The following is a 57,671-nucleotide window of genomic DNA, read 5'->3' as shown; positions in this document are numbered from 1 at the left end:
GCTAAAACAGGAGTTAAAAGAAGAACTTGGTGATGTACTGTCTAATCTTATTATTCTTTCACAAAAATATGATTTAGATTTACAAGACATTATGGAGGCTCACGTCACAAAGCTTTCGAAAAGGTTCGAGACATCCAAATGAGAATATTATCAATTATGGTATAATATTCTTGTCACAATACTAAGGGGGATTTTATGTTATCTAAAAAATTGCACGACGCATTAAACGATCAAATGAACTTCGAATTTTACTCTGCCCATGCTTACATGGCAATGGCTGCTTACTGTACTTCGGAGAGTTATGACGGGTTCGCTAACTTTTTCCTTGTACAAGCTGAAGAAGAGCGTTTCCACGCAATGAAGCTTTACAACTACATTAACGACCGCGGTGAGCGCGCTATTATTACTGGATTTGATAATCCAAATAACGAATATGAATCTGTACTGAACGCTTTTGAAGTGGCACTTGAGCACGAGCGTGAAGTAACGAAGCGTATTTACAACCTATCTGATATCGCTTGGGATGAGCGTGAACACGCAACAATTACATTCTTAAAATGGTTCGTCGATGAGCAAGTAGAAGAAGAAGCTTCATTCGATAGCATCATCCAAAAATTAAAACGTATTACAAGCGATTCAAACGCATTATTTATGCTAGATGCTGAATTAGAGAAACGTACATTTACGCCTCCAGCTGAATAGTATTTTAATCACCTTAATGAATGTATTAAGGTGATTTTTTATTTTCTCTCTAGCTTAAAATCACCTTAAATTTCCTCGTATTTGACATAGTACCAACTATAAAATGGTATTATTTTCAATATAAAATAATATATGAGGAGAGAAAAAATGAATCAACGTGTAGAAGTTGTTGATGCCATACGTGGTTTCGCATTATTTGGTATTTTACTTGTTAATATGACATTAATTCAATTCGGTTTCTTTGCTAATGAAAAACCAACCTATATATTCGGCGAACTCGATAAAGGTGCTAATTGGTTTATTCAATTTTTCGGCACACAAAATTTTATTTCTTTATTCTCTTTTTTATTTGGTCTTAGCATTATTTTGTTACACAAAAGCATTGTCGCAAAAGGAAAAAAGTTCTCCCCCACATATTTACGTCGTATTCTTATTCTTTTACTATTAGGCTTTATTCACGGCGTGCTCATTTGGTCCGGGGATATTTTATTCTCATATGGCCTCATTGGGATTTTCTTACTAATGTTTATAAACAGAAAGCCAAAAACATTATTAATTTGGGCAACTATTCTACTCGCACTCCTTACACTTATGAATTATTCAACTGACCCAAATATAAATGTTACTGATTTTGCTCCTTATATTGAAAAAGAACATAAAGTTCATGAAACTGGAAGCTATATGGATCATGTCAACTTTAGATTAACTGAAAATCCTTTCGAATATATAGGTATTGACGGTTTCTTCGGATTAACTTTTATAACACTTTTTACACTCATTTTCCTATCTCCACTCTTCTTAATCGGTATGTACATAGGAAAAAAAGGGTGGTTATTTGAGATTGATAAGCATATCTCTGCTGTCAAAAAGATTTGGCTTCTTACCGCTATCTTTTCTTTTACAATCAAAATTTTAGCTATGTTCGTAAAACATCCTATTTTACTTATGTTACAAAATGGCCTTACACCAGTAACCATGACCTTCTTTTACGGAAGCACAATTATTTTATTATTCCATTACAAAAAAGCAACCCGTCTACTAACATACATGGCCAATATGGGAAAAATGTCGGTTAGTAATTACTTAGCCCAGTCCATTATCACAACAACAATTTTTTATGCATACGGTTTTGGCTTATTCGGTAAAATCGGCTATTTCTTCGGTATTCTTTTAACGATTATAATCTATACAATTCAATTATTTGTTAGCACATATTGGCTGCAGAAATATCGAATGGGACCTGTTGAATATATCTGGAGGCTTGGAACTTATTTGGAGAAACCACGATTTAAAAGAGACTTGGATAAAGCAAGTTAAATAAAAAAGCAATGAGCCTACGCTCATTGCTTTTCTTAATTTATTAAAGCATAACCCCAACGATAATCGCTGATAATATACTTACTAACGTTGCACCGTATACAAGTTTTAGTCCGAATGATGATACAACGTTTGCTTGTTTGCCATCAATACTCTTCGTTGCCCCTGCGATAATTCCGATAGATGAGAAGTTCGCAAATGATACAAGGAAGATAGATAAAATACCTACTGTACGAGCTGATAAATCGCCAGCTACTTTACCAAGGTCAAGCATTGCAACGAATTCGTTCGTTACTAATTTCGTTGCCATAATTTGTCCTGCTGTTAGCATCTCTGATGTTGGAATACCCATTACGAATGCTAATGGTGAGAATACATATCCTAAAATGCTTTGGAATGTGATTCCGAAAATTGAATCGAATACACCGTTAATTGCTGTAATTAATGCTACGAAACCGATTAACATCGCCGCTACTGTTACAGCGATAGAGAAACCAAGCATAATATATTCGCCTAACATTTCAAAAAATGTTTGCTTCTTATCTTCTTGTAATTCTAAAATATCGTCTTCTTCTTTTACTTCATATGGATTAATGATATGAACGATAATGAATCCACTGAATAAGTTTAGTACAAGTGCTGTTACTACATATTTTGGATCAATCATTTTCATATAAGAACCGACGATTGACATCGATACTGTCGACATTGAAGATGCACAAAGTGTGTATAAACGATTTTTCGGTAATTTGCTTAATTGATCTTTTACTGTAATGAATACTTCACCTTGACCAACAATCGCAGCTGCTACTGCATTATATGATTCTAGTTTTCCTAAGCCGTTAATTTTACTTAATAGGAAACCGACTGCACGAATGATAATCGGTAATACTTTAATGTGTTGCAGAATCCCAATTAGTACTGCTAAGAAAATAATTGGTAATAATACTGTTAAGAAGAATGGTGCTTGTCCATCATTTGCTAGACCACCAAATACGAAATTAACCCCTGCTTCCGCAAATTTTAAAATAGCGCCAAACCCATCTGCAATCCCTTTTACTAATACAAATCCGACCTTTGTATTTAGTAAGAAGTATGCAAGTACCAATTGAATGACTAGCATAAGTGCAATTGGTTTATATTTAATTTTCTTACGATCTGAACTGATAAGGAAACCTAGTACAAACACTACAAGTAAACCGACTAGAAACATTACTATTTTCATATGTGAATCCTCCACTTCTCCCACGAGTTATCGGTCGTATAACGTATAACGAATGACGTCTGACCATTGATGTTAAAAAAATTTAAAACCCCTAAATACTATTCAACTGTTATCTAAAATCAGTAAGCGTTTACATAAATTGCAATTTATTAAAGGTAGCCTCTTCTCTCCTACCATACTTGAAAGTCTGAAATTGATACCACCTACAAATCAAATTGTAAGCGTTATCTAATCGAAATGCAATATAAATTTTAAAAGATTTTTATATGTTAATATATTCCTAAATAATTGGTTTTTTCATGCAAATTTACCATAAAAAATAGCCCTAGCTATAAGCTAGGACCATCTTTTTTATAACATAACACCAACGATAATCGCTGATAGAATACTTACTAATGTCGCACCGTACACAAGGCGTAGACCGAATGATGATACAACATTTGATTGGTTTTCATCGATACCTTTCGTTGCACCTGCGATAATTCCGATTGATGAGAAGTTCGCAAATGATACAAGGAATACAGAAAGAATACCAACTGTACGAGCTGATAAATCGCCAGCTACTTTTCCAAGATCAAGCATCGCAACAAACTCGTTTGATACTAATTTTGTTGCCATAATTTGTCCCGCTGTTACCATCTCTGCTTGCGGGATACCCATTACGAATGCTAATGGTGAGAAAATGTATCCTAAAATAGCTTGGAATGTAATTCCGAACATTGAGTCAAACAAGCTATTAATTGCTGTAATTAATGCTACGAAACCAAGTAACATTGCCGCTACTGTAATCGCGATTGTGAAACCAAGCATAATATATTCACTTAGCATTTCAAAGAATGATTGTTTTTTCTTATTTTCTAATTTCAGTGTATCTTCTTCTTCTGTAATATCGTACGGGTTAATAATATGAATAATAATGAAACCACTAAATAAATTTAATACAAGTGCTGTTACTACATATTTCGGTTCGATCATTTTCATATAAGAACCTACGATTGACATTGATACTGTCGACATGGAAGATGCACATAATGTATATAAACGATGTTTTGGGATTTTACTTAATTGATCTTTTACTGTAATAAATACTTCCGCTTGCCCAACAATGGCAGCTGCTACTGCGTTATATGATTCTAGTTTTCCTAGACCATTTACTTTACTTAACAACGTACCAATAGCACGAATAAATATCGGTAAAATTTTAAAGTGTTGCAGAATTCCGATTAAAACGGCAAAGAATACGATTGGTAATAACGCTGTTAAGAAGAATGAAACCTCTCCTTTATTAACAAGACCGCCAAATACGAAAACGATTCCAGCTTCCGCATATGCAAGAAGCGCGCCAAATCCATCTGAAATTCCTTTTACTAAAATATAACCAACTTGCGTATTTAATAAGAAATAAGATAGTGCTAACTGAATAACAAGCATAATTGCGATTGGTTTATACTTAATCTTCTTTCGATCGGCACTTATAAGAAAACCGAGTACGAATACAACGAGTAATCCTACAAGAAACATAACAAACTTCATTAATAAAATCCTCCATTTAACTCTTCATTAACGTTGAACGTCTGACCACTCAAAACAAGAAATAATCCGAACTTTCCATTTCTCCTCCAAAACCTTCAATCGGATAGGAAAGATCATAAAAACTCTTATTTCAAAGGCATTTTCCATTCTAACATAAATTACAACTCATATCCGCACTTTTCTTAAAAAAATTACATTTTATTATAAAACATTCATGAATGTTCGTCTTTTACTATCCACGAATATCTGGATAAAATAAAAAATGAGCATCAAGTTTCACTTGATGCTCACCTCATTATACTGCTTTTTCTTTATCAGCTACTGCTGGCTTATCCCAGCATTCTGTATTGTTCAAACCTGGAATAGACTCCGCATAGAATACTGGATCTTTTCCTTGTTTCTTTTGTTTCACATAATCTGATAATGCCGCGAAAGCATACTTTGAAAGGAATACAATTGCTACTAAGTTAATAACAGCCATAATACCCATGAATAAATCTGCTAAATCCCAAACGATTTGAATTGTTGCTACAGATCCTAACATAACCATACCAAGCACAGCAATGCGGTACGCTGTTAATAACACTTTACTTCCATTTAAGAATTCAATATTTGTTTCACCATAGTAGTAGTTACCTACTAATGAACTAAATGCAAACAAGAAGATTGCAACTGCTACAAATATAGAAGCCCATGGACCGATATGTTGACTTAATGCTTGCTGCGTTAATTGAATACCATTTAAATCAGCTGCATTATGCACATCTGATAAAAGAATGATAAATGCTGTACAACTACAAATTAATAATGTATCTGTAAATACCCCTAAAGTTTGAATGAAACCTTGTTTAACTGGGTGCGTTACGTTTGCAGTCGCTGCTGCGTTCGGCGCACTACCCATACCTGCTTCATTTGAGAATAATCCGCGTTTTACCCCTAATAAAATCGCAGCTCCTAATCCTCCGCCTACTACTTCTTTAATTCCGAAAGCATGTAAGAAAATTTCTTTAAATACATATGGAATTGCCGTAATGTTTGTTACAACAACGAATAATGCTACTGCTACATAAATAATTGCCATTACTGGAACAATCATTTCAACCGCACGTGCAATTCGCTTTACCCCACCAAAAATAATAACTGCTAGTAAACCAGCCATTACAAGACCTACTAATCTACTATCTGTTTTGAATGCCCCATCAAAAGCAGCCGCTACAGTATTAGACTGTACAGCGTTAAAAATTAATCCGAAACTTACTGTTATTAAAACAGAGAAAATCGCTCCAAGCCAGCGCTTATTTAAACCCTTTTCCATATAATACGCTGGGCCACCACGGAACGCATTCCCATCTTTTACTTTATAAATTTGCGCTAATGTGCTCTCTACAAATGCAGAAGCACCCCCAATTACCGCAATTAACCACATCCAAAATACTGCTCCTGGCCCACCTGCTGAAATTGCGATAGCTACACCAGCTAAGTTACCAGTACCTACACGAGAAGCTGTACTCATACAAAAAGCCTGGAACGATGATACACCGCTCTTCTCTTTTTGTGCTTTCCTCGTTTTCGAACTTGCCCCATCCCCAAGCAATCGAATCATTTCACCGAAGTAACGAACTTGGACAAATTTCACACGAAACGAAAAGTAAAGTCCTAACCCAATTAACATCGCAATAATGATATATGACCAAAGGACATTATTTATATCCCCAATTACCCTAGCTAAAAAATCCATAATTGCATTGCCCCCTCTTCCTAACAATAAGAAAATTATATTCTAAAAACTTTAAGTAATCAAGAACTTTATGTCAGGTTTTCTAACATGAATAAGTTAACTTATTTAACATACATATTTTTTCACGTAAAACTATAACCAGTACGCGCATTTATCCAATACTAAATCACTCTTCCTATGCGACCAGTCGTAGCTTTAAGACAGGCGGTCCCCTACAAATAACACGAGAAATGAACAAACAAAAATTATATTAATAATTACCTCTCACCCTTTTCATCCTTTACTACAACAAAAAAGGCGAGCATCGAATTCAACTCGATGCTCGCCTTTTCATTTATACTGCTTTTTCTTTATCCGTTACCGCTGACTTATCCCAACACTCTGTATTCGTTAAACCAGGAATAGAATCTGCACGGAAGACTGGATCTTTTCCTTGTTTCTTTTGCCTTACATAGTCTGCCAATGCAGCATACGCAAATCGGCCAAGAAGTGTAATTGCAATTAAGTTTGTGATTACCATTAGACCCATAAATAAGTCTGCCATATTCCATACAACTTGAAGCGTCGCAACAGAACCGAATAATACCATTCCCACTACCGCAATACGGTAAATTGTTAACCAAGTTTTACTTTGTTTAATAAATTCAATATTCGTTTCACCATAATAGTAGTTTCCTAGAAGTGAACTAAACGCAAATAAGAAAATAATAACTGCCAAGAAACTGCTTGCCCAAGGACCAATTTGTGAACTTAATGCATTTTGCGTTAACTCAATACCTTCTAAATTTGTTGCTTTGTACGCACCAGAACATAGTACGATAAATGCTGTTGATGTACATACTAAAAATGTATCTACTAATACTCCAATTGTTTGAATAAATCCTTGTTTTGCTGGATGCGTTACATCTGCTGTTGCTGCAGCGTTCGGCGCACTACCCATACCTGCTTCGTTCGCAAATAATCCGCGCTGAATACCAAACTTCATTGCAGCACCGATACCGCCACCTACAGCTGAATCTAAACCGAATGCACCTTTAAAGATTTCCGTAAACACATCTGGTATTAAATAGAAGTTTTTAATGACAACAAAAATAGCTACCGCAATATAAATAAGCGCCATTGGCGGAACAATCATTTCCGACATACGTGCAATACTTTTTACACCACCAAAAATAATAACTGCAACTAATGCAGCTAATGCAATACCAACAATATAACGCTCTAAACCAAATGCATTTTCAAATGCTAATGTTACTGTATTCGCTTGTACTGAGTTAAAAATTAAACCGTAACTAACTGTAATAAGGATCGAGAACCAAATTCCCATCCAACGCTTATTTAAACCTTTTTCCATATAATAAGCAGGACCACCACGGAAGCCACTGCCATCTTTTACTTTATAAATTTGGGCAAGCGTACTTTCTACAAAACTTGAAGACGCTCCGATAATCGCAATCACCCACATCCAAAATACTGCACCAGGTCCTCCCATAGAAATAGCTAACGCTACACCGGCTAAGTTCCCGATTCCAATACGAGCTGCTGAACTCATACAAAATGCTTGGAAAGAAGATACACTACCTTTTTTACGCGTCTTTCCAGTTAATCCATCACTCATTAATCGAACCATTTCCCCTAAATGAGTGATTTGTACAAATTTCAATTTAATAGAAAAATAAAGACCTAAACCAATTAACATTGCAATAAGAATATATGACCAAAGAATTGTATTTGTTGATGAAATAAATTGCTCTAAAATATTCATACAATTAACCCCCTCCTTTTCTCCATAAAACGAATTATATTTAAAAAACATTCAAAAATCAACATTTTTCGACAATTTGCAATTTCCAAATATTAGACAGGATCGCAGTAACAATATCGTTATGACTACCCTCCCTCTAACTGCGCATACTAAAACAAAAAATAATTCACAAACAACCCTATTGACAAAAATACCAACCTGTAACTATAATGATTACAACGGGTTGTAACAAACCTAATTACAACACATTCATTCACTTTCAGATATACACTTTAACAAAACAATTTGGAGGGATTTATTATGAAAATCGGAATTATCGGAGCAACTGGTAAAGCAGGAAGTCGTATTTTAAAAGAAGCATTGGATCGCGGACATGAAGTAACTGCAATCGTAAGAAACGCTGCAAAAATTACAGAAGACAATGTACAAGTTTTAGAGAAAGATGTATTCTCTCTTACATCTAACGACCTAGTGGCATTCGATGTAGTTGTAAATGCATTCGGTGCTCCAGCAGGCGAAGAACACCTTCACGTAGATGCAGGAAACGTACTTATTGAAGCTATGAAAGGTGCACCAAATACAAAATTACTTGTAGTTGGCGGCGCTGGAAGCTTATTTGTAGACGAAGAGAAAACAACACGTGTATTTGAAACACCAGGTTTCCCGAAAGAATACCTTGCAACTGCTCAAAACCAAGGTAAAAACTTAGAAATTCTGCAACAAACAAATGACATCACTTGGACATTCATCAGCCCTTCTGCACTATTCGCATTAGGAAAACGCACTGGTTCTTACAAAGCTGGTAAAGACAATCTTCTTGTGAACGCAAAAGGTGATAGCTACGTAAGTTACGAAGACTTCGCAGTAGCAGCACTTGATGAAATCGAAAATCCAAAACATGTAAACGAACGCTTCACAGTAGTTTCTGAAGCTGAATAATACAAAAAAGCTCGTAAAACGTTATGTTTTACGAGCTTTTTTATTACTTTTAAGCTTTTACTTCTTGTATATCTTCAGTTCTTTCAAAACCTTGTTCTGTTACTTTGAAGAATAAATTTGTTTCTACTTTCGCTTTTCCTTGACCGATAAAGTTATCATTTTGATACCAATTAAAGCGATCTGATTCTGCATGATACACCTTAACAATATCACCGTACTCGAATCCTAACCCATTAATTACCTTTGCAAATTCTACAGCATTTTCAACACCTTTTACAGCAGCTTTCTTTTTCTCAATCCCATTTCGACCTAGTAGTGTAAACTCAAAATACGTCTCTTCTTTAAAATAATGATGTACTTGATTCGAATCAGCTGTCGCACTGAACTTCTTTTCATCGTGTTGCAGCGTTACAATTGATTTAATATCCGTATTATATTTGAGCCCTTTAAATACTAAGCTGTCTCCATAGGTTACTTCTACTGGTACTTCCGTCACTTGCTTATTTCCAAAACGATCTTTCGTTTCTACTTTCGCTGTTTGTTTACTAATCTTCGATGTATCTAGCTTCCCTACAAAACCTACTACTTCTCCACCTTTTACTTCAACAAACTTCTTCGCATCTAATGTTTCACTGTTTGTTCCGATTACCACTTTTTGCGGCAACGCTTTTACTTCTTGCTGAGTTTCCATTCTCTCGAAACCTTGTTCTGTTACTTTGAAGAATAGTTCTTTTGTTCCTTTTTTCTCACCTTGACCAGTAAGGTTATTATTTTGATACCACTTCAAACGGTCGGGTTCTGCATGGAATACTTTCACTACATCTCCATACTCAAACTGCATACCATTCACTTGCTTCGCAAAGTTCTTTGAAGTTTCGTGCCCTTCTGCTGTTACATGCTTTTTCTCTTTTCCTTCTCCATCATATAACGTGATTCCCATGTATAGCTCTTTGTTAAAATATTTATGAATTTGACTATCCATATCAGTCGCATGGAATTTCTTATCATCATGCTTTAACGTTACGATTGAAGCAATGTCATTATTATATCCTACATATGCGATACTATCTCCATACGTCACTTCTAATGATACTTCTGTCACTTGCTTATTTCCAAAACGGTCTTTCGTTTCTACTTTTACTTTTTGTTCACCGATTTTTGTTGTATTCGGTTTCTCTACAAACCCAACTACTTCTCCGTCCTTTACTTCAACAAAGTTTTTTGCATCTAGCTTTTCAACTTCTGTTCCAACTACTACTTTTTGTGATTTTGCTGTTACTTCTTGCTGAGCCCCCATTTGTTCGAAACCTTGCTCTGTAACTTTAAAGAATACTTCATTAACACCATACTTCGCATCAACTAATTCATTCTTTTTATACACTTTAAATCTATCAAATTCTCTTTGATATACTTTTACTATGTCGCCATATTCAAAAGCCATACCATTGAACTGCGCTGCAAATTCTTTTGTATTTTCAGATGCTTTTACTGTTACTTCTTTTTTCTTTTGCCCATCTTTATCATATATAGCCATTGCCATATACTTTTCATCTGCAAATGAAGTATGCATTGCACCTTCTGAATCTGTTGTACTGAATTTCTTTTCTTTATGATTTAATGTAACAATCGACTTTATATTACTTCCGCCATAGCTTGTACCGAAGAACATAATGCTATCGTCATATATTACTTCTAATGACACCTCTGTCACTTGCTTATTTCCAAAACGATCTTTCGTCTCTACTTTTACTTTTTGTTCACCAATTTTTGATGTATTTGGTTTTTCCACAAAACCAATCACTTCTCCATCTTTCACTTCAACAAAGTCTTTCGCATCTAGCCTTTCAACTTCTGTTCCAACTACTACTTTTTGCGATTTTGCCGTTACTTCTTGTAGCATATCCATTCTCTCAAAACCGTTTTCTGTCACTTTGAAGAATAATTCTTTTGCCCCTTTTTTCTCGCCTTGACCAGCAAGGTTATTATTTTGATACCATTTCAAACGGTCCGGTTCTGCGTGGAATACTTTCACAACATCTCCATACTCAAACTGCACTCCATTCACTTGCTCTGCAAAGTTCTTTGAAGTTTCTTGTCCTTCTGCTGTTACACGCTTTTTCTCCGTTCCATTTTGATCATATAAAGTGATTCCCATATATTGTTCTTTATCAAAATATTTATGAATTTGTTCATTCATATCAGTCGCATGTAATTTCTTCCCATCATGCTTTAATGTTATAACTGAAGCAATTTCATTGTTATATCCCACATATGCAATGCTATCTCCGTAAATCACTTCTACAGGTACTTCCGTCACTTTTTTATTTCCAAAACGATCTTTCGTTTCTACTTTTACTGTTTGCTTACCCATTTTTGTTGTATTTGGTTTTTCTACAAATCCGATTACTTCTCCATCTTTTACTTCAACAAAAGATTTTGGATCTAACTTTTCTACACCTGTTCCGACTACTACTTGTTGGGGTTTCGCTACTACTTCTTGTAAGCTATCTTTTAATTCGAACCCTTGCGGAGTGATTTGGAATAATTTCTCTTTTTTATTTTTAGCCTTCCCTTGATCTACAAGTGTATTATTTTGGTACCACTTCAAACGGTCGGGTTCTGCATGGAATACTTTTACTACATCACCATATTCAAAATCCAATTCATTTAGTTCCATCGCAAATCTTTTTCCAGTTTCTTGCCCTTCTGCTGATACACGTTTCTTTTCAATTCCATTTCGATCATATATCGCTAAGCCCATATATTCTTCTTTCTCGAAACGGTAATGTATTTTATTATTAGTAAAGTTTACATTTAATTTTTTTTCATTGTGTCGAAGCATCACTGTCGACATTACATCATTTGAAAGTCCTTGAAAAATTATACTATCACCATAAATCCCATTGACTTGGACAGGAATTGAATTTTTATTTCCCTTCTCATCCTCAATTTCTACTAATACTTCCTGTTTCCCATCACCTAATTTAGACCATATAATCTTACCTGTTACTCTTACATTCTCCCCTAAGTTTCGGACAAGTTTACTCGCTTCATTCTCATCCAAATCCGTACCAACTAAAAGGTTTTGTACCTCATTAGCAGGTTCACCATACGGAACTTTATACGGTTCAACTTGCTTCTCGCGAATATCATTACTATCTGTAGCTTTCCAGATTTCTTTTTCTAATTTAGGTAACTTTAATTTTTCTATTTTCTCTCTAATATCATCGTTTGGTGTTAATCCCCATTCCTCAAAGAAAGGAATTAAATTTTGCCCTGCCACTTGTGATGTCATATAAATAAATAGCTGCTTTTTCTCTTCATCAGAATGAGGCATTTCACTCTGAGGTAACAAACGATAAGCTTGATGTAACCTAGGATAAAAATGTTCTCCATACACTACATTTAATTGCCAAAACATTGTAAGAGGATTAATGTCATCAATGAATCTTTCTGCTTTAGGTTTCTCTAAATACTCAAATGAGTTTTTATAGTGCTCATCCATTTCTAATTGATTCCCTAACGCCTTTTGAACAGCTAATGAGTAAATATTTACTGTGACTTCCCTTACTTTAGACCACTTCCAAGGTTCTTGCTGATGTAAATGTCCAACTTCATGCCACGGTCCCCATCCATCCTTTTCAAGCACCTCTATATCTAAAACTCTATTCATTGCCGTCGGGATATATCCTGTATGATAATTTTTCGCAAACATAAAGTCATCTTCAGCAGGCTTCCGTTTCTCAACAAACTGAGCATAATGAATTGGAGATTTCGCAACCCCAACACCGTCCTCAGATAATCCTGCTACTGCATTTTCTATTCGAATAATCTTATCATGCAATTTCATTAACTCTATCGGGTTTGTGTTTTTCATAAACTTTTGTATAGAGCTCGGACTAGCAGTAATTAAGCTTCTCTCACCTTTTAATTCAACTGCATAAGGATCCTTATATTTTTTTAACATTTCATCCCAATCTTTTTTCGTATGCTTCCCTAAAATAAATAAAGGAAAATGGCTACCACCATTTGTAACTGAAGCTGTTACTTCCCCTTCATTATTCATATTATAAAAATATAAAATACCGCCTCTTGGAGATGAAATAACATTTTTTCCTGGTTTTAAATCAAACTCTTCTGGGTCCTTTTCATCATAAGATCTCGTTCCTATGAAAGCCTGAATAGTCTGTGTTCCTTTTATGTCAATTGTAATCTCTTCATTTGGTGCCGCATAAATTCCAGTCGGCTCATTAGCGGAAAGTTTCCAAGTAACTCTTAAACGATTATTTTCTTCCTCCACGCTACCTTTACCCGGCAACTGAAACGTTCTCTGCTCAAACTTATTCTCTTTAACCTCTTCTAAATTCGCACCTTTATTCTCTTCCAAAGGTGCCGCATATCCTTTCGATGCTTCGGAAGCTACTGGCGATAATAATGTAGATATGCATATACCAGCCACTAATACCCTACTCTTTTTCTTCTTTGACATAATCTGTGTCCCCTGTCCTGTTTTTAGACAAACCATCCTATATATTCATTTAATGAAAAATCCTATTATTTTTATAAAAACATTTAACGAATAGACTAGTACCTCGCGAGTCAACATCAATTACTACCGCATTCCCCTCAATGTATTCGCTTTCTTACATTGTAAAATTTTTATGTATTTCGTCCTCATCACTTCTCTCTATTTATGATGAGTTCTCGTCGTACATAAAGAGAAAATCGTAAAAGATATATCTTAGTCTTGTCATCTATACATCTAGAAATAAAAATAGTAATAGAATCTTACATTTTCTTCATATATGACCATCTATAGGTAGTTTTTCCAACTGAATTGTACACGCTTTACACTTCGTTTGATAGCACTTCCAATCAGAATAATGTTACAATTTTGTGAATTTAATCCATTAATCGTAACGTTCGGATTTTATTATATTTAAATTATCCCTAAATAAAGTTTACAATGCTTATACAGTGTTTTCCCTATTAAATTAACCGTTTATTATTTTTATAATATAATATTACTCTTCATATACATAAAAAAGCATTGGCAAGGCCAATGCTTTATCTTTTATATTGATTCGGTTTGTGCGGTTCATTTGGAGTATGTGGTTTATTATTATCATGACCATTTGTTGTTTTCCAACTTACCGATAACTCCGGACTTGTTTTTTCCTCACTACGCTCAAGTAATACAACCGCATTTTGAATTGTTGGTGTGCCTTTATGAGCGATACCTTGTAGCTTCGTTAATTTTCCTGATACTTTAAAGCTAAATCCACCAGCTGGTGTTTGTTTCGGAATTAAGATGCGGAATTTTTCTCCTACATTAAATTCCGTTTTTGCTTCGCCCTTTTCATTTACAAACTTCACTCCAGCTGGTGCACCTGTTGCTTGCACTTTATACGTTCCGCTTTTCGCATTTGTTTCCACTGTATATAAACCTGTTTCAAAGAAATCATTTTTCAACATTGCTTGTTGTTCTTCTGAGGGCACGACACTCATCGTAATTTCTTGTAATTCTTCACTAGCACTCGCTTTTGCAACGATGTCTTTCGTTACTTTTTCTACGTTTTTATTACGGAACTCTAAATCGTTAATATCAATTTGCTTTAACGCATTCCACACCGCAAGCTGCGTTGCGTAATGGGCATCTCTCCAATCAGAAACACCTAATTCTTGTGGACTCTTTTGTGGATATCCGTTTAATAGTACACGGTACACATTAATATCCACCTTCCCCATTTCCGGTAAATCTTGACCACTTGGAGATTTCAAATCTACATTTAAGCAAAAAGCAATTTTGCCATCTGCCGTTTTAATAAGCTCTGTTCGAATTGGTTTCTTCTTAGACTTACTATAACTCCAATCCATTTCATACTTTGTATGGTCCATCACTTCTGCGAATGCTTTTTGAAGTGGGAATAACACAAATAAAACACTTAAAAACATAGCTAAAAGTTTGAACGATTGCTTTATATTCATGTTTACAGCCCCTTAATAACAAACTTAATACTAAGTAGTATTTATTTAGAAACTGTTTTTATGCACAAAAAAAGAGTACTTTTACGCACTCTTTTTTCTTATCTTAATCTTAGAAATCGAAGTTATCAGGATCTGGACCAACGCGGTGATTTTGATTTAACGCATCGATTTTTTCCATATCTTCTTTCGTTAATTCAAAGTTAAATACATCAGCGTTTGCAATAATGCGGTGTTCTTTCGTTGATTTTGGAATTGTGATTACTCCATTTTGAAGATCCCAACGTAAAATAACTTGCGCTGTTGTTTTACCGTGTTTCTCAGCAATCTCTTGTAATGTTTCGTTATCTAATAATTGACCTTGCATTAATGGTGACCATGCTTCCATTTGAATACCTTGTTCTTTACAGAAAGCTTGTACTTCTTTTTGTGTTAAACGAGGGTGGTATTCTACTTGGTTAATCATTGGCTTGATTTCTGCATCTTTCATTACATCTTGTAAGTGATGTACTTGGAAGTTACTTACACCAATTGCACGTACGCGCTCTTCTTTATAAAGTGTTTCTAACGCTCTCCATGTATCTTTATATTTTCCTTCTACAGGCCAGTGAACAAGAAATAGATCTAAATAATCTAGTTCTAATTTTTTTAAGCTCTCTTCATATGCAGCAATTGTTTCTTCATATCCTTGATCTGCGTTCCACACTTTTGAAGTGATGAATAACTCTTCTCTTGAAATACCAGTTGCTTCGATACCTGCACGAATTCCTTCACCTACAGCTTTTTCATTTCCGTAAATTGCAGCGGTATCGATGCTGCGGTATCCTGCTTTAATCGCTGCTTTTACAGCTTCTACAAGTTCTGGTCCTTCTTCTACTTTAAATACACCTAAACCAAACCAAGGCATTTCTACACCGTTATTTAATACTGCTTTACTTTGTAAGTTTTTCATTTTATTTTCTCTCCTTTTATTTTACTTGATCTCTTTTTTCTAATGTCATGCTCCACGCTGTTAAAATAACAGCGGCTACTACCATAAGGCCACCTACCCAAGCAGTATGGATTAATCCTAACGAATTCGTTACAAGGCCACCTATATAAGAACCTAAAGCGATTCCTCCGTTAAATGCGGCAATATTAATTGCTGAAGCAACATCAACCGCACTCGGAACAAAGCGCTCTGCCAATATAACTACATATACTTGTAGCCCCGGAACATTCATAAATGCGAATAGTCCCATGAAAATAATTGTGATTAATCCAGCTACTTTAAATGGCGCTGTAAATGTTAAAACAAATAATATAATCGCTTGAATAAGAAACATGTAAAATAGCGCTCGGATCGGATTATGATTCGATAATTTTCCGCCGACCATATTTCCTATCGCAATGGCGATTCCATACACTAATAAAATGATAGTAACGGTACTTGCTTCAAACCCTGTTACTTCTTGTAATAGCGGTGATAAATACGTAAATGTTACAAATGTACCGCCGTATCCAAGTGCAGTAATAATGAAAACAAGTAATAGTCTTCCATTTTTAATTAGTTTAAATTGATCACGAAACGATACAGGTACACCATTTTTTAAATTAGATGGGACTAGTATGCTGTTTGCGATAAAAGCAATAATTCCAATTACGACAATCGCCATAAATGACGCTCTCCAGCCAAATTGTTGACCGATAAACGTTCCAATTGGCACACCTGTAATCGTTGCAACTGTTAATCCAGTAAACATAATCGCAATGGCGCTAGCACGTTTATTCTCTGGTACGATTGCGGCTGCAATTGTAGATCCTATCGACATAAACACACCATGTGCAAATGCAGCTACAATCCTTGCAATAATTAATATAGTGAAGCTTGTTGCTAATGCTGCAATACCGTTACCAATAATGAAAATAACCATAATCCACATTAACAATGTCTTTCTCGACATACTAGCCGTTAACGCTGTTAAGACAGGAGCTCCTACTGCCGCCCCTAACGCATATAGGGAAACAGTTAAACCAGCTGTTGTAACCGAAACATTTAAATCTTTTGAAATAGATGGTAATAAACCGACACTAATAAACTCGGTTGTACCAATCCCAAACGCACTAATTGCTAGTGCTAATAAAGCAAACATACTTCTTCGGTTCGTCTGAACTTCTGAAGATGGTACTGTATATGAACTCAATTGAATTCCTCCTTATTACAAGAAATCCAATCATAATAGTGCGATAAAAAGGCCCTTTTATCTTCTAAAAAATATATTTAATCTCTACAAATGCTATTATGAATGGTTTCATTCCTTTTTGAAAGAACGCACTTTAAAGTACTATAGGCACCAAAAAGTAACATAGTCACTTTTCAGTACCGTACTACTCATTTGCCTCTTACATGTGCTATTATGAAACATATTTAACATGATAAAAAGTACGTACTTTAAAGTGCTATAGGTACTAAAAAGTAACATTTGTATTATTTAACACTCACACAAGGAGGGTTTCATATGAAGAAATATAATATTCCTGTAGAGGCGACTTTAGAAGTTATCGGAGGAAAATGGAAGGTTGTTATCCTTTGTCACTTAACGAAAGGTACAAAAAGAACGAGTGAACTAAAACGTTCCATGCCTGGTATTACACAAAAAATGTTAACGCAGCAATTACGAGAATTAGAAGACGACGGCGTTATTCAAAGAAAGGTATACAATCAAGTTCCACCAAAAGTAGAATATTCTCTTACTGATTACGGTTGGTCTTTAGAATCCATTCTTGATTCTCTTTGTTCTTGGGGCGAATGCCATCTTGAAAAGGAAGGTAACACATCGATGCTAATTGCGGAAGGTGAATAATAGGAAAAAGGAAAAAACGAACATGAATTTGTTCGTTTTTTCCTTTTTTTCTATATATATATGTACATTTCTAACTGGAACAAAATATTTTATACGCTTTCATACCTTGTCAGTACTACGTTATACGCTCAATATCAAATAATTAGGAATCATTTTTATGTTAACATAGGTGTATATAGTATATAATATAGGATATATATTATATACACTTTCCGGTAACGGAGCTTTCCATTATACGGACAAGCCATGTATCGGACAGTTCATAAATAATAGGTAAGACGTTATGGTTTTAGATTTATGTTTGCAGCTTACTTGCTGTCATAAATTTAAAGGCATTTTATTGTGTTTTGTGAAACTTTGTATAAAGTTTCGTAACCGTTTACTATCTTACTTATAAAAAATAAGAGTATTGCTATCGTAAAGGAGAATTGGAGATGCCAGAAACTATGACTCAAACAAAGCCAGAACAAGAAACTGTACAAATTTCTGCTAGCCAAGGACAACTTGATGTACTTGATCAGTTGTTAAAACCTGAGGTACAAGAATCATTAACAACACTAGTAGAACAGCTTCCAAAATTAACTGAGCTTGTTAACATTTTAACTAAGTCTTATGACTTCGCTCAAACTGTTGCTACTGATGAAGTATTAAAAAGCGACACTGTTGGTGCAATCACAGAGCTTGTAGAACCTGTAAAAGATACAGTGAAAAGCATGGCTGCTACTGCAATCGAAGCGAAAGATCGTGCTGACGAAAGCAACGAAGTTATCGGCCTGTTCGGTCTATTAAAATTATTAAAAGACCCACAAGCACAAAAAATGTTCCGCTTTGTGAACGCATATCTTCAAATTAGTGCAGAACGTAACAATAAATAAATTAACTTATAACAACAATTAGTAAAGACGGGGGATATCATACTATGTCAAAACAAATTGTCATCTTAGGCGCTGGTTATGGCGGTCTTCTTGCCGCTTTAAACGTACGTAAATATTACAGCAAATCAGAAGCACAAGTTACAGTGATTAACCAATACCCAACACACCAAATCATCACTGAACTACACCGCCTTGCAGCTGGTAACGTTGCTGAGCAAGCAATTGCAATGCCACTTACAAAGCTTTTCAAAGGTAAAGATATCGATCTTAAAATTGCAACAGTTGAGTCATTCTCAGTTGATAGCAAAGAAATTAAACTAGCTGGTGGCACTACTTTATCTTACGATGCACTTGTAGTTGCTTTAGGAAGTAAAACTGCTTACTTCGGTATTCCAGGACTAGAAGAAAACAGCATGGTATTAAAATCTGCTGCTGATGCAAACAAAATCTACAAACACGTTGAAGACCGTATTCGTGAATACGCGAAAACGAAAAACGAAGCTGATGCTACAATCGTAATCGGTGGTGGCGGATTAACTGGCGTTGAGCTAGTTGGTGAGCTTGCTGACATTATGCCTAAACTTGCAAAAAGCCACGGCGTAAATCCAAAAGAAGTTAAACTTCTTCTTGTTGAAGCAGGTCCAAAAATCCTTCCAGTATTACCAGACCACTTAATCGAACGTGCAACTACTAGCCTAGAAGCACGCGGTGTTACATTCTTAACAGGTCTTCCTGTAACAAACGTTGCTGGCAATGAAATTGACTTAAAAGACGGTCAAAAACTTGTTGCTAACACATTCGTTTGGACAGGTGGCGTTCAAGGTAACCCACTAATCGGTGAATCAGGTCTTGAAGTTAACCGTGGTCGTGCAACAGTTGATGCATACCTACAATCTACTTCTCACAAAGACGTATTCGTTGCTGGAGACAGCGCTGTTGTCTTCGCTCCAGACGGACGTCCATACCCACCAACTGCACAAATCGCTTGGCAAATGGGTGAGTTAATTGGATACAACTTATACGCAGCACTAGAAGGCAAAGCATTCGAAGAGTTCGCACCTGTAAACTCTGGAACACTTGCTAGTCTAGGACGTAAAGATGCTGTTGCTACAATCGGAGCAAGCAATACTCCACTTAAAGGCTTACCAGCATCATTAATGAAAGAAGCAAGTAACGTTCGTTACTTATCACACATTAAAGGTCTATTCAGCTTAGCTTACTAATCTGAATATAAGCCCGAATCATGCCCAGCATGGTTCGGGCTATTTTTATCCGTAATTTTCTCTAACTTATGTATTCGGCAGAAGGGTAATAGAACCCTCTTTAATTATCAAAATATACTGACTCTTTATAATGAAAACTGTCCCAGTTTGGAACAGCTTCTATTGTCACTTTTTGTCGGTAAATCGATATATCGAGAAAATCGCTGATATATTTTGATTTGCGGCCGATATATTTTAAAACTCGCTGATATAATTCGAGTTACGATCGATATATTCGAAAAATCACCGATATAATTTTTCGTCCTTATTCATTATCCTAATTTAATTAGGCTGTAGTTCTTCTTCCCTTTACGAATAATAATAAATCGTCCATCAAATGAATTCTCTACAGTAACATCTGTACCCACATCCGTTACTTTTTCACCATTCATAGAAATAGCTCCGTTATTAATATCTTCACGTGCTTGTCGTCTAGATGGCTCAATTCCTAAATCAACTAGCCACTCTACGATGTTTTTCGTCTCTTTTGAAGACTGGAATGTTGGCATCTCTTTAAAACCTTGTTCAATTTCATCAGCTGTTAGCGATTTAATATCTCCGCTAAATAATGCTGCTGTAATTTTCACAGCTTGCAGGAATGCTTCTTCTCCGTGAACGAACTTCGTCATTTCTTCCGCTAATACTTTTTGTGCTTCACGTTTATGAGGCTCTGTTTCTACCTTCGCTGCTAATTCATCAATACGCTCTTTCGTTAAGAATGTAAAGTATTTCAAGTATTTAACAACATCACGGTCATCTGTATTCACCCAGAACTGGTAAAATTCAAACGGTGTTGTTTTTTCAGGATCAAGCCAGACCGCACCACCTGCTGATTTACCAAACTTCGTACCATCTGATTTTAATAATAACGGAATTGTTAGTCCAAATACTTTCGCCTCATGACCTTCTAACTTACGAATTAAATCTAAACCGCTCGTAATATTTCCCCATTGGTCACTACCACCAATTTGCAGTTGAACATCTTCTTTCGTGTATAAATGATGGAAATCCATCGCCTGCAAGATTTGGTACGTGAATTCAGTGAAAGAAATTCCCGTATCTAAACGACTTGCGACAATATCCTTCGCTAACATGCTATTAATGCTAAAGTTTTTTCCGTAATCACGTAAAAATTCGATAATGTTTATTTCATGTGTCCAGTCGTAGTTATTTACCATCTTCACTTCACTATTTCCGCCAAAATCAAATAGCTTTTTCATTTGCGCTGTTAACGCATCAACGTTATGCTGAACGACTTCTAACGTTTGAAGTTGACGTTCTGATTGACGTCCGCTCGGATCACCAATTGTTCCTGTTGCCCCGCCGATTAAAATAACTGGATGATGGCCAGCTAACTGGAATCTCTTCATCATCATAAACGGAATCAAATGTCCAATATGCATACTATCACCAGTCGGATCAACTCCGCAGTATAGTGAAATCTTTTTCTCTTCTACTAGCTTACGTAAACCTTCTTCATCCGTCTGTTGATTAATAGCACCGCGCCATTCTAATTCATCAATAATATTCATCTTTTGTCATCCCCTCTATTTTTTTGAAAACAAAAAGTCCCTATGTCTATGACATAGGGACGATGATTCACCGTGTTACCACCCAGTTTGTATGAATAGCATAGCTACTCATACCACTCTTAGCAATAATATCGATTGCCAATCCGCTTAGCATTACCTAAGATACTCCAGAGTGTAATTCGCAAGTTTGTTTGTGCTAGGTTCCAGCAACCCCTAGCTCTCTCGTTAACAGTGACAAACTGCTACTGGGCTCTTTCAACGTATGTTATTTGTTAAATTATTAGCCATTATATTGAATTGAAAACAAATTGTCAACAATACCCAAATGTTATTTTAAAATAATTCGCAGTTTTATACGTATTTTTATTCTTTATCTTCTCCAATAATTCTTACTTCTCGCTCTAACTTCACGCCAAATTTCTCTTCAACTGTCTTTTGTACGAAGTGAATTAAATCAATATAATCTTGTGCTGTTCCGTTATCCACATTCACCATGAATCCAGCGTGTTTTAGAGAAACTTCCACTCCGCCAATTCGTTTACCTTGTAGTCCTGATTCTTGAATTAATTTACCAGCAAAGTTATTTGGTGGGCGCTTAAATACGCTACCACATGAAGGATATTCTAGAGGCTGTTTTGATTCACGTTTGAACGTTAAATCATCCATTTTTGCTTTAATTTCTTCACGTACACCTTCTTCAAGTTCGAATCTCGCTTCAAGAATAATGTAATGGTTGTTCGCAAATACACTCTTACGATATCCAAATTCAAATGCTTCTTTCGTCAAAGTACGTAACTCTCCGTCACCTGTCATTACGACAGCTTCTGTTAATACAAACGATACTTCACCGCCGTAAGCACCAGCATTCATATATAATGCCCCGCCAACTGAACCTGGGATACCACAAGCAAACTCAAGACCCGTTAAATTATGATCTAATGCAATACGTGATACATCAATAATTGCTGCACCGCACTGTGCTACAATTGTCGTTCCTGTTACAGTCACACCTGTAATGTGAATTAAACTTACTGTAATCCCGCGAATTCCACCATCTTTAATAATGACATTCGATCCATTTCCTAAAAACGTAACTGGAATATTATATTTGTTAGCATATTTAATAACTTCTTGAATTTCATCATAATTTGTCGGCGCAACGAACACATCTGCTTTTCCGCCAACTTTAATATGCGTATGATTCTTTAACATTTCATCTTGTTTCACATGACCTTCAGGCAATACCGTACTTAAATATTCATAAACCTCTTGCATATTCATTTTACGATTCCTCTATTTCTATATTCTTTTTATCCCGTTATACGGGCCCATAATATCCCCACATACATGAAATGAACCTAAAGTGGTGGATACAGTGTACCCAAAATCAATTCGAGACACCTATAAACCTCTTAATTTATAAGAGGTGCCACTCATATTAAAATATATATTGCATAATAAAGCAACCCAAATGAGCTACTAAACTTGACATGTCATCAGAAAGACAACAATTTGTAAAATATATTACTTTTTCAAAACACTATCCTTCAGTATCTTACTATATCACACGAAAATAAAGTGGTATTTTTTTGTAATCTTTACTTTATTTTCATTACTAAAAAAGGGATGCTTTTACCTATGTAAAAGCATCCCTTTCATCACTTATTTTAATTTACTTTTCGTTCTCTTCTTTTTCCTTATCAAACCATAATAGCTCATCGTCATCAACTTCACCATTATAATTGATTAGAATCTCTTCTCCCGCTTTTATATCTTTGTAAGCAAAGAAGTTAAACGTATGATTCTCGAAGACAATCTCATACGTTGCATTCGGATTATATGCATGATTAAATAACATACCATATCCTAACAGGAATGCCGTATGATTCACCCCATACTCAAATGCGTAGTCAGCAAGTAACGTTTTCTCAATGTGTTCGTGCTGTTCATTCGGATAAGAGATAACTGGTGCTGAGTGAATCAGCTCACCCTTTTTAATATCACGAGTTGCAAATACACCTCTATTAAATTCCCCATCACTAAGTTCAGAAGTCTTAACTTCGATCATATGCGTCACCTATATAATTCTTTCTTTGAAGTATTTTATCTCGCTATTCGCGAGGTTCAACTAATAATGAGTAGGTATTAGTCTCACTTTATCTCCTTAAGCTTGGCAGAAAACGCGCAGAAAAGCAATTAAATTCCGATTAAGTATTCGTTTAAATGAAAAAAGAGCACACATCGTGTGCCCTTTGAAGCGATATTACTTTTCTAAAATATTTTCTAGCAACTTCACTTGCTCACTAACAGTATGTAACTTCTTCACTGATATATCATTTCGATGTTTTTCTTCTTCCACGCTTGCTAACACTTCTTCCGTAGCCGCAGAAGTTTGCTGAATTACGTTAGAAGCATGTGTAACATCCTTTACGATATTCGTCGTTTTAACTTGGAAACTTTCTTGATGACTAACAATCTCTCTCATTACATCATTAATTGCATCAATAAACTTTCCTAAATCCGTTACGTTTGTTAAAACGCTTGTTAACATTTCGTTACATTCTTCTTGTACTCTTTCTGATTTCTCTACCTGCACTTCTACCTTACTTGCTTGATTACTGAACTCCTTCAAAATACTTTGAATTCTCCCCGCAGAACGATTCGATTCTTCGGCAAGCTTTAATACTTCATTCGCTACAATAGCAAATCCTTTTCCATGCTCTCCTGCTCTTGCCGCTTCTATATTTGCATTTAAAGCTAACAAACTCGTCTGACTTGAAATATTCGTTATTACATCTACAATTTCATTAATTTGCTTCGACTGCATCATTAAATCTCTAAATATAATTCCTGATTGTGAAACAACATCATTTAAACTTCTCATATTCGCTTCAAAATTTCGTAAAGTATGTACACTACCCTTTGAAATTTCTAAACTTTCATCAACACGAATCGAGGCATTTCTTACTTGAGAAATGATTTGCTCAATATTTCCCTCCATCTCATTCAATACTTCTACTGAACGATGCATCATCTCTGATTGTGATTGAGTGCCAACTGCTACTTCTTCAAAAGCGAAATTAATTTCACTCATCGACTCCATCGATGTATTCATATTTTGTCTTAAATGATTGAAATTACTATCTAACTTTACAACCGTTTCCTCAATAAGTCTTTGCGTCTCTTCTAGCTCCTGAGCTTTCCTCATTACTTCTTGCTTCTCATCACTTAAACGAGCTAGCAGATTAGAGCCAATCTTCGTTACACCCCACATCGCAATCGTCACAATTGCTAACAAGCTTGCGAAGTTTGCAGCTTCAGATGCTGCTGTATAAGCAAAAAATTGCTCCGGCCAATAACTACAAAGAATAAATGTGATTACAACCGCTACTCCGCCAAGAATGATAACGAGACGTTCACTTAAATAAATGAGTGAAACTGCTAATGTAAAATAGACCATTTGAAATACAGCCGGACTTTCATTAAAAGCTTGTACCATAATGAAAGACATCATAAGCAGCATAAATGTCATGATATATTTATACATCGCTTCCATTCTTTCTATAAAAGTAAACAGCGTCCCAAATACAACAACAGAAATACCACAAACCCAAAAAGCTATCGCTCTCTCTGTAAAAATATATCCGTAATATCCAATCGCGATTATTCCAAGGAAGAAACTACAAATCGTAATAAACAGCAATAAATGATTTTTCTGTGATTCTTTCTCAAGGTTAGAAAAACAAGTTTTCTTTAACCACTCCATATATAAAGTCCCACCTTTTGCACTTAATTACTTCAGCTTAAATACCGCACTCACTGGGTTATGATCGCTATTTTCAAACTTTAAATCTTTCCCTTGTACATTGACAATTTCCACGTTCGGCGAAACGATAAAGCCATCAATAATCGTGACGAAGTTTTCACCTTCTACATACTTTTTCACATCATCTCTCACCGTCATAACAGATGGATCTACAGCCCACTTAAAGCCACCATCAGTAAAGTCCTTCGGTAACTCTACTAACCACTCAGGACGCTCTTTCACAAACTTCGGATCACTTAACTGAACATCAGAAAGTAACTGATTCCAATCTCCGCCCATTATTACGTAATCACCATTTTTATAATGCTTGTTCATATATTGTTTTAAATACTCTACTTGCTGTTTTCTAATTTTCCCGCCTTCATCATAGGCAGACAAATGTAAATTTACAAGTCTAACAAACTTCCCATTACTAACAGGAATTTTATGCTCAACAATCGCTCGATCTAAATCAAACAAACGCTTTGGCCAAGGCTCCATTCCAGGAAGTTGGAACCTCTCTGCTGTTTGAACTTTATATTTAGAAAACGTACTCAATCCCGCCTCCGCATATCCCATTGGACTTATAATTGGGACAGGGACCCATTTTGTATCATAGTTCTTTCCAAATGACGAAGCATAATCAGGTAGTCCCTTTTTCAAAAACTCATGCCCATTTACATCAAAAGATCGCATTGATTTTATATCAACTTCTTGTAATAACGCAAAATCACCATTCTCATTTTGTAAGAAAGAAAGCATCTTCTTTAAGTTCACTTCCGTCTGTTCTTTACTACTTGAACCAGAACCTTTTCCGCCATCCATAAAGAAGTCTTGATCCTTATCTAATCCAGCATAGCCAATATTGAATGTCGTAACCTTAAACTCATTGTCAGGCGCTAATACGCGCTCCTTATTATTTTCCACCTTCAAGCTTATAACATCAGCCGGCTGTTCTTTTGTAAGTGTCATATACGCTAAAAAACCACCTAAAATGCAAGCTCCTATCAAAATACATGTAAGTACTATTTTTAATAATTTCTTCAAACAAACGACTCCTTTTCTAAAACTATCAAATTTACTTTTCTTTATTTTCAGTCAACTAAAAATAAATGACAGACATACGAAACATTTTATCATATCAAAAACCTTATATCACTATATTTAGTTTATAAGACGGAATTCCCTATCTTAAACCATCAAACACATACAGCATAGCTCCACTTCTTCACTGGAAATTCAATGCATTTTTTAGTACACTATATGTAATAATCATAGGCGATGGAGTTCGCCATAACCGCTGCTTAGCTAATGACTCCTACCAGTATAACTACTGGTAGGAGTCTATTTTTTTGAGCAAACTACTTAAAGAGGTGATGATATTGATTTATATTATTGTTGGCATAGCCGGTATATTAGGAGCCCTCTCTCGTTATTATTTAGGTCTTATTATTCATACTTCATGGCATCATTCATTTCCACTTGCTACATTACTTATTAACTTAGCAGGCTGCTTCTTATTAGCGTGGCTAACTACGTATATCGCTCGTAGAAATATCTTACCTTCAGAGATGATTACAGGTATCGGGACTGGATTCATCGGTTCTTTTACGACGTTTTCGACATTCAGTGTAGAAACTGTGCAATTAATCAATTATTCCGAATGGAGTACGGCTTTCTTATATGTATCGTGCAGTATACTTGGTGGCTTCATTATGTCTGCTCTTGGCTATACACTAGGTGATTTCTTAATTAAGAAACATCTTACGGAAGGTGATCACTTATGATGGAAGCTTTATTAGTAGCGACTGGAGGTTTCTTCGGTGCTATTACACGATTTGCAATTAGCAATTGGTTTAAAAAAAGAAATACAACTTCCTTTCCAATTGCTACATTTCTCATCAATATAACAGGAGCGTTTTTACTCGGATATATAATTGGCAACGGCGTCACTACAAGTTGCCAATTATTATTAGGTACTGGATTTATGGGTGCCTTCACGACATTTTCAACATTTAAGCTCGAATCTATCCAGCTCTTCAATCGTAAAAACTTCAGTGTACTATTTTTATATGTAAGCGTAACTTATATAATTGGTATCGCCTTTGCATTCCTTGGAATGAAACTAGGTGGAATATAAAAAAAGAAAGCGACTCTGATCAGTCGCTTTCTTTCATAAGAAGTATGTCCCGCCATAAATTCCATTTGTCATAAGTTAATAACCTATGAGACCTCTCCACAGATTACAGTTCTATTTTGTCTATTACTGCCTTTTTAACTTTGAAGTAATAAATCCAAATAGTAATATACCAATACCACTAAAGAACAATACATAACTTATTGGTACTAAGAAAAAAAATGGTTCTACAAGTAACCCATTATCCGCTACTTTACTAGTCGCCCCTTGTATTAATAAACAAGTAACGCCTAATGATAGCAGTACGATAGCTAATAAAAATTTATTTTTCATAATATATTCTCCTTTAATTTCATAATTAATTTATTTATATCTCTTTCGTTAACATCATAATAAGCTCCACAATATTATAAGTCAACAATTATTTATTGTTAAACAATAAATAATTGTTGTTAAACACAACAAAAAAAGACTATAGACAATCATTGTCTATAGCCTTTTCAATCCATTATTTTGTTCTAAAATACTCCTTCTGGAACATGCACATTCTTATCGCATTATGGTAGTTGCCATCAACGAAAAACTCATCGAGCAGTTCTCCTTCTACCATAAATCCAACCTTTTTATAAACGTGTACAGCTTTTTCATTCTCTTTATCGACTACTAAATATATTTTATGCATATTTAATACAGAAAAAGCGTAATCCATCGCTAAACGCGTCGCCTCTGCTGCATAACCATACCCTTGATAATTTGGATCAATAATAATTTGGAATTCTGTTCTACGATGAATATAATCGATTTCCACTAACTCGACCAATCCAACCATCTCATTATCTTTCTCAACGATAAATCGGCGTTCACTTTGATCATGTATATGTTTATCGTATAAATCCTGTAGCTCCACAAATGCCTCATACGGTTCTTCAAACCAATACGACATAATATGTGCATTATTATTAATTTCATGTACAAACTTTAAATCTTCTCGTTCTAAAGGACGTAACTTCAATTCCTGACCCATTGCTATAACCTCCAAGTAAAAGAAACCTCTTCACTTAATTTCTCAATTTTTTTCAATTTCAAACGCCCTATTTACATTGTAAACTTTCAAGTAGCTTGAAGGTCAAGACATAAAAAGTAGTGCAAACTTATGCCTGCACTACTTTCCATTACTTTTCTTCTCGTAATGTTTCTAACACTTCAATTGCCCATTCACACCATTCGATGTACATTTTTGAATATCTTATTCCATATTCAACAGTAATATACTCTCCTATTACTTGTTTGCGAACAGCAGATTGATCCGGAAAACCATAATCTTTCCACTTTTGAGTTTCCCGCATGACATGCGTTTCTCTATCAATTATCTTCTGTAATAGTGAAATAGCTTCACTTACTGAAATAACATTAAAACTTGAGGCTTTTAATAAAAACTCATCCTTTATACGTTGGGGCTTCGTTTTCGAATGAATAATCCATTCAACAAGAGTCTTTTCGCCCTCTTTCGTCAAAGAATATATTTTTTTATTTGGACTTCCTTCTTGATAAATATATTCGAACGTAACCAGGTTATCCTGCTCCATTTTTGATAATTCTTTATACACTTGTGAATGACTTGAATTCCAAAAATAAATGAGTTGTTCTTGAAACGTATGATACAAGTCATAACCAGTTTGTTCTTTTTTTGAAAGTAGTCCAAGTAATGCATAACGAATAGACATTCTTAATTCTCCTAACCGGACTTTTAAATTATGAATAATTTGTTTCAATTTTATTATATCGATTGTACTCCTTTTAATAAACCATTATTATAACCATATGACTATTTAGTCATATGTCATTTAATTAATAAGAGGAAAGGAGGATATGATGAAAAGAAATATAGTTCCGTTAATGATTGTTCAATTTTTCATCTTTTTAGGATTCGGTATGATTATCCCTGTTCTACCAGAAATCATTACAAATTTACATGTGCCATCACATCATTTAGGGATGCTGTTATCTTCTTATTTGCTCGCTTCATTCTTAACAGCTCCACTTTGGGGAAAGATTTCTGATCGAGCAGGTCGGCGGCCTGTACTACTAATTGGCATACTCGGGTATTCCATTAGTTTTTTCTTAACAGGTTTACTGATTGATAATTTAACTAGCTTATACATCGCAAGAAGCCTAAATGGATTGTTTGCAGGTGCATTATACACCGCTGCAACAGCTTCCATTGTCGATATGACAAATGAAACTGAGCGTAATCGTTATATCGGAATGATGGGTGCTTGCATCGGTATGGGTTTTATTGTCGGCCCAGCAATTGGCGGGATGCTAAGCCATTTTGGAAATGCGGTTCCGTTCCAAATTGCTAGCAATCTTCTTGTCATTTTATTTCTCTATACATGTTTTACTTTTAAAGAGAGTTTAAACAATGCAGAAGAAAAAGATGCGGGAAATCCATTAAAAAAATTCATCCATTTACCAGCTTCATCAATCGGCTTGTTTTTCATTACTTGCACAATTTCTATGGCATTAGCCGGGTTAGAAGGTACCTATCAACTATTTGGCAAACAAGCAATCGGCATTACACCATTACAAATCGGTATAATTTTTTTAGCGAGCGGCCTAGTAGATGCATTCATACAAGGTGGACTCATACGCTACATTCGTAACGGAGATGAAAAACGCTACATTATAATCGGACAAATCATTTCTGCAACAGGCCTATTTTTAATCCCATTCATTACGAACTTACTATGGGCCGGCATTTGTTTATCCATCTTCACAGCTGGAAACGCGCTTGTACGAACATGTACCCTATCCTTTTTAACAAAACAAGTAAAAAGCGATCACGGTACCATTTCAGGCTTAAATTATTCATTTGATAGTTTAGGAAGAATTATCGGACCAATATTTTTCACAATGATATTTACATCACAAGGGGCAGTATCTTTCATAGTAGGCGGCATGATGACGATGCTTTCTATCGGATTAGTCATCCTATTTTCAAAAAAACAACATACATACGGGAGTGAACTGTAATGCTTAATACTTTTTATCAAATTCACGCGGGATCATGGGCAATTCTTATCATCTTATTTATTATAAGTTACATGCTTAACAAACAAGAATTTACACTGTGGGGGCAACGTGCATTTTATGTTCTTATGTTAGGTTCAGGAATTGGAATGGTAGTCATTAAAAACTTCCCTGTCATTTCTATGATAAAAGCTGTATTCGCTCTTATCCTTATTATGTCAATGGAAATTCTCGTAGCAAGAAAAAGAAGAGGGCAAACTCATACGTTATGGTGGGGCATATTCGCTATCACGTTCATCGTTATTTTATTAATAGGATTTCATATTATATAAAGCAAAAACCCCTAAGTATAGGGGTTTTTCACTACTCTTTTCTCAAATCTCTCATATTTGATATGTATAAAGCAATAACTAAAACAAGAATTGCTCCTGCGTATAATAACGTCTCCATCGGTTCCTCATGAGATACGATAATTAAACGAATTAACGCCGTAATTCCGATATAAATAAAATAACGTAACGGGAAATGATAATTCGACTTAAAATACTTAATAATCAATGCGATGAACTCAAAGTATAAGAAATAGACAATGATACTCTCAACCAATTTATACGACGTATACTCCTTTGTTGAAAATATGTATTGAATAAATGTGATTGTCTCATTAATTAAAAAGATAGATAAGACAATGGATAATATAATTAACGCTATATTCAATATCCACTGTAAAACGCTAGCTATGTAGTGATCGATATTAAACTTCATTTTCTCTTTTAGCTCCCCTTCGTATAAGTACTTATTTATTATAGCAAAATTATACTTACAGAAGTGTTAAATCAAATATGATCGTCCTCTTTCACTATCACTTCACCATTCGGATATTTATGCTTAATATAATCGCTGCCCCAATCACAAAGGACTTTTAAACCTTGTTTTAATGATTGTCCCTGTTCTGTAAGGGAATATTCAACTTTCGGCGGTACTTGATTGTATACCTTTCTAGATACAAGCCCATCCTTTTCTAGCTCTTTCAATTGCTCCGTAAGCATTTTTTGTGTAATACCGGTTACCAATCGTTTTAACTCACCCGTTCTTGTAGGTCCGCTTGTTAAATGATATAAAATGTGGGATTTCCACTTACCTCCGATCACATCTAAAACGACTTCAATTCTATTGTTATACTCTTTTTTCATACCGAACTCCTTCTGTATTTTTATAGGCACTTTCTCGTGCCTATGTCACGAGATGGTGTCTATATCACGGAAAAGTGCGTACTTTTCATAGTACCTGTACTATACCATAATGATGCATGTAAGCAACTTATAACAGAACAGCAACTTATAACAGAACAGCAACTTATTGGAGGTATTTAAAAATGAAAAATGAAAATCGTACTGCAAACTTTTATGATGTGATCCGCGAGCGTCGTTCCGTTCGTTCCTATGATCCATCCGTTACAATCTCTGACGAAGAAATTAAAGAACTTTTAGAAGAAGCTATGTTAGCACCAAGTAGTTCTAACTTAAACCCATGGCGTTTCATGGTAATCACAAATCAAGACTTAAAAGAAAAACTTCATCCGATCGCTTTAAATCAACCACAAGTGTTAGAAGCATCTGCTATGATCGTAATTTTAAGCGAAAATAATGCTCATGAATTCGAACATATCAATAAGGTGAATGAGCGTGCAGTAGCTGCTGGATTTATGACAGACGAAATTAAAAATAGACTGAACAACAGCATTCGTGAGTTTTATGCACCTGTCAGTGACCAAGGAAAAAGAGAATGGCAAATGCTTGATGGTGGTTTATTAGCTATGCAGTTGATGCTTGCTGCAAAAGCGAGAGGATATGATACAGTTCCAATGCTTGGCTATAACGCTGAAGAATTCCGCAAAGCATTTAACATTCCAGAAAACTTAACTGACATTTTAATGATTGCATTAGGTAAAGCGAAAGATCCAGGATTCCCAACAGTTCGATTAACTGTAGATGAAGTAACTTCTTGGAATGGCGAGTTTTAATTACTGTGTTTATCGTACTTTCGGAATGAAAGTACGATAAACTCTACTAATTAAACTATGATCGACTACTTGCAAAAAAGAAAGGCGGAAAAACAATGCTTGAAGTTTTAAAGCGAATTAATGCACTAGCTCAAAAACAAAAAGAAGAAGGCTTAACAAAAACAGAATTAAATGAGCGCACAGAATTACGTGAGGAGTATCTTCAAATGATTCGCGGTCAAATCAACACCACTGTTACAGGATTAAAAATATTAGATCCTTTAGGAAATGACGTGACTCCCGAAAAATTAAAAGAACAACAAAAACTATTACTAAAAACTGATAACAATGCATGAAAACACCAAGATTTTTTGTTACTTAATGATTCGTCTAAGTACACATGCGATTAGATGAATCATTAAGTTAACATCTACTTGCTATTTCTACCTCAAAAATCCACAAACAAATTATCCCCATCTTTTCTTTGTATCCTTTAGCTTTTTCATAATGAAACTATATACCTCCAAATCGTTTCACAACGTTATTGCTCCCACATAGTCGCAATTTATATAATAACGATACAGTACAAATAACGTGCTGAATCAATACGTATGGGGGAATAACGATGAACGAAGCGTTACTATTAGTCGACATACAAAATGATTACTTTGAAGGCGGCAAGATGGAATTACATCGACCTGAAAAAGCCGTTCAAAAGGCAAAGGAAGTATTGAGATTATTTCGTGAAACACATAAAACAGTTATTCATGTACAACATATCGCGAACAATGAAGGAGCTACTTTCTTCTTACCCAAAACAGTAGGTGTTCAACTTCATGATGATGTACAACCGATTGCTAATGAGAGAGTTATACAAAAACATCACCCTAACAGTTTTTTAAGAACCACTTTATTACAAACATTAAAAGAAGAGAAAATAGATCAACTAGTCATTTGCGGTATGATGACTCACGTATGTATTGATGCAACAGTACGCGCTGCCAGTGATTTAGGATTTCAATGTGTCGTCATTGAAGATGCTTGTACAACAAAAGATTTAGAATTCCAAGGAAATCTAATCCCCGCAGTACACGCTCATCAATCATTCATGAGCGCATTAGAGTTTGGTGATATTTATGCAAAAGTCATGTCAACAAACTGTTTTATAAACAAAACCCACTAAAGAATGACAGTTCCATATGAAAAAAAGAAAGGATAAATCTCTTATCCTTTCTTTTTTTCATACGTCTTAATGACCGTATTTATACGATAATCACCATAATGTAACACATTTGCTAGAGTCTCTTCTAATTGCTGATGTGAAGATGTATGAAGAATCATAATATAACACCCATCCCCACTTATACGATACATTTCAGTAATTAAGTCCGTTTTTTCGAAAAAGGTTTGAATTTGATTATGATAATGTGGCGCATGCAAAAATAGCGTAACAAAGGTCATAATAGATCCTTCCAGCTTAGCTCTGTCGATATCTATCGTATATTTTTGAATGACACCTGCCTCTTCTAATTTATTAATTCGTTTCCCAACAGCCTGGCCAGTCAAATGTACTATCTCTCCAATTTCCTTCCAATTCATCCTAGCGTTTTCTTGTAGTAACTGTACAATTTTAAAATCTGTTGAATCAAACATAGCCATCCCCTTCCTATATGAAACGCCTTCTATAAAATCTTCATTTTTCCTACGGTTTAATTCGAAAATTTTATACTACAATTAATTAACTCTATTAGGAGTTATATTATTGTTAACGGCTTTCCTTCTTCTTTACAATGTATTTTTTGATTACTTGTAGGCGCTACAGCAAGCTAGCGATTTTTTATAAATATGAACATTTTTTAGGAATTAGTTTATCTTTTTTTAATGATTTATTTAGAGGGAGTTTATAGTCGAGTATTAACATAATAAACGTAGTAACTATTACGATAATCATAAACCGTACTACTTACATTTATAAAATAAGGAGACGATAAAACATGAACAAAAAAACGAAAGCATTATCATCTATATTGCTCGGATTCACACTCGCACTAACAGGGTGTGTTGGTACTAAAGCCGAAGAAAATCATAGTAAGCCGAAACAAGAACAAGCTGCTAAAGAAACAAAAAAGGAACATAAGTTAACGAAAGGGCAAAAAATGGCTAATATTCTTAGCGATACGAATTGGCAAGGTACAAGAGTGTTAGACAAAGATAAGAATGATTTAACAAAAGAAAATGCAAACTTCATCGGCCTTGCGAAATATAATGCAAAATCAGGAAGATATGAATTTTTTGATGCTAAAACAGGTGCAAGTCGTGGTGATAAAGGAACTTTCTTTGTCACAAATGATGGGAAGAAGAGAATATTAATTTCCGAATCAATGAAGTATCAAGCTGTTGTTGATATGACAAAGCTAAATAAAAATGTATTTACTTATAAACGAATGGGGAAAGACGCTAACGGTAAAGATGTAGAAGTTTTTGTTGAACATGTTCCATATAAAGAAAAAGAACTTTCTTTCACTGATCCGGACAAGCAGCTGAACACGACTACAGGCGATATCGTTAAAAACGTTGATGGAGATAAGATTTTAGGTGGAACCCTTTGGCACGGAACAAAAGTATTAGATGAAACTGGTAATGACGTAACACAATTTAATTCGAATTTTATAAGTCTAGCAAAATTCGATGACAAGTCTAATAAATATGAGTTCTTCAATAGCGAAACAGGCCAAAGCCGCGGTGATTATGGCTACTTCGATGTTGTACACGAAAATAAAATAAGAGCCCATGTTTCAATTGGAAATAATAAATATGGTGCGGCTCTTGAACTTACTGAACTAAATAATAAGAAATTTACGTATAAAAGAACTGGTAAAGACCAAGATGGTAAAGATATCACTGTATTCGTTGAACATGAACCTTATAAAGGTGATATGAAACCACAATTTAGCTTTTAAAAACGTTTGATTACAAATCTTGTACTAAGTGAATCCACTTTTTATATTCAAAACATGAATTAGCATAAGCTGGTCGTTTTGGTCAGCTTATGCTTTTTTTACATGTAACAACCACTAAAGCTCTCCAATTACCTTCGTTAGCTTTTGAAGCGCGGATAAAAAATTTGTTAATTCTTCAGGTGATAAACTTGCATAATACTTTTCCGAAACTTGCTGCATATATACTTCCATTTCTTTTTTATATAACAAACCTTTCTCACCTAATTCAACTGAAAATGCACGTTTATCTTCTGCATGTTGCCTTCTGAAAATGTATCCGTCCATTTCAAGTTTGACTAACTGTTGGCTAATGGCACTCTTCGTTACATTCATTTTTTCTGCTAGCTCTTTAGGAGTCGATGAAGGGTACCGAATAATTAATGTTAACAACGTATATTGCTGATTATTTAAATTGAAATTCGTATAGGATCTTTCTTTCGTCTCAAGTAATATCCATAGTTCTTCAAGTGTTTGATTGATTTCCTCAGCTATATTTTTATTTTTCATACTTGTCTCTCTCACCTTTTCTTCTCCAATTTTTCGGGTTCAAATACTTTTTGTATTTTGACACCACTTCTTTCCCAACAAAGACAGCACCTATCAAGAACAGAATTTCTCCTACTACTATACACCCTGGAATAACAATGGCCTTTATCTGAGTCGAAAGCGAAGTAAATGGTATGATTAAAGCACTCGCCCAAAGTAGAACATATATGATGAGAAGCCCTATTCCCACTTTAAAAAGCAATGGCTTTTTTTGTTTATTTTCATTTGAAACTATTTCTTTTTCCATTTCAAAACCTCCAACTCCAATATAATTTAGTTTAGTTAACTAAACTATAAAACGAAATCAATTCAATTGCAAGGTAAAAAAAAGCTGCTGCCTATAAAATACAGACAGCAGCTACAGTATACATTTTGTAACTAATAAACAGCGATTGGCCCATAAGGACCATCAAGAATTTCTATTTTTGTTTCAAAAATATCTGTCAAAATTTTTGGGTCCATAACCTCTTCTACTGTTCCAAAAGCAGCAATTTGTCCATCTTTCATAGCACAAATTTTGTCAGAGTATTTAGCAGCAAAATTTATGTCATGCATAACAGTCAAAATTGTTCTTCCGAATTCATTAGCCGCACGTCTCAAATGCTCCATCATTTGAACAGAGCGCGCAACATCAAGGTTGTTCAGAGGCTCATCTAACAGCACATATTCAGTCTCTTGGCACAATACCATCGCTACATATGCTCTTTGTCTTTGACCACCAGAAAGCTCATCTAAATATCTATTCTCTAAACTAGTTAAATCTAAGAAATCGATATATTTAGAAATGATAACCTCATCTTCTTTAGTTAATCTTCCTTTAGAATATGGAAAGCGTCCAAATCCAACTAGTTGTCTAATAGTAAGTCTCGTTACAAAATGATTTTCTTGTCGCAATATAGTCAAAATTTTTGCTAAGTCTTTTGATTTAGATTCAGAAACATCCATATTCGCTACCTGAATTTGACCTTCATCCATATCTAAAAGTCTTCCAATCATCAAAAGTGTCGTAGACTTTCCCGCGCCATTTGGTCCAATTAAAGAAGTAAAGCCCGCTTTTGGTATTTCAATATCCAAAGGTCCTATTTTCACCTTATCAGTATAGAACTTTTTAACATTATCAATTTTTATCATAAAGCCCTCTTCCTTAAAACTATAGTTAAGAATATGATTCCACCAAATAATTCAATAATAACTGAAACTACACCTTGAGCATGGAATACATGATACATTAAAAAGTATGCACTCGTCATTATTAAAAATCCTATAGCAAAAGCCATTGGGAAAATATATCTATGATCATAAGTTGCTGCCGCCTGATAACTCAAAGTTGCCACTAAAAAGCCGTAAAACGTAAGTGGTCCAATTAGAGCAGTTGAGATGGACATCAAAATAGCAACTAATACAAGCGTATAAATTACACTAGGTTGATATTTAACCCCAAAGGAAGTAGCAACATCCTTTCCTAGTGATAAAATATTCAACTTTTTAGAATGAGCAAAAATTAATACCGCTACAATTATAATCATAGGAATCACAATCGGAAAATATGCAGGATCTGCATGATTCACAGAACCAAATAATTTCGCTTGTAAAATATCAAACTCTGAAGGTGCAAGTAGTTTTCTCATGAAAGTTGACATAGAATTTAGTCCAGTGCCAATGATAATTCCAACTAAAAGCATAAGTTGTAAATTCCCGTATTTACCAGAAAGTAACCATCCATAAAGTATCAAACTCATCAGAACCATAGCAACAACTTGGAATAAAAATGATCCAATTCCACTAAAGTTTATTAATGCACTAGCACCAAAGAAGAATATTGTACTCGTATGTATCGCTGAATAAAGTGATTCGAAACCTAAAAGCGAAGGAGTAATAATCTTATTATTCGTAATCGATTGGAAAGCAACAGTCGACAAGCTATGGCAAACAGCTGCAATAATCATCGCAACAATAGCTACTATCCTTCTCTTAACAACAGGGATAAAAGAAGGGGAATCTATCGGAACTGGATTGTTATACACTAAAAGTCCATATGAAGAAAGAAGACCTAAAGCAATCAATGTTATCAGTACAATCCAATAACGTCTTGCTTCTTTCTTAGAACGAAAAGCACTAGCTGATCTACTTTCATTATGAAGGCTAGAATCGATTTCGACATTTTCTTTATTTCTATAATCTAATGTGATCATCGCAGCCTCCTTGGTTTTCTTCTTCTCAATAGAATAGTAATAAACACAACTGCTCCCACTGATGCAAGTATTAATGAAACAGGTAATTCAAACGGCTTTATAATTGTTCGAGAAATGATGTCACAGACAGTGATTGTCCCCATTCCTATTACACACACCCAAGGTAAATTACTCCTAAGATCATCTCCTCTAAACATGGAAACAATGTTTGGAACAATTAATCCTAAGAAAGGTAAGTTTCCAATAACAGCTGCAACAATTCCAACTGCAACAGAAATAAGGCCAGTCCCAAAAAGAACAATTCTATTGTAATTAACTCCAAGGCTTGTTGCGACATCTTCTCCTAATCCAGCTAAAGTTAATCTATTCGCATACATAAAAATAAGCAAAGTAACGATAACAATTAGCCATAAATATTCATATCTTCCTACCTGAATGTTAGCAAATGAACCTACAAACCAAGTTTCAATACTTTGCGTCATTTGGAAAAGGAGTCCCAAAAAAGTAGACACTGCAGAAATAACTGCTCCAAGCATCAATCCAATAATCGGTACAATTAAAGACGAACGAAGCTTAACTCTTCTTAAAAATAGAAAGAAAATCATAGTTCCTATAAAAGAAAAAATGATTGCACCAGTCATTCTTTGAACTAAAGTCGGGGCAGGAAATAGTAAATACACAAAAAGCAGGCCTAAGCCTGACCATTCAATAGTTCCCGTTGTAGTAGGTTCAACAAAACGATTCTGGGTAATTAATTGCATTACGAGCCCTGCCATCGCCATTGCAGCTCCAGTAAGCATTAATGCAACTGTTCTCGGAACACGAGTAATGAAAAACATCTCCATTCCATCCTCTTGTCCACGTATATCATAAACTCCAGTAAACAGTGATATAATCCCTAAAATTATAACAACTATAACCGCTATTATAAAAGGTTTTGTCCATATTTTATTGTGATTATAAAACTGGGGTTGAGAAATATTCTCAACCCTAGAAATCATATTTTTTGACACTGCTTCGTACTCCTTTACACTACTTAGCTAAAGTTTTTGCAAGGTTTCCAAATAACTCTATATAAGTCTGAATTGATTCATTTGTGTAAGTATCTGCTGGTGCATAAACAACTTGTTTTTTAGAAACAGCAGTTGTGTTTTGAAGAGCTGGTGATTTAGAAATAACATCTTGAGCAGGAGCTGAAGTAGCAGCATCCGATGTTGCAGCATCACGATCTAATACGAACAGCCAATCAGGATTTGTTTGTGCAATAGCTTCAACAGAAACGTCATCACCTTTATGACCTGCAGTAGAATTAGAAACTTCTAGTGCTGGAGTCCAACCGAAAATTTCATACATCGGTCCCCAAACGCGACCAGAGTGCGGCGCAGCAAAACCAATATTTCCACCAGTAACGATAACACTCATAACTTTATCTTTTCCGTTATAAGCAGATTTTGCTTTTTCAATAGATTTATCGAAGTCAGCTACTAATTGTTTAGCTTCTTTATCTTTATCAAAGATTTTCCCTAAAGTAACTGTAGAGTCTTTAAGTCCTTTTACTAAGTTTTCTCCCGGCTTAGTAGCTTTCTCAGAAACATCAACATTAAGATCAATAACAGCTGCGTTTGGCACTAATTTTTTGATTTCTTCGTAATGGCCAGCAAATCTTTGACCAACAATTACAAGGTCAGGGTTTGCAGCTGCAATAATTTCAAGATTTGGTTCACGGTGATTCCCAATATTTTGAACTTTTTCATCCTTTTTATATGCTGAATCAGCAGGCATGATATCCTTTGGAGCAGCCGCTAATTTAATTCCCCAATCAGCTAAAGTTTCAAACGTTCTATTATCTAAAGCAACTACATTTTTGGGATTTACAGGAACAGTAACCTTTCCATGTGCATCAGTGATTTCAACCGTTTTTGGCTTATCACTACCATTATCTTTAGTAGCCTTCGAAGTTTCTTTACCTGAATCTGAGCAAGCTACTAACAGTAAAGTGAAAACTGCTAGAATACTTACTAATTTTAAAAGCATAGTTTTTTTCATACGTATACTCCTTATTATGTAATTTAGTTCGAAAATGATAAAGTTCATAGATTAAATTAGATAGTAACTTTTATGCTTCTAAATTGCTATTGATAATCATTTTCATTTGAACATCCTGATAATAAGTATAGTCATTAATTCTGTGAAAATCTTGTGAATGGTGTGAGTTAATAAAATTAAAAATAAATTTGATACGGTCTCAACTAATGCGCAGCAGATCCATCCCCCACACCTTATAAAACATGGTTTCTACTGCAAAAAAATGACCATTTCCTGATAGCAATCTTCTTTTTATAGTTTCTGTCTTTTCATATTTCACAGAAACTACTTTATTATCTTATTTTTATCATTCAATCATTGAATAGCCTCTGCCATGTATCGTTTGAATATATCTGTCTTTTTTCTCACACTTTAACTTTTTTCTTACATACCCAATATATAAGTCTACTACATTTGGATTTACTACTACATTATCTCCCCAAACCTGGTTCAAAAGCATTTCACGGCTCAATATTGTATTTTTATTCTTGATTAAAAATACAAGTAAATCGTACTCGCGCTTAGTAAGCACGAGGTTTTCGCCACTTTTTTTCACAATATTGCTAGATGCCTCCACAAAGAGATCTTTAAACTGAAAAAAGTTTGTCTCATTTTGCTGAATATATTCACTTCTCCTTAAAATAGCTTGAACCCTTGCTACTAATTCTTCTTTCACAAATGGTTTTCTTATATAATCATCTGCTCCTGCTTGTAACCCTGCTATGCAATCCTTACTAGAAATATTGTCGGTCACAATAATGATCGGTGTCGTTTTAACAAGTCGTATTTGTCTGCAAATTTCTGGTCCCGATATACTTAATGAATCCCAATCCAATATGATAATATCCCAATCTTGTTCATATATTATATTTAAACCTTGGTTTTCATTGTGAAGTTTTAAAATGAAAGAGCCTTCTTGCGTCAGACCGCTTACGATTTTCTTCGCTAAAGACCTTTCATTCTTAATTACTAACACCTGCTTCACCTATGGTTCACCTCTATTTCAATATAACTTAGTTACATAAAAAATTATCTCAAAAAAATAATTTAAGATTTATAAATATTAAATTCCTAAAAAAGCCATTATAACAGCTTATTAGGAGAACTCTATATAATCTTACAATAGATATGAATAGAAACACAAAGGATATGAAGATTTAAATAAAGTGTAATTGAAATGAACACTCACCAATCGGGCGTTTACGAGGAGCAAAACATCCACCTAACCTCTTTGCTTCAGCCGAATGTGGCGATGTTCTTAAGACTGAATTCGATAGAGTTTAAAGTTTATCTCCTATAATGCACTTGTAACAAGTTAACTAACAATGAAAAAATGAAAGAAAAACTAATTATAAAATAAATTTCTAAAAGGAGCATCAATGAATTGATGCTCCTTTTCCATCGCTTACTGATACATCGTTAAATCATACTTCCTCCCTTTCTTCTCACCGACATACGGGATTTCAAGTAATTGAAGTATGCGTTTCATAATTGAACTTGATTGGATATTTAGAAATTCTTTTAACTTACTATTGGTAGCCATGGTTTCAATAAGAAGTGCATAATCTTGTAAAGCACACTTATGTCCATCCTTAGATACAGTATTACATTTCTGACAATGCCACCCTTTTTTCACTTTAACCATTGGTATAGAGGTACACTCATCACACAGTACCCCCTTTAACAATTCTTCTTTTTTTATTTGATATTTCTCAAGGACATTTTGTTGCAATGGCGAATGCTCCATCATCATTCGCTGAATAAGTTCATTTATATTATGTATAGTTTTCTTCTTATATTTACTTTCTAGCCACTTTATTTTATGAGGTAACTTAGCACTATGAATGATTTTATTAGAGAGGTTATCATCTGAAGATTTAATAACGGTACGCGGTGTACTAATAACAACGAAGGATTCAATGGGGAATTTAGAAAAGCCATATACCCTTAACCATTTCTGAAGCTGTAATTCCTGTCTTTTCATTTGCAAAATTGGATCTGGAAAACCTTCTGATTTTTCTTCGGATATTCGAATGAGCTGATTAAATGTTGAGTCAAAAAATAGTGTACCTACTATATTCTTTATTTCTAGAAATAGAAGAAAACGCGAGGAAATGATGATAGTATCCATTTGAAAGTAATGGTTTTGATCAAATAAACGAATGTCATGTAAAATGCTATAATCTCGCTCGGGAAGAAAACTTAATGGATAATCAATAGCCCGTTCACCTTTATAACCTGCCTTATATTTCGCTATATTTTCAGCAATTATATTCCGTTTTGGATGATGAACAGGCAATCTTCTGAGTAGCGCTTCTAGTTGACGTAAATAAATCGGCATTCTCCGTTCTTTCACAATCATTTTATCACTCCTCTAAAAATATATCGGCGATTTTTCGAATATATCGACTACAAATCCAAATATATCAGCGATTTTTTGAATATATCGACCGTAACTCAAATTATATCGGCGATTCGACATAGAATATCGACCGCTCGACAAAACACGACATCACTGCATCTCCCAAAAACAGCATAACACCCGAAACCCACTACCAGCAAAACATGAAAATCCTATTTTCCTGCAAACAAAAAGAACCATAACCTCGCCAATATGGCAAAGTTATGGTTCATATCATACAAAATAAAAAACCACCAAACAGTTATGTATTGGTGGAGACGGTGGGAGTCGAACCCACGTCCAAAAATATCGGCACTTAAGCTTCTACGAGTGTAGTCGATATATTAGCATTTCGCGAACTCTTCGGCCTATCGACAGGCTTCCAAGTTGCTAGTCTGATTGTTCTCTTCCTTCGCCCTCAGACGGCGAACTCCGGCGTAGTCCACTTAGTTTGAGTCCCTTACCCTACCACATGGACGATGGAGGGAGGAACCTTTAGTGCAATTAAGCAGCTAAAGAAAGATTGTTTTGTTTGCCAATTATAGGCTTTGACGTTTTAACGAGGCCGATCCCCTCGACTCGCAACCTAAGCTCGAACTATCCCTGTCGAATCCGTAACGTCCCCATGATAAAAATGGAGCATACGAAGAAAATATCGTGATAGCTACTAAGAGCTGTTTTTCAATGTGCAACAATCTTACATAAGTTATTATATCATACGCGCGCCGTTTTACAAATGTAAATATCTGTATTACATCTTTTGACGATCACGGAACGCGCGTGCAATTTCACGTTTTGCTTCTTTCTCTTTTAAGTCGTTACGCTTATCATATTGCTTTTTACCTTTTGCTAAACCAAGTGCCATTTTCGCGAATCCATTTTTTAAATAAATTCTAACTGGAACTAATGCATAGCCTGTTTCTTTTGAAGCACCCGTTAACTTCTCAATTTCTTTTTTATGAAGAAGTAACTTTCTCGTACGAAGTGGATCATGATTGAAACGATTCCCTTGCTCATATGTACTAATATGCATATTATGAACCCATACTTCACCATTATGTACACGAGCAAATGCATCTTTCAAGTTCACACGTCCAGCGCGAATCGACTTAATTTCCGTTCCTTGAAGGACAAGCCCTGCTTCGTATGTTTCTTCGATGAAATAATCATGAAATGCTTTCTTATTTTGTGCAATAACCTTACCTGAACCCTTTGGCATATAACGTCCCTCCTCTATTTTTACTATTGTAACAAATGTTACTAAAAAGCGAAAGTGGCTCGCTCTCAAGCCACCAAGAAAAAAGAAAAAGCCTCGCTTTTCATCAAAGCGAAGCCATCCTTTTCTTACTTACGCTTTTTCTTTTTCTTCTTGAATCCTGGTACGTTTTCAAAGAATGCTTTTTTCTTCTTGCCGTTACCATCTTTTTTCCCTGGCTGGCTAGCTGATGCTGACGAGGAAGCGGATCCTCTTCCTTTACCTTTGCCACCACGGTCAAATTTTTTACCTGTGCCACGTTCGCCGCCGCGCTCATTACTGCGTTCGCTACGTCCGCCGCGTTTCTTTCTGCCTGTTCTTGGCTGTTCGATAACGACTGGGCGGTCTTTGAACTTACGACGAGGCGTACCTTTCATGCCAACGATTTCAAAGTCGATTGCACGTTCGTCTTTGTTTACGTTAATAACGCGAATTGTAATTTCGTCACCAATGCGGAATACGTTACCTGTACGTTCTCCGATCATTGCGAAATGCTGCTCGTCATAGCGGTAGTAATCATCCGTTAAGTAGCTAACGTGTACAAGACCTTCAATTGTATTTGGAAGCTCTACGAATAAACCGAAGTTTGTTACAGAGCTAATCATACCGTCATACTCTTCGCCAATCTTATCAACCATATACTCTGCTTTTTTCATTTCGTCTGTTTCACGCTCAGCTTCAACAGCACGACGTTCCATATTAGAAGAATGATCTGCAATCTCAGGTAATTTTTCACGCCATTTTGCTTGTGTTTCACTGTCGACTTTACCGTTAATGATGTATTCACGAATTAATCTATGAACAATCGTATCTGGGTAACGACGAATTGGCGATGTGAAATGCGTGTAGAACTCAGTTGATAAACCGAAATGTCCTAGGCTATCCGCATCGTAACGCGCTTGCTTCATGGAACGAAGCATAACCGTTGAAATAACTACTTCTTCAGGCTGTCCTTGCACCATTTCAAGAATTTGTTGAAGCGCACGAGGATGTACTTCATTTGCACGTCCTTTTACCGCATATCCGAAGTTCGTTACAAATTCGAAGAAACGCTCTAGCTTATCTTCTTTCGGATCTTCATGGACACGGTACATGAATGGTACGTTCATCCAGTGGAAATGCTCTGCTACTGTTTCATTCGCAACAAGCATAAATTCTTCGATTAGTTTTTCTGATACAGAACGATCACGCATAACAACATCTGTCGGTTTTCCTTCTTCATCTACTAATACTTTCGCTTCTTTAAAGTCAAAGTCGATTGCACCGCGGCGCATACGTTTTTCACGTAGGATTTGTGCCAATTGACCCATCTCTTTAAACATCGGTACAAGCGGCTCATAACGCTTAATTAATTCTTCGTCCTCATCTTCTAAAATGCTTCTTACGTCAGCATACGTCATACGCTCTGTCGTTTTAATTACACTTTGGAAAATTTCGTGCTTTACAACGTCACCTAAGTTGTTAATTTCCATTTCACAAGATAACGTCAGACGGTCTACTTTCGGATTTAATGAACAAATACCGTTAGATAGACGATGCGGAATCATCGGAATTACACGATCAACAAGATATACACTCGTCGCTCTCTCCGCTGCTTCTACATCAATTGGAGAACCTTCTTGAACGTAATGACTTACATCAGCGATATGAACGCCAAGCTTGTAGTTACCATTCTCAAGCTTCGTTACTGTAACAGCGTCATCTAAATCTTTCGCGTCTGCACCGTCAATTGTTACGATCATTTGGTCACGCAGGTCACGGCGATCTTTTAAATCTTCTTCTGAAATCGTTTCTGGTACACTGTTTGCATGTTCCATCACTTCTTCAGGGAACGCTAAAGGCAAGTGATGTTTATGGATGACAGATAAAATGTCTACTCCTGGATCATTTTTATGACCTAGAATTTGAATAACTTCACCTTCTGCACTTAAACGATTCTCTGGATAGCTCGTAATTTTCACAACTACTTTATGACCTTCTACAGCACCCATTGATGCACTTTTCAAGATAAAGATATCACTCGTCCAGCGCTTATTGTCAGGTATAACAAATCCAAAGTTTTTCGATTCTGTATATGTACCAACTAGTTCTTTCGTGCCGCGTTCTAAAATGCGTACAATTGAACCCTCTTGACGCGAACCGCTCGATTGAGAACTAAGACGTGCTAATACAGTATCGCCATGAAGTGCACCGTTTAGCTCTGTAGGCGGGATGAAAAGATCATCGTCTCCCGTTTTCTTCTCGTCTGGTACAACGAATGCAAAACCACGTGCATGTCCAATTAACTTACCACGTACTAAATTCATCTTTTCAGGAAGACCGTAACGGTTGCTACGAGTACGAATAACAAGTCCCTTCTCTTCCATCGTTACAAGTGCCTTTACAAAATCTTTAAAGCCCTCAGAACCTTCAATTCCAAATGCCTCTTCTAACTCTTGTATCGTTAGCGGTTTATACGCTTCTTCTCTCATAAATAATAACAACTTATCAATATGTTCTTGTATGATTTCTTCCAAGCAGAAATACCTCCTTTAAACCCTTATATTATTTAGTGTATCCGAAAGATGGGGGATGTATAAAGCGAAACTTCAATCATCTCCCAATGATTTTTTACAGCTTCCATAAAAAAATTCCCTTATGAAAAAAAGAGGCAACTAGATCTTACCAATCTAGTTGCTCCAAGAAGTTATATACATCCTCATGTAGCTCGTCACGCTCTTTATCAAGTGTAATGACATGCGTAGAGTCTTCATACCATTTAATGTCTTTTAACGTAGATTCCACACCATTATAAATAATGTTAGCACTGTCTGTATTAATCATTTCATCATGACGCGCTTGTACTACAAAAGTTGGAGCATAAATCATGTCCACATTGTTACGTACGTCAGCAATTAATTGTTGTAATGCTTTTAATGTATTCATCGGTGTCTGTTGGAATTCCAACATTTCTTGTTCAATTTGCTCTGGTGATTTTTGCTCACGCTTTTTATATTCGCGGGCGTATGCCAATATACCTTGGTACATTGTTTCTTCACTCTTAATATACATTGGTGCACACATTGGTACTACACCTAAAACCGGTACTGTATAACCTAATTTTAAAGAAAATACACCGCCAAGTGACAATCCAACAACAGCGATTTTCTCAAAGCCTTTATCTTTTAACAACTGATATGCCTCTGTTACGTCTTGCCACCAGTCTTCAGGACCTGTATGAACAAGCTCTTCTGGTGGTACACCGTGCCCTTTATAAATCGGAGCATGACAAGTGTAGCCTTTCTTTTCTAAGAAACGCCCTAACATACGTACATCAGCTGAGTTTCCTGTGAATCCATGTAGTAATAAAACAGCGCGGTCTCCACCTTCAAATGTAAATGGTTTCGGAGATGCTAATTTCATCATGTACTTCTCCTCTTTCTCTTCTGTAATCTAGTCGTATTCTTTCTATATCTAGTGTAACATATTTATATTTCCATAATCTAATTAGAAACTTTTTTCAAATAACAAAAAAGAAGAACCATTAGAATAATCTACTAACGCTTCTTCTTTCAATTCTATAAGTTTAAGTACGTAACAGCAATTGTTAATGCGAAGAACAATACAGCTAAAACAATTGTAATACGGTTTAATACCGCTTCAATTCCACGTGCTTTTTGCTTACCAAATAATTGCTCTGCACCGCCTGAAATTGCACCTGAAAGGCCTGAGCTATTACTAGACTGCATAAGTACCATAACAATCATTAAAATCGATACAATAATAAGTAAAACGGATAATAACGTATGCACTTGGCGTACCTCCTACAAAGATTCAGTTATTGTAACTGTAGCATAAATTCTATAGAAAAGCGAGAGCTATAGAGTCGCTCTCGCTTTTCTTCTATTACATAAACATCATTGCAAATAATGGTCCGAGCAAACATGTCAAAATTGCTGTTAATGTCATTGTTACCGATCCAATAACACCTTCATGTTCATTATTTTTCATCGCTCTCATGACGCCCATAATATGAGACGCACATCCAAATCCGATACCTTTACCAACTGAATTTGTAACGCGGCTCCATTTTAATAAAAGCGGGCCGGTAATCGTTCCAGTAATACCCGCAATAACAACGAAAGCTGCTGTTAATGACGGTACACCACCAACTTGTTCTGAAACACTCATCGCAACTGGCATTGTTACCGATTTTGGTAAAGAAGATAAAATTAAGCTCTTATCCGTTCCCATAAGTGATGCAATCGCAAAATCACTCGCAATGGCAACTGTTGTACCTACTAATACGCCACCAGCAATCGGCACAACATATTTTTGCAACACGTGACGTTGTTTATAAAGAGGAATTGCAAATGCTACAACACCGGGTCCAAGCAGTTTTGCAATCCAGCCACCACCACTTTCCATATAATGTTGATATGGTATATCAAGCATGATAAATAAGAAAGCCATTAATCCTGTTGCTACAAGCATTGGAATGGTGAATGGTGTTGGAAATACTTTATAGATTTTTTTAGATAATTGGTATAATAGCACCGTAAAAAGAACCCAACCAATTCCGATTAATATTTCACTCATCGCGACTCTCTTTCCTTTCTATTCGCAAGATATTGTCCTGTATGTCCTGCGACAATAATAATTAAAAATGTACTCGCTACAATTGTAATGAAAAGAGAAATTCCTTTACTCATAAAAAAAGCACCGTAATTCATTAGGCCAAGCGTTGGCGGAATTAATAAAAACGGCATAATAGCAACGAGTGTTTCTGCTCCTAAATCGAACCATTTCACTGGAAGAACTTTTAGGCTAAGTAAAACAAGTAAGAGGAACATCCCAATCAAACTTCCTGGAATCGGAATATTTAACATTTCTTGTACCCAAGTTCCAACCATATAAAAAACGTAAAGAGCAGCAATTTGGACAAGAATCTTTGTAAATTTCATGTTCATCATCCCTCATGTTTATACGATCTTCTGTTAATATCTTTATCATAGTATAAATTGTAAAAAGCTGCAATTTATCAACTTGACAGCAAAAACAGCCTATGTTAGACGCTTACAACCTTGATATGACTGGATTTTCGCGCAGAAATTAAGTCAAAAACCTTGACCTAATATAAAAAGTTTTTATTTTCTGAATTTACAAGGTTGTTATTTCAATAAAATAATCTTTTTCTCCTTACGCTTACATATATATAAAGTGAAACTTTAATCAGTGGGGGGCTTACTGCCCATTAAAGTGGGATAAATAAGATAGGTGGTGAACATATGCCCAAAAAAGTTCTTATTTTTTGTGATCCTGGAATTGATGATGCGATGGCTCTCCTCTTAGCATTCTTTATCGATGAAATAGAAATCATTGGCATTGTTGCTGATTACGGCAATGTTCCAAAAGAAATGGCCGTACAAAATGCTCATTTTCTTAAGCACGAAACAAAAAATAGAAATATTAAGGTATTTGGTGGTTCAGAACAACCGCTTACTGGTGCCCCTCCAGCTTTCTTTACGGATGTACACGGGAAACAAGGGCTCGGGCCAATTAGTCCAAAGGAGAATGTAACTAATGGAGAAATGGAGAATTTCTTTGAAGTTATCCCACTTATTGAAGAGTATAAAGATGAATTAATCATCGTAAGTTTAGGAAGACTTACCTCCCTAGCAATTTTATTCATTTTATGTAAACAGCTAATGAAGCAAATTAAATCTTACTACGTAATGGGCGGTGCCTTTTTACACCCTGGTAATGTTACCCCTATTTCTGAAGCAAACTTTTATGGCGATCCTACTGCAGCTAATATAGTCCTTCAATCCACAGCTAACATGTATATATACCCGTTAAACGTCACTCAATATTCCGTCATTACACCAGAAATGGCTGAATACATTGAAGCAAAGGGAAAAGCCCCACTTGTCAAACCGTTATTCGATCATTATTACTACGGATATTATAAAAATGCCCTACCAGATTTAAAAGGAAGCCCCTTTCATGACACAATGCCAATACTCGCTTTACTTGATAACTCTATGTTTACGTATCACAAATCACCTATCGTTGTCATGACGGAATCCTATGCACAAGGAGCAAGCATCGGGGAATTTCGTTCTTTACGAGAATCTAAGACATTTGTCGATTGGCCGAGTCATCAAATCGCAATTGATTTTGATTATAACCGCTTCTTTAAACATTTCATGTCACTTATGACGGGTGAAGAGTTTTAACATAAAAAAACAGACCGTGATTTCTCACGGTCTGTCGTTATTTTCTACAATTATCGTTTGATGTTGTAGAAAGATTTGATACCATCGTAAACAGCGATTTCGCCTAGTTCGTCTTCGATGCGTAATAATTGGTTGTACTTAGCAATACGGTCAGTACGGCTCATAGAACCAGTTTTGATTTGGCCAGCGTTAGTTGCAACTGCGATGTCAGCGATTGTAGCATCTTCAGTTTCACCAGAACGGTGAGATACAACTGCTGTGTAACCAGCACGTTTAGCCATTTCGATAGCTTCGAAAGTCTCAGTTAAAGTACCGATTTGGTTAACTTTAATTAAGATTGAGTTAGAGATACCTTTTTCGATACCTTCAGCAAGTTTTTGAGTGTTAGTTACGAATAAGTCGTCACCAACTAATTGTACTTTATCACCGATACGCTCAGTTAATAATTTGTGGCCATCCCAGTCGTTTTCGTCTAAACCATCTTCGATAGAGATGATTGGGAAGTCTTTGCAAAGCTCTTCGTAGAAATCAACCATTTCTGCAGAAGTTAAGTCAGTACGGCCTTCGCCTGCAAGGTCATATTTACCAGTTTCTTTGTTGTAGAACTCAGAAGAAGCAACGTCCATTCCTAAGAATACGTTCTCGCCAGCTTTGTAACCAGCTTTTTCGATAGCTTCGATGATTACTTCTAATGCTTCACGGTTAGAACCAAGGTTTGGAGCGAATCCACCTTCGTCACCTACTGCAGTGTTAAGACCTTTGTCATGTAATACAGCTTTAAGTGCATGGAATACTTCAGCACCCATACGGATTGATTCTTTGAATGTTGGAGCACCAACTGGTAAGATCATGAACTCTTGGAAGTCTACGTTGTTATCAGCGTGAGAACCACCGTTGATGATGTTCATCATTGGAGTTGGTAATTGTTTTGCATTGAATCCACCAAGGTAACGGTATAATGGAAGACCTACGAAGTCAGCTGCTGCGTGAGCTACTGCCATAGATACACCAAGGATAGCGTTAGCGCCTAGTTTACCTTTGTTTGGAGTGCCATCTAATTCGATCATAGCACGGTCGATACCAGCTTGGTCAGTTACGTCGAAACCAACGATTTCTGGAGCGATTGCTTCGTTAACGTTGTTTACTGCGTTCATAACACCTTTACCAAGGTAACGAGATTTGTCACCGTCACGTAATTCTACTGCTTCGTGTTCACCAGTAGATGCACCACTTGGTACGATAGCGCGTCCGAAAGCGCCGCTTTCTGTGTAAACTTCTACTTCTACAGTTGGGTTACCACGAGAGTCAAGGACTTCGCGAGCATAAACATCAATAATTGTTGACATAATAAATTCTCTCCTTTTTATATAAGCAAATTATTTAATAATTGTTTTACCTGTCATTTCTTTCGGTTGTTCCACATTTAAAAGTGTAAGCATTGTTGGGGCGATATCTCCTAAAATACCACCTTCACGAAGCTCTACGTCATTTTTTGTAACGATGAAAGGAACCGGGTTAGTTGTATGAGCTGTCATTGGCTCGCCATCAGCAGTTAACTCCTGATCAGCATTACCATGGTCAGCAGTAATAAGTGCTACACCATCTTTTGCAAGAATCGCTTCTACAACTTTTCCTAAACATTCGTCAGTTGCTTCTACTGCTTTAATTGTTGGTTCCATCATCCCAGAATGGCCAACCATATCACAGTTCGCAAAGTTAAGAATGATAACATCATGTTTATCATTTTCGATTTCATTTACTAAAGCGTCCGTTACTTCGTAAATGCTCATTTCAGGTTTCAAGTCATATGTTGCAACCTTCGGTGAGTTAATTAAGATACGCTCTTCTCCTGGGAATTCAGCCTCACGACCACCGCTAAAGAAGAATGTAACGTGCGGATACTTTTCAGTTTCCGCGATGCGAAGTTGCTTTAATCCCGCTTGCGCAACAACTTCACCTAATGTGTTATCAAGGTTCATTGGCTTAAATGCCACGTAACCATTTACAGTTTCACTGAAATGTGTCATACAAACGAATTCAGGAATGTGAGGTACTTTTTCACCACGATCGAACTCACGGAAGTCTTCGTTTGTAAATACACGAGCAATTTGAATTGCACGGTCTGGACGGAAGTTATAGAAGATAACTGCATCATCATCATTGATTGTTGCAACTGGCGTGTTATCTTCGTTAACAATTACAGACGGCAATACGAATTCATCGTAGATACCATTTGCATAAGAGTCTTCTACACACTCTTCTGCTGATTTATAAGTAGGGCCTTCACCATTTACCATAGCACTGTAACATTTTTCTACGCGATCCCAACGCTTGTCACGGTCCATAGAGTAATAACGACCAGAGATAGTCGCGAATTGTCCTACTCCTGTTTCTTTAATTACTTCATTTGTTGCATCGATATAACCTTTTGCTGTTTGTGGTCCAACATCGCGGCCATCTAAGAATGCATGGATATAAACTTTCTCCACGCCTTCTTTTGCTGCTAAGCGAAGAAGAGCAAACATGTGGTTCATGTGACTGTGCACACCACCGTCAGAAAGTAAACCGAATAAATGAAGTGCAGTACCTTTTTCTTTTACGCTTTTAATTGCACTTTGGAACGTTTCGTTCTGATCGAACTCACCTTCACGAATTGCTACGTTTACGCGTGTTAAGCTTTGATATACAATGCGGCCAGCACCGATATTTAAGTGACCAACCTCAGAGTTACCCATTTGACCTTCTGGAAGACCTACTTCCTCACCACAAGCTGTAAGCGTTGTGTGAGGGAATTTGTTCCAGTAACCATCAAAATTAGGTTTCTTAGCTTGTGCTACAGCATTCCCATGAGTTTCTTCACGTAGTCCGAAACCATCAAGAATGATTAAAGCTGTTGGCTTTCTCATTTTACCGCCCCCAGAAGACCTAAGAACGAAGCAGGCTCTAAGCTAGCACCGCCAACTAAAGCGCCGTCGATGTCAGATTGTGCCATATACTCTTTAATGTTTTCTGGTTTTACGCTACCGCCGTATTGAATACGAACAGCTTCTGCAGCTTCTGGAGAAACAGCTTCTGCAACAACTTTACGGATGTGCGCACATACTTCGTTTGCATCTGCAGAAGAAGAAGATTTACCTGTACCGATAGCCCAGATTGGCTCATAAGCGATAACAGTTGCTTTAACTTGCTCTTCTGTTAAACCTGCAAGTGCTTTTGTCACTTGACCTGCTACTAGATCAAATGTTTTTCCGCTTTCGCGCTCTTCTAAAGTCTCACCACAACATACGATTGGTGTTAAACCATGTTCAAATGCTGCGATAGTCTTTTTGTTTACTGACTCGTCTGTTTCAGCAAACATTTCACGACGCTCAGAGTGGCCAAGTACTACGTAGCCTACTTTTAAGTCGCTAAGCGCTACTGGGCTAATTTCGCCAGTGAATGCACCATTTTTTTCGAAGTGCATGTTTTGTGCACCTACTTGTAAATCAGTTCCTTCAGCCTTAGCTACTAAGCGCTCTAAGAATAGAGCTGGAGAGCAAACTACTGCATCAACAGCTGAAGCTGCTGGGATTTGACCTTTAACTTCCTCTACGAAGCTAACTGCTTCAGATAGAGTTTTATTCATTTTCCAGTTACCTGCGATAATTGGTTTACGCATGCTTTGCACCGTCCTTTTTCTTTGGCTGCTACTTATTTGTCGTTAAGACAAACTACACCTGGAAGCTCTTTACCTTCCATGAATTCTAATGACGCACCGCCGCCAGTAGAAATGTGGCTCATTTTATCAGCCATACCGAATTTTTCAACAGCTGCTGCAGAGTCACCACCGCCGATAACAGAGTATGTATCTTCTGCATCTGCTAATGCTTGTCCTACTGCTTTTGTACCTTCTGCGAATGGAGTCATTTCGAATACACCCATTGGTCCATTCCATACAACAAGCTTAGAATTTTTAATTACATCTGCATAAATTTCACGTGTTTTAGGACCGATGTCCACGCCTTCCCAGTTAGAAGGAATAGAGTCGATACCAACGATTTGAGTTGTTGCAGTTTCAGAGAATTCCTCTGTGATTACAACATCAACTGGCATGTAGAAGTTTACGCCTTTTTCTTTTGCAAGTTGCATAAATTCTTTAGCTAGTTCAATCTTGTCGTCTTCACATAGAGATAGACCAATTTCATGACCTAAAGCTTTAACGAATGTGTAAGCAAGTCCGCCACCGATGATTAAGTTATCTACTTTGTCTAATAGATGACGAATTACACCGATTTTATCTTTTACTTTCGCACCACCGATGATAGCTGTGAATGGACGTTCTGGGTTAGAAAGTGCTTTACCTAATACATCTAACTCTTTTTCCATTAATAATCCAGATACTGCTGGTAGGTAGTCTGCGATACCTGCTGTAGAAGCGTGAGCACGGTGAGCTGCACCGAATGCATCGTTTACGAAGATATCAGCAAGAGCTGCAAATTCTTTCGCAAGTTCTGCATCGTTCTTTTCTTCGCCCGCATAGAAACGTACGTTTTCAAGAACTAATACGTCGCCTTCGTTCATTGCTGCAACCATTTCTTGTGCAACTGGTCCGAATGCTTCGTCTGCTTTTTTAACATCTTTACCAAGAAGCTCGCCTAAACGTGCTGCTACTGGAGTAAGACGTAATTCTTCTACTGCTTGACCTTTTGGACGGCCTAAGTGGCTTGCTAAAATAACTTTCGCACCTTGCTCTACTAAATATTGAATTGTAGGAAGAGCTGCACGGATACGAGTTTCATCTGTAATTTTGCCTTCTTTCATAGGTACGTTGAAGTCAACGCGGCAAAATACACGCTTACCTTTTAAATCTACGTCACGAATTGATTTTTTGTTCATTGGATTTCCCTCCGACTACTAGTTAGGATTGACAAAACCCACTCAAAAGCTTAACACATTTGCTTTTAAAACGAAAGAAGAGAGAGAGGGAACAAACCCTCTCCCTCGTTTTGTCATTGATAACTTATATAATTAAGAATTAAAGACCTTTTGAAGTCATGTAAGCTGCTAAGTCTACTACGCGGTTAGAGTAACCAGTTTCGTTATCGTACCAAGAAAGTACTTTAACCATGTTACCTTCCATTACCATTGTAGATAATGCATCGATTGTAGAAGAAGCTGTACATCCGTTATAGTCGATAGATACTAATGGCTCTTCGCTGTATCCAAGGATACCTTTTAATTCGCCTTCAGCTGCTGCTTTGAATGCTGCATTTACTTCTTCAACTGTTACTTCTTTGTCAAGTTCAACAACTAGGTCAACTAGAGAAACGTTAGCAGTTGGAACACGTACAGCGCCACCGTTTAATTTACCTTTAAGTTCTGGTAATACTAATGCTACAGCTTTAGCTGCACCAGTAGATGTTGGGATCATGTTTTCAGCTGCTGCACGAGCACGACGTAAATCTTTGTGTGGTAAGTCTAAGATTTGTTGGTCGTTAGTGTAAGAGTGAATTGTTGTCATCATTCCGCGTTTTACGCCGAATTTTTCGTTTAATACTTTAGCGAATGGAGCTAGACAGTTTGTAGTACAAGAAGCGTTAGATACTACGTTGTGGTTAGCTGCATCGTATTGTTCGTGGTTAACACCCATAACTACAGTGATATCTTCGTCAGAAGCTGGAGCTGAGATGATAACTTTCTTAACTGATCCACCTAAGTGTTTTTCAGCGTCTGATTTTTTAGTGAAACGGCCAGTAGATTCTACTACTACTTCTACTCCGTAGTCGCTCCATGGTAGTTGAGCTGGGTCACGCTCAGCGATAACTTTAATTTCTTTACCGTTAACAACGATGCTGTTTTCGTTAGCAGATACTTCTGCATTTAAAGTTCCGTGAACTGTGTCATATTTTAAAAGGTGAGCTAATGTTTTAGCATCTGTTAAGTCGTTGATTGCTACTACTTCTACCTCAGAGTTGTTAAGAGCTGCGCGGAATACGTTACGTCCGATACGTCCAAATCCATTAATACCAATTTTAGTCATTTGAATTTCCTCCTTGGGGGATTATATTAAAGGGTAATACCCTTTGTTAACTGTTTTGCTGCACCTTCATCTGTAATTAGAATTGAAGTGTGCCCTTGTTTAATTACAGCCTGTATTGCCTTTGCCTTTGAAGAACCTCCAGCGACTGCAACAACGTGAGATACATGTTGTAAATCCTCAAGTTGCATACCAACTGTTCTTACTTTATGAACAACACTTCCTTGTTCATTAAAGTAATAACCGAAAGCTTCGCCAACTGCTTCGCTTGCTTGAATCTTTAACCAATCTGCTTCTGAAGTATTTCTGCGACGTGCCATTGTTAACGCATCACCTATTCCATGAATGACGATATTGGAAGATCGAATCAACTCAAGAACTTCTTTCACGGAAGGCTCTGTCACAATAGACGCATATGCTTCGCTGCTAACATGGTCTGGAACATACAATAAGCGATAATTACTCATCGTATTTTGCGCCATCTTGGCACAAATAGTATTGGCTTCTAACTCGACGCCTTCTCCAATTCCACCACGTGCTGGGACAAATAGCATATGTAAATCTTTGCAATCAAGCTGCATCATGTCCGCAACAGCAGCTAGCGTAGTTCCTCCAGCCACAGCAACGATATTATTCGCTGTCAGACGGTCTTTTATACAAGTCACACAAGCACGGCCCATCTCCAGTTTGACCCAAGGCGATTCATCACTATCACCAGGGACAACGAAAACTTCATCCAAGTCTAATGTTTCCTTAAGTTGCTTTTCTAAAACCTTTAACCCGGAAATTTCTTTCATAAAGTCTTCCAAAGCAAGAACTAAAGCTGTTCCTTCTTCTGTCAAAGTCATTCCAGAAGAAGCGACGTGAACTAAGTTTTGTTCTTTCAAAACTTGAACTTCACTTCGCAATACTCGTTCTGTCATACCGAGACTTGCTGATAAGTTTCTTCTTCCAATCGGCTGCATGAGCCTAATGTATTGAAGAATCTGCATTCTCGTTTGCATAACAGGTAGCAGATCAGGTAATAATTTTTTTGTGTTCTGAATCCATGAGCGCATATCTTTTCTCCTCACTACATTGGTTCATTTTTCCTCTGTGGTCACTTTACGTCCCGTAGTGACATTTTGTGTCCCACATAGGTTAAAAAAATAATCCCTGCTACGTGTATTATTGTAACAGGAGATAGAAACTTATTCAACTCTTAACTGCATTCTTTATATAGTTTATTATGACACCTTTGTGAATGTTACCATATTCTACTTGTTTTCC

At 36.1% G+C, this 57,671-nt stretch carries 56 protein-coding genes, 1 other RNA gene, 1 riboswitch and 1 other annotated feature (2 of these 59 running past the window's edge); of the genes, 16 read left to right on the top strand and 41 right to left on the bottom strand.

The features are described from left to right. The 3 genes from VF726_RS24390 to VF726_RS24380 form a co-directional block, all read left to right on the top strand. Positions 1 to 142 carry the end of a MazG nucleotide pyrophosphohydrolase domain-containing protein gene (locus VF726_RS24390; protein WP_017562095.1) on the top strand. The gene continues 182 nt to the left of window position 1, outside the view, so the window shows 142 of its 324 coding nt (coding positions 183-324); the start codon falls outside the window, past its left edge; the stop codon is at positions 140 to 142. A 53-nt stretch (positions 143 to 195) separates the two neighbouring features. Then, the gene (locus VF726_RS24385; protein WP_017562094.1) at positions 196 to 702 is read left to right on the top strand and encodes a ferritin; all 507 of its coding nucleotides are present in this window, start codon (positions 196 to 198) and stop codon (positions 700 to 702) included. Positions 703 to 849: 147 nt separating this feature from the next. Continuing rightward, positions 850 to 2,019, top strand: coding sequence for a DUF418 domain-containing protein (locus VF726_RS24380; protein ID WP_440172789.1), 1,170 nt, complete (start codon positions 850 to 852; stop codon positions 2,017 to 2,019). Between the two features lie 43 nt (positions 2,020 to 2,062). On the opposite strand, the gene VF726_RS24375 is transcribed toward VF726_RS24380, so the two are convergent. From VF726_RS24375 to VF726_RS24360, 4 genes are all read right to left on the bottom strand, one after another. After that, positions 2,063 to 3,244, bottom strand: coding sequence for a NupC/NupG family nucleoside CNT transporter (locus VF726_RS24375; protein ID WP_000706847.1), 1,182 nt, complete (start codon positions 3,242 to 3,244; stop codon positions 2,063 to 2,065). A gap of 351 nt (positions 3,245 to 3,595) precedes the next feature. Continuing rightward, a complete protein-coding gene (locus VF726_RS24370; RefSeq protein ID WP_440172788.1) occupies positions 3,596 to 4,777 on the bottom strand; it encodes a NupC/NupG family nucleoside CNT transporter in 1,182 nt (393 codons plus the stop codon). Positions 4,778 to 5,072: 295 nt separating this feature from the next. Further along, the gene (locus VF726_RS24365) at positions 5,073 to 6,515 is read right to left on the bottom strand and encodes an alanine/glycine:cation symporter family protein (RefSeq protein WP_440172787.1); all 1,443 of its coding nucleotides are present in this window, start codon (positions 6,513 to 6,515) and stop codon (positions 5,073 to 5,075) included. Positions 6,516 to 6,849: 334 nt separating this feature from the next. Next, positions 6,850 to 8,280 carry an alanine/glycine:cation symporter family protein gene (locus VF726_RS24360; protein ID WP_440172786.1) on the bottom strand — a complete coding sequence of 477 codons (1,431 nt, stop codon included), beginning with the start codon at positions 8,278 to 8,280 and terminating at the stop codon, positions 6,850 to 6,852. A 300-nt stretch (positions 8,281 to 8,580) separates the two neighbouring features. Here VF726_RS24360 and VF726_RS24355 point away from each other — a divergent pair, with 300 nt between their 5' ends. Beyond that, the gene (locus tag VF726_RS24355; RefSeq protein ID WP_440172785.1) at positions 8,581 to 9,219 is read left to right on the top strand and encodes an NAD(P)-dependent oxidoreductase; all 639 of its coding nucleotides are present in this window, start codon (positions 8,581 to 8,583) and stop codon (positions 9,217 to 9,219) included. Positions 9,220 to 9,268: 49 nt separating this feature from the next. On the opposite strand, the gene VF726_RS24350 is transcribed toward VF726_RS24355, so the two are convergent. The 4 genes from VF726_RS24350 to VF726_RS24335 all read right to left on the bottom strand — a co-directional run bounded on the left by VF726_RS24350 (position 9,269) and on the right by VF726_RS24335 (position 17,336). Then, entirely contained in the window at positions 9,269 to 13,708 is a 4,440-nt protein-coding gene (locus VF726_RS24350) for a putative mucin/carbohydrate-binding domain-containing protein (RefSeq protein ID WP_440172784.1), read from the bottom strand. Between the two features lie 578 nt (positions 13,709 to 14,286). After that, the gene (locus VF726_RS24345) at positions 14,287 to 15,207 is read right to left on the bottom strand and encodes a thioester domain-containing protein (protein WP_440172783.1); all 921 of its coding nucleotides are present in this window, start codon (positions 15,205 to 15,207) and stop codon (positions 14,287 to 14,289) included. Positions 15,208 to 15,316: 109 nt separating this feature from the next. Next, positions 15,317 to 16,156: an aldo/keto reductase gene (locus tag VF726_RS24340; protein ID WP_440172782.1), complete on the bottom strand. Its 840-nt coding sequence runs from the start codon at positions 16,154 to 16,156 to the stop codon at positions 15,317 to 15,319. A gap of 16 nt (positions 16,157 to 16,172) precedes the next feature. Then, entirely contained in the window at positions 16,173 to 17,336 is a 1,164-nt protein-coding gene (locus VF726_RS24335; protein ID WP_162901168.1) for an MFS transporter, read from the bottom strand. A gap of 366 nt (positions 17,337 to 17,702) precedes the next feature. On the opposite strand from VF726_RS24335, the gene VF726_RS24330 reads away from it, so the two are divergent. The 3 genes from VF726_RS24330 to VF726_RS24320 all read left to right on the top strand — a co-directional run bounded on the left by VF726_RS24330 (position 17,703) and on the right by VF726_RS24320 (position 20,145). After that, a complete protein-coding gene (locus tag VF726_RS24330) occupies positions 17,703 to 18,047 on the top strand; it encodes a winged helix-turn-helix transcriptional regulator (protein WP_000760481.1) in 345 nt (114 codons plus the stop codon). Positions 18,048 to 18,481: 434 nt separating this feature from the next. Then, the gene (locus VF726_RS24325; RefSeq protein ID WP_001115309.1) at positions 18,482 to 18,922 is read left to right on the top strand and encodes a DUF1641 domain-containing protein; all 441 of its coding nucleotides are present in this window, start codon (positions 18,482 to 18,484) and stop codon (positions 18,920 to 18,922) included. 44 nt (positions 18,923 to 18,966) lie between these two features. Further along, complete coding sequence (locus tag VF726_RS24320) at positions 18,967 to 20,145, top strand: NAD(P)/FAD-dependent oxidoreductase (protein WP_000043194.1); 1,179 nt, start codon at positions 18,967 to 18,969, stop codon at positions 20,143 to 20,145. Positions 20,146 to 20,456: 311 nt separating this feature from the next. Here the strand turns inward: VF726_RS24320 and tyrS are convergent, their stop codons facing one another. The 5 genes from tyrS to VF726_RS24295 all read right to left on the bottom strand — a co-directional run bounded on the left by tyrS (position 20,457) and on the right by VF726_RS24295 (position 26,568). Further along, positions 20,457 to 21,716, bottom strand: a complete 1,260-nt coding sequence (gene tyrS / locus VF726_RS24315) for a tyrosine--tRNA ligase (RefSeq protein ID WP_440172781.1) — start codon at positions 21,714 to 21,716, stop codon at positions 20,457 to 20,459. Between the two features lie 52 nt (positions 21,717 to 21,768). Further along, positions 21,769 to 21,984: a binding site (T-box leader), on the bottom strand. Between the two features lie 95 nt (positions 21,985 to 22,079). Beyond that, entirely contained in the window at positions 22,080 to 22,997 is a 918-nt protein-coding gene (murB, locus tag VF726_RS24310; protein ID WP_087959342.1) for a UDP-N-acetylmuramate dehydrogenase, read from the bottom strand. A gap of 391 nt (positions 22,998 to 23,388) precedes the next feature. After that, positions 23,389 to 23,784 (bottom strand): SET domain-containing protein, encoded by a 396-nt coding sequence (locus VF726_RS24305; RefSeq protein ID WP_000573651.1) that lies wholly within the window; start codon positions 23,782 to 23,784, stop codon positions 23,389 to 23,391. A gap of 195 nt (positions 23,785 to 23,979) precedes the next feature. Further along, on the bottom strand, positions 23,980 to 25,482 hold the full coding sequence (locus VF726_RS24300; RefSeq protein WP_440172780.1) for a DUF4077 domain-containing protein: 1,503 nt from the start codon (positions 25,480 to 25,482) through the stop codon (positions 23,980 to 23,982). 27 nt (positions 25,483 to 25,509) lie between these two features. Beyond that, a complete protein-coding gene (locus VF726_RS24295) occupies positions 25,510 to 26,568 on the bottom strand; it encodes an endonuclease/exonuclease/phosphatase family protein (RefSeq protein WP_440172779.1) in 1,059 nt (352 codons plus the stop codon). Positions 26,569 to 26,789: 221 nt separating this feature from the next. After that, positions 26,790 to 26,849, top strand: a riboswitch (Fluoride riboswitch). Positions 26,850 to 26,903: 54 nt separating this feature from the next. Here VF726_RS24295 and crcB (VF726_RS24290) point away from each other — a divergent pair. Continuing rightward, positions 26,904 to 27,308: a fluoride efflux transporter CrcB gene (gene crcB, locus VF726_RS24290; protein WP_440172794.1), complete on the top strand. Its 405-nt coding sequence runs from the start codon at positions 26,904 to 26,906 to the stop codon at positions 27,306 to 27,308. Beyond that, on the top strand, positions 27,305 to 27,661 hold the full coding sequence (gene crcB / locus VF726_RS24285; protein ID WP_440172778.1) for a fluoride efflux transporter CrcB: 357 nt from the start codon (positions 27,305 to 27,307) through the stop codon (positions 27,659 to 27,661). The genes crcB (VF726_RS24290) and crcB (VF726_RS24285) overlap by 4 nt, the downstream gene beginning before the upstream one ends. A gap of 123 nt (positions 27,662 to 27,784) precedes the next feature. Here the strand turns inward: crcB (VF726_RS24285) and VF726_RS24280 are convergent, their stop codons facing one another. The 3 genes from VF726_RS24280 to VF726_RS24270 all read right to left on the bottom strand — a co-directional run bounded on the left by VF726_RS24280 (position 27,785) and on the right by VF726_RS24270 (position 29,382). Next, positions 27,785 to 27,991 (bottom strand): DUF3955 domain-containing protein, encoded by a 207-nt coding sequence (locus VF726_RS24280; RefSeq protein ID WP_440172777.1) that lies wholly within the window; start codon positions 27,989 to 27,991, stop codon positions 27,785 to 27,787. 175 nt (positions 27,992 to 28,166) lie between these two features. Beyond that, complete coding sequence (gene speG, locus VF726_RS24275; RefSeq protein WP_440172776.1) at positions 28,167 to 28,682, bottom strand: spermidine N1-acetyltransferase; 516 nt, start codon at positions 28,680 to 28,682, stop codon at positions 28,167 to 28,169. A 148-nt stretch (positions 28,683 to 28,830) separates the two neighbouring features. Next, positions 28,831 to 29,382 (bottom strand): PadR family transcriptional regulator, encoded by a 552-nt coding sequence (locus VF726_RS24270; RefSeq protein WP_440172775.1) that lies wholly within the window; start codon positions 29,380 to 29,382, stop codon positions 28,831 to 28,833. Positions 29,383 to 29,530: 148 nt separating this feature from the next. On the opposite strand from VF726_RS24270, the gene VF726_RS24265 reads away from it, so the two are divergent. Together VF726_RS24265 and VF726_RS24260 are read left to right on the top strand one after the other, a co-directional pair. Then, entirely contained in the window at positions 29,531 to 30,691 is a 1,161-nt protein-coding gene (locus tag VF726_RS24265; protein WP_440172774.1) for an MFS transporter, read from the top strand. Continuing rightward, positions 30,691 to 31,020 (top strand): DUF1516 family protein, encoded by a 330-nt coding sequence (locus VF726_RS24260; RefSeq protein ID WP_440172773.1) that lies wholly within the window; start codon positions 30,691 to 30,693, stop codon positions 31,018 to 31,020. The genes VF726_RS24265 and VF726_RS24260 overlap by 1 nt, the downstream gene beginning before the upstream one ends. A gap of 31 nt (positions 31,021 to 31,051) precedes the next feature. Here VF726_RS24260 and psiE read toward each other — a convergent pair whose 3' ends face one another. Then, entirely contained in the window at positions 31,052 to 31,453 is a 402-nt protein-coding gene (psiE, locus tag VF726_RS24255; RefSeq protein ID WP_270341000.1) for a phosphate-starvation-inducible protein PsiE, read from the bottom strand. A 71-nt stretch (positions 31,454 to 31,524) separates the two neighbouring features. Next, complete coding sequence (locus tag VF726_RS24250) at positions 31,525 to 31,881, bottom strand: winged helix-turn-helix transcriptional regulator (protein ID WP_000712644.1); 357 nt, start codon at positions 31,879 to 31,881, stop codon at positions 31,525 to 31,527. 182 nt (positions 31,882 to 32,063) lie between these two features. Here VF726_RS24250 and VF726_RS24245 point away from each other — a divergent pair, with 182 nt between their 5' ends. From VF726_RS24245 to VF726_RS24235, 3 genes are all read left to right on the top strand, one after another. Beyond that, the gene (locus VF726_RS24245) at positions 32,064 to 32,711 is read left to right on the top strand and encodes a nitroreductase family protein (RefSeq protein WP_440172772.1); all 648 of its coding nucleotides are present in this window, start codon (positions 32,064 to 32,066) and stop codon (positions 32,709 to 32,711) included. 95 nt (positions 32,712 to 32,806) lie between these two features. Beyond that, positions 32,807 to 33,046 (top strand): DUF896 domain-containing protein, encoded by a 240-nt coding sequence (locus tag VF726_RS24240; RefSeq protein ID WP_440172771.1) that lies wholly within the window; start codon positions 32,807 to 32,809, stop codon positions 33,044 to 33,046. 269 nt (positions 33,047 to 33,315) lie between these two features. Further along, positions 33,316 to 33,873 (top strand): cysteine hydrolase family protein, encoded by a 558-nt coding sequence (locus VF726_RS24235; protein ID WP_440172770.1) that lies wholly within the window; start codon positions 33,316 to 33,318, stop codon positions 33,871 to 33,873. A 41-nt stretch (positions 33,874 to 33,914) separates the two neighbouring features. On the opposite strand, the gene VF726_RS24230 is transcribed toward VF726_RS24235, so the two are convergent. After that, positions 33,915 to 34,349, bottom strand: a complete 435-nt coding sequence (locus VF726_RS24230) for an Lrp/AsnC family transcriptional regulator (protein ID WP_440172769.1) — start codon at positions 34,347 to 34,349, stop codon at positions 33,915 to 33,917. A gap of 335 nt (positions 34,350 to 34,684) precedes the next feature. Between VF726_RS24230 and VF726_RS24225 the strand changes: the two genes are divergently transcribed. Then, a complete protein-coding gene (locus VF726_RS24225; protein WP_440172768.1) occupies positions 34,685 to 35,650 on the top strand; it encodes a DUF4822 domain-containing protein in 966 nt (321 codons plus the stop codon). Positions 35,651 to 35,764: 114 nt separating this feature from the next. Here VF726_RS24225 and VF726_RS24220 read toward each other — a convergent pair whose 3' ends face one another. The 15 genes from VF726_RS24220 to VF726_RS24150 form a co-directional block, all read right to left on the bottom strand. Further along, positions 35,765 to 36,196 carry a MarR family transcriptional regulator gene (locus VF726_RS24220; protein ID WP_440172793.1) on the bottom strand — a complete coding sequence of 144 codons (432 nt, stop codon included), beginning with the start codon at positions 36,194 to 36,196 and terminating at the stop codon, positions 35,765 to 35,767. Then, a complete protein-coding gene (locus VF726_RS24215; RefSeq protein ID WP_440172767.1) occupies positions 36,186 to 36,482 on the bottom strand; it encodes a transporter suffix domain-containing protein in 297 nt (98 codons plus the stop codon). Before VF726_RS24215 ends, VF726_RS24220 begins: the two co-directional genes overlap by 11 nt. A gap of 131 nt (positions 36,483 to 36,613) precedes the next feature. Next, on the bottom strand, positions 36,614 to 37,366 hold the full coding sequence (locus tag VF726_RS24210; protein ID WP_000590053.1) for an iron ABC transporter ATP-binding protein: 753 nt from the start codon (positions 37,364 to 37,366) through the stop codon (positions 36,614 to 36,616). Next, positions 37,363 to 38,427: an iron chelate uptake ABC transporter family permease subunit gene (locus VF726_RS24205; RefSeq protein WP_440172766.1), complete on the bottom strand. Its 1,065-nt coding sequence runs from the start codon at positions 38,425 to 38,427 to the stop codon at positions 37,363 to 37,365. Before VF726_RS24205 ends, VF726_RS24210 begins: the two co-directional genes overlap by 4 nt. Continuing rightward, on the bottom strand, positions 38,424 to 39,440 hold the full coding sequence (locus VF726_RS24200; RefSeq protein WP_440172765.1) for an ABC transporter permease: 1,017 nt from the start codon (positions 39,438 to 39,440) through the stop codon (positions 38,424 to 38,426). The genes VF726_RS24205 and VF726_RS24200 overlap by 4 nt, the downstream gene beginning before the upstream one ends. 19 nt (positions 39,441 to 39,459) lie before the next feature. Continuing rightward, positions 39,460 to 40,473 carry a siderophore ABC transporter substrate-binding protein gene (locus VF726_RS24195; RefSeq protein ID WP_440172764.1) on the bottom strand — a complete coding sequence of 338 codons (1,014 nt, stop codon included), beginning with the start codon at positions 40,471 to 40,473 and terminating at the stop codon, positions 39,460 to 39,462. Positions 40,474 to 40,819: 346 nt separating this feature from the next. Then, entirely contained in the window at positions 40,820 to 41,497 is a 678-nt protein-coding gene (locus VF726_RS24190) for a response regulator transcription factor (protein ID WP_440172763.1), read from the bottom strand. A gap of 420 nt (positions 41,498 to 41,917) precedes the next feature. After that, a complete protein-coding gene (locus VF726_RS24185; RefSeq protein ID WP_440172762.1) occupies positions 41,918 to 42,874 on the bottom strand; it encodes a nuclease-related domain-containing protein in 957 nt (318 codons plus the stop codon). Between the two features lie 309 nt (positions 42,875 to 43,183). Further along, positions 43,184 to 43,538, bottom strand: a transfer-messenger RNA (tmRNA) gene (ssrA, locus tag VF726_RS24180). A 126-nt stretch (positions 43,539 to 43,664) separates the two neighbouring features. Then, positions 43,665 to 44,132 carry an SsrA-binding protein gene (gene smpB / locus VF726_RS24175; protein WP_001123908.1) on the bottom strand — a complete coding sequence of 156 codons (468 nt, stop codon included), beginning with the start codon at positions 44,130 to 44,132 and terminating at the stop codon, positions 43,665 to 43,667. Between the two features lie 125 nt (positions 44,133 to 44,257). Beyond that, the gene (gene rnr / locus VF726_RS24170) at positions 44,258 to 46,684 is read right to left on the bottom strand and encodes a ribonuclease R (RefSeq protein ID WP_440172761.1); all 2,427 of its coding nucleotides are present in this window, start codon (positions 46,682 to 46,684) and stop codon (positions 44,258 to 44,260) included. A 145-nt stretch (positions 46,685 to 46,829) separates the two neighbouring features. Next, on the bottom strand, positions 46,830 to 47,570 hold the full coding sequence (gene estA, locus VF726_RS24165; RefSeq protein ID WP_312498833.1) for a carboxylesterase: 741 nt from the start codon (positions 47,568 to 47,570) through the stop codon (positions 46,830 to 46,832). A gap of 155 nt (positions 47,571 to 47,725) precedes the next feature. After that, positions 47,726 to 47,959 (bottom strand): preprotein translocase subunit SecG, encoded by a 234-nt coding sequence (gene secG, locus VF726_RS24160; protein WP_087959322.1) that lies wholly within the window; start codon positions 47,957 to 47,959, stop codon positions 47,726 to 47,728. 94 nt (positions 47,960 to 48,053) lie between these two features. Further along, positions 48,054 to 48,746, bottom strand: a complete 693-nt coding sequence (locus VF726_RS24155) for an LrgB family protein (protein ID WP_440172760.1) — start codon at positions 48,744 to 48,746, stop codon at positions 48,054 to 48,056. After that, positions 48,743 to 49,111, bottom strand: coding sequence for a CidA/LrgA family holin-like protein (locus VF726_RS24150; protein WP_000673220.1), 369 nt, complete (start codon positions 49,109 to 49,111; stop codon positions 48,743 to 48,745). The genes VF726_RS24155 and VF726_RS24150 overlap by 4 nt, the downstream gene beginning before the upstream one ends. A 324-nt stretch (positions 49,112 to 49,435) precedes the next feature. On the opposite strand from VF726_RS24150, the gene VF726_RS24145 reads away from it, so the two are divergent. Further along, entirely contained in the window at positions 49,436 to 50,386 is a 951-nt protein-coding gene (locus VF726_RS24145; protein WP_440172759.1) for a nucleoside hydrolase, read from the top strand. Positions 50,387 to 50,436: 50 nt separating this feature from the next. Here the strand turns inward: VF726_RS24145 and eno are convergent, their stop codons facing one another. The 7 genes from eno to VF726_RS24110 form a co-directional block, all read right to left on the bottom strand. Then, positions 50,437 to 51,732 carry a phosphopyruvate hydratase gene (eno, locus tag VF726_RS24140; RefSeq protein ID WP_440172758.1) on the bottom strand — a complete coding sequence of 432 codons (1,296 nt, stop codon included), beginning with the start codon at positions 51,730 to 51,732 and terminating at the stop codon, positions 50,437 to 50,439. Positions 51,733 to 51,762: 30 nt separating this feature from the next. After that, positions 51,763 to 53,292: a 2,3-bisphosphoglycerate-independent phosphoglycerate mutase gene (gene gpmI / locus VF726_RS24135; RefSeq protein ID WP_440172757.1), complete on the bottom strand. Its 1,530-nt coding sequence runs from the start codon at positions 53,290 to 53,292 to the stop codon at positions 51,763 to 51,765. Next, positions 53,289 to 54,044: a triose-phosphate isomerase gene (gene tpiA / locus VF726_RS24130; protein ID WP_098758980.1), complete on the bottom strand. Its 756-nt coding sequence runs from the start codon at positions 54,042 to 54,044 to the stop codon at positions 53,289 to 53,291. The genes gpmI and tpiA overlap by 4 nt, the downstream gene beginning before the upstream one ends. 32 nt (positions 54,045 to 54,076) lie before the next feature. Continuing rightward, positions 54,077 to 55,261 carry a phosphoglycerate kinase gene (locus VF726_RS24125; RefSeq protein WP_001036332.1) on the bottom strand — a complete coding sequence of 395 codons (1,185 nt, stop codon included), beginning with the start codon at positions 55,259 to 55,261 and terminating at the stop codon, positions 54,077 to 54,079. Between the two features lie 139 nt (positions 55,262 to 55,400). Then, on the bottom strand, positions 55,401 to 56,405 hold the full coding sequence (gene gap / locus VF726_RS24120; protein ID WP_000161236.1) for a type I glyceraldehyde-3-phosphate dehydrogenase: 1,005 nt from the start codon (positions 56,403 to 56,405) through the stop codon (positions 55,401 to 55,403). 26 nt (positions 56,406 to 56,431) lie between these two features. After that, positions 56,432 to 57,460 carry a gapA transcriptional regulator CggR gene (gene cggR / locus VF726_RS24115; protein WP_440172756.1) on the bottom strand — a complete coding sequence of 343 codons (1,029 nt, stop codon included), beginning with the start codon at positions 57,458 to 57,460 and terminating at the stop codon, positions 56,432 to 56,434. A gap of 136 nt (positions 57,461 to 57,596) precedes the next feature. Further along, positions 57,597 to 57,671: the final stretch of a glutaredoxin family protein gene (locus VF726_RS24110; RefSeq protein ID WP_000869729.1), read on the bottom strand. Its footprint extends 171 nt past the window's final position; 75 of the gene's 246 nt are visible here — the last part of the coding sequence; its start codon lies beyond the right edge, outside the window; it ends in the stop codon at positions 57,597 to 57,599.

It is taken from the genome of Bacillus sp. Brlt_9, assembly GCF_051948935.1.
In the GTDB taxonomy this organism is placed as follows: Bacteria; Bacillota; Bacilli; order Bacillales; family Bacillaceae_G; genus Bacillus_A.
Note: the sequence above shows the minus strand (reverse complement) of the source record. Positions and strands in the feature narration are given on the sequence as shown.

Excerpts from the sequence above, each read along its gene's own strand:
- VF726_RS24320 (WP_000043194.1), top strand. The coding sequence starts at position 18,967 with ATGTCAAAACAAATTGTCATCTTAGGCGCTGGTTATGGCGGTCTTCTT.
- estA (WP_312498833.1), bottom strand. The coding sequence starts at position 47,570 with ATGAAATTAGCATCTCCGAAACCATTTACATTTGAAGGTGGAGACCGC.
- VF726_RS24260 (WP_440172773.1), top strand. The coding sequence starts at position 30,691 with ATGCTTAATACTTTTTATCAAATTCACGCGGGATCATGGGCAATTCTT.
- smpB (WP_001123908.1), bottom strand. The coding sequence starts at position 44,132 with ATGCCAAAGGGTTCAGGTAAGGTTATTGCACAAAATAAGAAAGCATTT.
- VF726_RS24230 (WP_440172769.1), bottom strand. The coding sequence starts at position 34,349 with ATGGCTATGTTTGATTCAACAGATTTTAAAATTGTACAGTTACTACAA.
- VF726_RS24365 (WP_440172787.1), bottom strand. The coding sequence starts at position 6,515 with ATGGATTTTTTAGCTAGGGTAATTGGGGATATAAATAATGTCCTTTGG.
- psiE (WP_270341000.1), bottom strand. The coding sequence starts at position 31,453 with ATGAAGTTTAATATCGATCACTACATAGCTAGCGTTTTACAGTGGATA.
- VF726_RS24195 (WP_440172764.1), bottom strand. The coding sequence starts at position 40,473 with ATGAAAAAAACTATGCTTTTAAAATTAGTAAGTATTCTAGCAGTTTTC.
- eno (WP_440172758.1), bottom strand. The coding sequence starts at position 51,732 with ATGTCAACAATTATTGATGTTTATGCTCGCGAAGTCCTTGACTCTCGT.
- VF726_RS24225 (WP_440172768.1), top strand. The coding sequence starts at position 34,685 with ATGAACAAAAAAACGAAAGCATTATCATCTATATTGCTCGGATTCACA.
- VF726_RS24325 (WP_001115309.1), top strand. The coding sequence starts at position 18,482 with ATGCCAGAAACTATGACTCAAACAAAGCCAGAACAAGAAACTGTACAA.
- VF726_RS24245 (WP_440172772.1), top strand. The coding sequence starts at position 32,064 with ATGAAAAATGAAAATCGTACTGCAAACTTTTATGATGTGATCCGCGAG.
- VF726_RS24375 (WP_000706847.1), bottom strand. The coding sequence starts at position 3,244 with ATGAAAATAGTAATGTTTCTAGTCGGTTTACTTGTAGTGTTTGTACTA.
- VF726_RS24355 (WP_440172785.1), top strand. The coding sequence starts at position 8,581 with ATGAAAATCGGAATTATCGGAGCAACTGGTAAAGCAGGAAGTCGTATT.
- VF726_RS24240 (WP_440172771.1), top strand. The coding sequence starts at position 32,807 with ATGCTTGAAGTTTTAAAGCGAATTAATGCACTAGCTCAAAAACAAAAA.
- crcB (WP_440172778.1), top strand. The coding sequence starts at position 27,305 with ATGATGGAAGCTTTATTAGTAGCGACTGGAGGTTTCTTCGGTGCTATT.
- VF726_RS24360 (WP_440172786.1), bottom strand. The coding sequence starts at position 8,280 with ATGAATATTTTAGAGCAATTTATTTCATCAACAAATACAATTCTTTGG.
- VF726_RS24220 (WP_440172793.1), bottom strand. The coding sequence starts at position 36,196 with ATGAAAAATAAAAATATAGCTGAGGAAATCAATCAAACACTTGAAGAA.
- tpiA (WP_098758980.1), bottom strand. The coding sequence starts at position 54,044 with ATGCGTAAACCAATTATCGCAGGTAACTGGAAAATGAATAAAACTCTA.
- VF726_RS24280 (WP_440172777.1), bottom strand. The coding sequence starts at position 27,991 with ATGAAAAATAAATTTTTATTAGCTATCGTACTGCTATCATTAGGCGTT.
- VF726_RS24210 (WP_000590053.1), bottom strand. The coding sequence starts at position 37,366 with ATGATAAAAATTGATAATGTTAAAAAGTTCTATACTGATAAGGTGAAA.
- murB (WP_087959342.1), bottom strand. The coding sequence starts at position 22,997 with ATGAATATGCAAGAGGTTTATGAATATTTAAGTACGGTATTGCCTGAA.
- VF726_RS24385 (WP_017562094.1), top strand. The coding sequence starts at position 196 with ATGTTATCTAAAAAATTGCACGACGCATTAAACGATCAAATGAACTTC.
- speG (WP_440172776.1), bottom strand. The coding sequence starts at position 28,682 with ATGGGTCAGGAATTGAAGTTACGTCCTTTAGAACGAGAAGATTTAAAG.
- VF726_RS24150 (WP_000673220.1), bottom strand. The coding sequence starts at position 49,111 with ATGAAATTTACAAAGATTCTTGTCCAAATTGCTGCTCTTTACGTTTTT.
- VF726_RS24185 (WP_440172762.1), bottom strand. The coding sequence starts at position 42,874 with ATGATTGTGAAAGAACGGAGAATGCCGATTTATTTACGTCAACTAGAA.
- VF726_RS24205 (WP_440172766.1), bottom strand. The coding sequence starts at position 38,427 with ATGATCACATTAGATTATAGAAATAAAGAAAATGTCGAAATCGATTCT.
- VF726_RS24300 (WP_440172780.1), bottom strand. The coding sequence starts at position 25,482 with ATGGAGTGGTTAAAGAAAACTTGTTTTTCTAACCTTGAGAAAGAATCA.
- VF726_RS24125 (WP_001036332.1), bottom strand. The coding sequence starts at position 55,261 with ATGAACAAAAAATCAATTCGTGACGTAGATTTAAAAGGTAAGCGTGTA.
- VF726_RS24145 (WP_440172759.1), top strand. The coding sequence starts at position 49,436 with ATGCCCAAAAAAGTTCTTATTTTTTGTGATCCTGGAATTGATGATGCG.
- VF726_RS24380 (WP_440172789.1), top strand. The coding sequence starts at position 850 with ATGAATCAACGTGTAGAAGTTGTTGATGCCATACGTGGTTTCGCATTA.
- VF726_RS24215 (WP_440172767.1), bottom strand. The coding sequence starts at position 36,482 with ATGGAAAAAGAAATAGTTTCAAATGAAAATAAACAAAAAAAGCCATTG.
- VF726_RS24340 (WP_440172782.1), bottom strand. The coding sequence starts at position 16,156 with ATGAAAAACTTACAAAGTAAAGCAGTATTAAATAACGGTGTAGAAATG.
- tyrS (WP_440172781.1), bottom strand. The coding sequence starts at position 21,716 with ATGAATATTATTGATGAATTAGAATGGCGCGGTGCTATTAATCAACAG.
- gpmI (WP_440172757.1), bottom strand. The coding sequence starts at position 53,292 with ATGAGAAAGCCAACAGCTTTAATCATTCTTGATGGTTTCGGACTACGT.
- VF726_RS24265 (WP_440172774.1), top strand. The coding sequence starts at position 29,531 with ATGAAAAGAAATATAGTTCCGTTAATGATTGTTCAATTTTTCATCTTT.
- VF726_RS24235 (WP_440172770.1), top strand. The coding sequence starts at position 33,316 with ATGAACGAAGCGTTACTATTAGTCGACATACAAAATGATTACTTTGAA.
- cggR (WP_440172756.1), bottom strand. The coding sequence starts at position 57,460 with ATGCGCTCATGGATTCAGAACACAAAAAAATTATTACCTGATCTGCTA.
- VF726_RS24335 (WP_162901168.1), bottom strand. The coding sequence starts at position 17,336 with ATGTTTGCTTTATTAGCACTAGCAATTAGTGCGTTTGGGATTGGTACA.
- VF726_RS24330 (WP_000760481.1), top strand. The coding sequence starts at position 17,703 with ATGAAGAAATATAATATTCCTGTAGAGGCGACTTTAGAAGTTATCGGA.
- VF726_RS24305 (WP_000573651.1), bottom strand. The coding sequence starts at position 23,784 with ATGATCGAAGTTAAGACTTCTGAACTTAGTGATGGGGAATTTAATAGA.
- VF726_RS24250 (WP_000712644.1), bottom strand. The coding sequence starts at position 31,881 with ATGAAAAAAGAGTATAACAATAGAATTGAAGTCGTTTTAGATGTGATC.
- VF726_RS24155 (WP_440172760.1), bottom strand. The coding sequence starts at position 48,746 with ATGAGTGAAATATTAATCGGAATTGGTTGGGTTCTTTTTACGGTGCTA.
- VF726_RS24345 (WP_440172783.1), bottom strand. The coding sequence starts at position 15,207 with ATGAATATAAAGCAATCGTTCAAACTTTTAGCTATGTTTTTAAGTGTT.
- VF726_RS24270 (WP_440172775.1), bottom strand. The coding sequence starts at position 29,382 with ATGTCTATTCGTTATGCATTACTTGGACTACTTTCAAAAAAAGAACAA.
- VF726_RS24370 (WP_440172788.1), bottom strand. The coding sequence starts at position 4,777 with ATGAAGTTTGTTATGTTTCTTGTAGGATTACTCGTTGTATTCGTACTC.
- VF726_RS24350 (WP_440172784.1), bottom strand. The coding sequence starts at position 13,708 with ATGTCAAAGAAGAAAAAGAGTAGGGTATTAGTGGCTGGTATATGCATA.
- gap (WP_000161236.1), bottom strand. The coding sequence starts at position 56,405 with ATGACTAAAATTGGTATTAATGGATTTGGACGTATCGGACGTAACGTA.